This window comes from Streptomyces sp. 4F14, assembly GCF_048159485.1.
Lineage (GTDB): Bacteria > Actinomycetota > Actinomycetes > Streptomycetales > Streptomycetaceae > Streptomyces.
Genome location: NZ_JBLRVY010000042.1, coordinates 1 through 57,671, shown reverse-complemented (window position 1 = coordinate 57,671; position 57,671 = coordinate 1). Strand labels below are relative to the sequence as shown.

Below are 57,671 nucleotides of genomic sequence, written 5' to 3'. Positions count from 1 at the left end.
CTCGTACGCGCTCGCCGGAGCCGTCAGCGCAACGGGCCTCGCGGCGACGGCAGTTGTCGCCCCCTGGACCGCGCGCCTCATCGACCGCCGAGGGCAGGCCCAAGTCGCCGTGCCCGCAACCCTGTTCGCCGCGCTCGGCAGCATCACCCTGGTGCTGTGCGTCCGTTACGACGCCCCGGTGTGGACGCTGTTCGCCGCGTACGCCGCGACGGCAACCACCCCCAACACGGGCGGCATGTCCCGCGCCCGCTGGGCCCACCTGCTGGCCGGGGACCAGGCGGCCCTGCACACCGCGAACTCCTTCGAACAGGCGGCGGACGAACTCTGCTTCCTGCTGGGCCCGTTGCTCGCGGCGCTGCTGTGCGCGAACGTCTTCCCCGAGGCCGGGACGCTGGTCGCGGCGGTGCTCCTCGTCACCGGCATCCTGCTGTTCGCCGCGCAGCGTTCGACCCAGCCGCCGCCGCACGCCCGCCCCTCCGCCACATCACCGCTCGCCGCGCCCGGGATGCCGCCGCTGCTCGCTGTGTGCCTCTGTCTGGGCGCGGTGTTCGGCGCGACGGAGGTCGTGACCGTCGCCTTCGCGGACGAGGCAGGTCACCGGGCCGCCGCGGGGCTGGTGTTGGGACTCCAGGCGGGCGGATCGGCGCTGGCGGGGCTGGCGTTCGGCACGCTGACGGGGCACGGCGACGGGGCCGCCGGCAAGGGCCGGCCAACTCCCGGAGCAGGCAGGCCCTTCGGCAGGAGACGCACGGCTACCGGAGCCGAGGCGCCCTCCGGAGCAACGCAAGCCCTGGAGGGCAGGCCGGCTTCCGGCGCCTCCCCGAGCACGGACCCCGCCCTTCTGCCCGCCGCCCCACCGCCTCACACCTCCGGCCCACTGTCCACTGCCGAGCCACCCCACACCTCCACCCCTCCGTCCGCCGCCGCACCGCCCCACACCTCCACCCCTCTGCCCGCCGCCGAGCCGCCCACCTCCACCCCACCCCCTGCCTCCCCCAACTCCACCCCAGCCGCCCGCCGTTACCCCTGGTGCATCGCCGCCATGACCACCCTCCTCACCCTCCCTCTCCTGGCCGCCACCCTCACCGGCTCCCTCCCCCTCCTCGCCGTCGCCCTCCTCGTCGCCGGAGCCGCGACCGCCCCCACGATGATCACCGGCATGACCCTGATCCAGCAGCGCACCCCCGAGGGCCGCCTCAACGAGGGCATGACCCTCGCGGTGACCGGCCTCCTCGGCGGAATCGCCGCGGGCAGCGCGCTCGGCGGGTGGGTGACGGACCACGCGTCCCCCACGGCCGGCTACGCCCTGCCGGTCGCCGCGGCGGCCACGGCGCTGCTGGTCACGCTGGCATGGCGGAGCGTGACCGCCGACCGGACCGCACCGACCCCAGCGCCGGACGCCACACAGACCGCACCGCCCCCCACACCGGACACCGGCCGAGCCACACCCACCCCGACACCGGACACCGGCCGAACCGCACCGCCCACAACGCCCAACCCCCGCCCCCACACGCCCGCATGACCACCACCCTCACCACCACACGACGGCCCCCGTCATAATCGAACCGCTTCCCTCGTTCCCTGCCACCCCCATTGACGCACCTCCACCCACCCAATAACTTCCTCCGTCGAAGCGCTTCGACGTCACGCATCGAATCGATTCGACGGACACCCGCGTGACGCGACCCGGCCCGAAGAAAGCCCGAAGAACCATCCGAACTCCCGTGGAGAACCTGGATGTTGACGGCACGACGGCGGACACTGACGACAGCGGCGGCACTGAGCACAGCCCTCCTCCTCGCCTCCTGCGGCGGATCGGGCGACGGAGGATCGGACGGAACGACCCTGCGCCTGTGGCACTACGAGGCCCCCAACAGCGCGATGGGCGTGGCCTGGACGGAGGCGATCAAGGAGTTCGAGGCCCAGCACCCGGGTGTGAAGGTGAAGTTCGAGGAGAAGAGCTTCGAGCAGATCCAGAAGACGGCCCCGATGGTCCTCAACTCCTCGGACGCACCGGACCTGATGGAGTACAACAAGGGCAACGCGACGGCGGGCCTCCTCTCGAAACAGGGCCTGCTGACGGACCTCACCGCGGAGGTCACGAAGCGCGGCTGGGACAAGCTCCTCAGCCCCGGCGTCCGCACGACCAGCCAGTACACCAACGGTGTGATGGGCTCCGGGAGTTGGTACGGAGTCACCAACTACGCCGAATACACGATGCTCTACTTCAACAAGGACCTCTTCAAGAAGTACGGCGTCCAGGAGCCGACGACATCGGCCCAACTCACGGCGGCCCTCCAGAAGTTCAAGGACAAGGGCATCACCCCGCTGGCCAACGCCGGCGCGGAGTACCTGGCCCACCAGTACCTCTACCAGCTCGCCCTCACCAGGGCGGACCGCGCCTGGGTCGACTCCTACGAGCTGTACAAGGGCAAGCCCGACTTCCACGACGCGGCCTGGACGTACGCGGCCGAGACCTTCGCGGAGTGGGTCAAGAAGGGCTACCTGGCGAAGAGTTCGAGCGGCGCGACGGCCGAGCAGGCGGGCGTCTCCTTCCTCCAGGGCAAGGCGCCGATCCTGTTCTCGGGGAGCTGGTGGTACGGCCGCTTCCGCTCGGAGGCGACGTTCGACTGGGGCACCTCCCTGTGGCCGGACTCGAAGCTCACGCTCGGCTCGGGCGGAAACCTGTGGGTCGTACCGAAGAGCGCGAAGAACAAGCAACTCGCCTACGACTTCATCGACATCACCCTGTCGAAGAGGATCCAGAACCTCCTGGGCGACAAGGGCGGGGTGCCCGTCGCGGCCGACCCGGCGGCGATCACCGACCCCAAGTCGAAGCGGCTCATCACCGACTTCACCGCACTGAGCGCCCGTGACGGCCTCGCCTTCTACCCCGACTGGCCCGTCCCCGGCTTCTACGACGTCCTGGTCTCCGAGACACAGAAGCTCATCACCGGCAGCGAGAAGCCGGAAGGGTTCCTGGACGCGGTGGAGAAGGCGTACGACAAGGGTGTCCCGGCCTCATGACGGCGCCCCGCCGTCCGTCGTCGTACGCGCTCTTCCTGGTCCCCGGCGTCCTCGCGTTCCTCGCGGTCGTAATCGTGCCGTTCCTGATGAACACCGGTGTGAGTTTCACGAGTTGGCAGGGCGTCGGCACTCCGGAGTGGGCGGGTCTCGCCAACTACCGTGAGCTGCTGGACGATTCGGCGTTCTGGGAGTCGTTCCGGCACAGCCTGTTCATGGTCGTGGCGATGGCGGCGCTGCCCACGGCCGTCGGACTCGTCTTGGCCGCCGCCCTGTTCGACTTTGTCGGCAAGCACTTCGGCAGCCGGATCACGGCCGTTCTGCGGGCCTGTTTCTATCTTCCGCAGGTGCTGCCGATCGCGGTCGCCGGCATCGTGTGGAGCTGGATCCTCGCCCCGGACAACGGCTCGCTCAACGAACTCCTGGGCGCCGTCGGCCTGTCGGGCTGGCAGCAGGACTGGCTGGGCGACCCGGACTTCGCGCTCTACAGCGTCATGGGCGTCATGGTCTGGGTCCAACTCGGCTTCCCGCTCGTGGTGTTCATGGCCGGCCTGGAACGCGTCGACCCGCAGCTGCACGAGGCGGCCGAGCTGGACGGGGCGGGTTGGTGGCGCCGCTTCTGGCACATCACGCTGCCGCAGATCCGGCCGGAGATCTCCGTGGTGCTGACCTGGTGCACGATCGCCGCGCTGAAGGTGTTCGGCGCGGTGTACGTCCTGACGAAGGGCGGGCCCGGCGGGGCGACGGACGTGCCGTCGTACTTCTCGTTCACGACGTTCTTCGAGAAGACGCAGGTCGGGTACGGGGCCGCGATCTCGACGGTGCTGACGGTCCTGATCCTCACGCTCTCGCTGATCGCGCTGAGACTCCAGAACAGGCAGGAAGAGGAGCCGAGTTGACCGTACTGAAGCGATACCCCGTTCTCCTGGCCCTCTGTCTCGCCGCCCTCTTCATGATCACCCCCTTCCTCATCGTCACCCTCAACGCCTTCAAGTCCCCGGCGGAATACGCCCAGAACGGCCCCCTCAGCCTCCCGGACGGCCTCTACCTCGACGGCCTCAAGAGCTTCTGGACCCGCGTCGACTACACGCAGAAGCTCGTCAACTCCACCCTGATCAGCGGGTCGGTGGCGATCCTCGCGACCCTCCTGTCGCTCCTGAACGCCTACGCGATCGGCATCGGCCGGATCAAGGGCCGCCCCTGGATCCTCGCCTTCTTCGTCCTCGCCAACGTCGTCCCGCAGGAGGCCCTGGTCTACCCCGTCTACTACCTGAGCAAGCAACTCGGCCTGTACGACACGAGATTGAGCGTGATCATCGTGTTCACGGTGATCCAGGCGGCGTTCGGCACCTATCTGCTGTCGGCGGTCCTCGGCAGGTTCCCCCGCGAGGTGGTCGAGGCGGCGCAGGTGGACGGCGCGAACAAGTGGCAGGTCCTGTGGCGGATCGTCGTACCCATGAGCCGTCCGACGCTCGGTGTCCTGCTCGTCTTCTTCTTCGTGTGGACGTGGAACGAGTTCCTGCTCCCGCTGGTGATGCTGATCTCCAACGACAACCAGACGGTGTCGGTGGCGCTCGGCGTCCTTCAGGGGCAGCGGCTGATGGACGCCACGATGACCAACGCGGCGGCCCTGCTCGGCGTGCTGCCCGCCCTCGTCTTCTTCCTCGTCTTCCAACGCACGCTCACCCGCGGAATCGCCGTGGGTGCCGTCAAGTAAGGAGCCTCCACGTGAAGTTCACCGACGGTTACTGGCTGCTGCGCGACGGCATCACCGCGGCCCACCCCGCCGAGGTGCTCGATGTCACCGCGTCGGACGGCACGCTGGAGATCCACGCCCCGACCCAGCCCATCCGCCACCGCGGCGACCTGCTGAAGGGACCGGTCGTGACGATCAGCGCGCACACCCCGATGCCCGACGTCATCGGCGTCACCTTCGCCCACTTCCGGGGCGACCGCCCGCGCTCCCCCCAATTCGACCTGACCGCCGAGGAGTTCACCCCCCACCTGGCCTACGACGCCGACCACGCGACCCTCACCTCCGGCGAACTGTCCCTGAAGGTCAGCCGCTCCGGCCCCTGGCACCTCGACTTCCGCGCCGGCGGCCGCTCGCTCACCTCCAGCGGCCCCAAGGGCATGGGCATCATGCGCGACACCCGCGCCGACGCCCACTACCTGCGCGAGCAACTCGCCCTGACCGTAGGGGCGTCGGTGTACGGGCTCGGCGAACGGTTCGGCCCTCTCGTCAAGAACGGCCAGACGGTGGACATCTGGAACGCCGACGGCGGCACCGCCACCGAACAGGCGTACAAGAACACGCCGTTCTACCTCACCGACGCCGGATACGGCGTCTTCGTCGACCACCCGGGCAAGGTGTCCTTCGAGGTCGGCTCCGAGGCGGTTTCCCGGGTCCAGTTCAGCGTCGAGGCACAGGAGTTGACGTACTACGTCATCTACGGGCCCACCCCGAAGGAGATCCTGCGCAAGTACACGGCCCTCACCGGCCGCCCCGCGCTCCCGCCGGCCTGGTCGTTCGGGCTGTGGCTGTCGACGTCGTTCACCACCTCGTACGACGAGGAGACCGTCACCTCGTTCATCGAGGGCATGCGGGCACGTGAACTCCCGCTGTCCGTCTTCCACTTCGACTGCTTCTGGATGCGCGAGCTGAACTGGTGCGACTTCGAGTGGGACCCGCGCGTCTTCCCCGACCCGGAAGGCATGCTGGCCCGGCTGAAGGCGAAGGGCCTGCACGTCTGCGTCTGGATCAACCCCTACATCGCCCAGCGCTCCCCGCTGTTCGCGGAGGGCAAGGAGCTGGGCCACCTGCTGAAGCGGCCGGACGGCAGCGTCTGGCAGTGGGATCTGTGGCAACCCGGCATGGCCCTGGTCGACTTCACCGACCCTGCCGCCCGCGACTGGTACGCGGCGAAGCTGGAGAAACTCCTCGCCCAGGGCGTCGACTGCTTCAAGACCGACTTCGGCGAGCGCGTCCCGACGGACGTGGCCTGGTCGGACGGCTCCGACCCGGAGCGCATGCACAATTACTACGCGTACCTCTACAACCGCACGGTCTTCGACGTCCTGCGCAAGCACCGCGGCGAGGGCGAGGCCGTCGTCTTCGCCCGCTCGGCCACAACGGGCAGCCAGAAGTACCCCGTTCACTGGGGCGGCGACTGCGAGTCGACGTACGCAGCGATGGCCGAGTCGCTGCGCGGCGGCCTCTCGCTCGGCCTGTCCGGGTTCGGCAACTGGAGCCACGACATCGGCGGCTTCGAGGGCACCCCGACCCCGGCCCTGTTCAAACGCTGGCTCGCCTTCGGCCTGTTGTCCTCCCACAGCCGGCTGCACGGCAGCTCCTCGTACCGGGTGCCGTGGCTCTTCGACGACGAATCCGTGGACGTCCTGCGGCTGTTCACCCGGCTGAAGCTGCGGCTCATGCCGTACCTGTACGAGGCGGCGCGCACCGCACACGAGGACGGTGTGCCGGTGATGCGCGCGATGGTCCTGGAGTTCCCGGACGACCCCGGGTGCGCGCACCTGGAGCGCCAGTACATGCTGGGCGGCGACCTGTTGGTGGCGCCGGTCTTCAACGACGAGGGAGACGTGCGGTACTACGTGCCCGAGGGCGACTGGACCGACTTCTTCACCGGCCGCGTCGTCACCGGCCCGCGCTGGGTGCGTGAGACGCACGGGTTCCTGAGCGTCCCGCTGCTGGTGCGGCCCGGCGCGGTGATCCCGGTGGGCGCGCACGCCGACCGGCCCGACTATCCGCACGCCGACGGGGTGACGCTGCGGACGTACGGACTCGACCGCGGCGCCCAAGTCACCGTACGGGTGGGGGAGGTGAGCTTCACTGTCGTGCGCGAGGGCAATACGCTGCGGGCGTCCGCGAGCGATCCGTCGGCGCCCTGGGCGCTGGCCGCCGGGGACCGGGTGGCGCGGGCGAAGGCCGGATGCGGTTTCCTGACGGTGGAGTTGGGCTGATGGTCAAGATCACCGATGTGGCGCGGCTCGCGGGCGTCTCCCCGAGCACCGTCTCGTACGCGCTGAGCGGCAAGCGGCCGATCTCCGAACAGACCCGGCGGCGGGTGCAGGACGCGGTGCGCGACCTCGGCTACCGGCCGCACGCCGGGGCGCGGGCGCTGGCCAGCAGCCGGTCCAACGTGCTCGCCCTCGTCGTCCCCTTACGCACCGGCATGCACGTCCCGGTCGTCATGCAGTTCGTGACGTCGGTGGTGACGGCCGCGCGGCGCTTCGACCACGACGTGCTGCTCCTGACCCAGGAGGAGGGCGAGGAGGGGCTGCGGCGCGTCGCGGACACCGCGCAGGTCGACGCGCTGATCCTGATGGATGTCCAACTCCACGATCCCCGGCTGCCGTTGCTGCGGTCGCTGGAGCGGCCGACGGTGATGATCGGGTTCCCGCTCAGCCCGCAGTGGCTCACCTGCATCGACCTCGACTTCCGGGCGGCGGGCGAGGCGTGCGTCGAGCATCTCGTCCAACTCGGGCACCGGGCCGTCGCGTTGGTGGGCTCGCCGCCCGAGGTGTACGTCCGGCAGACCGCGTTCGCGCAGCGGGTCGTCCAGGGTTTCACCGCCGCCGCCGACCGGGCCGGGCTGCGGTCCGCCGTGCACCCCTGCGAGGCGACGCCCGCCGCGGCCCGCCGGATCGCCGAGCGACTGCTGCGCGAGCAACCGGCGTTGACCGGGGTCGTCGTCCACAACGAGGCGGTCCTCGAACCCCTCATCGAGGCGTTCCGCGGGCTCGGGCTGAACGTCCCCGGTGATCTCTCGGTCACCGCGATCTGCCCCGCCGACCTCGCGGAACACCTCCAGGTCACCGCCGTCGCCCTGCCGTCCGAGCAGGTCGGCACGCGGGCCGTGGAGCTGCTGATGGAGAAGCTCGCGGGAGAGCCGGTGCCGGAGGCGACGCTGTTGCCCCCGGCGCTGACCCGACGGGCCAGCACGGCTCCCCGGCACGCCTGAGAAAAGCCAGAGGCCCCACCGCTCGAAAGCAGTGGGGCCTCTGACTACATGGGATGAGAGGGCCTGGGGGTCATGCCCCCAGATATATAGCGAGATGGCCTGCGCTCGCGCTTTCTGCGAGCGCAGGCCATCCCCATCTCGTGGAGATGGCGGGAATCGAACCCGCGTCCACCGGTGCGGAATCAGGACTTCTCCGTGTGCAGTTCGCTGTGATTTTCTCGGCCCCGGCAATCACGCGAACAAGTCGCCGACGGGCCCAGTCACTGTTTGATTTCCCATCGAACCCCGTGACCGGGCTCGATGGTTTAGTCCCCTAGATTATGCCAGGGTCCGGATCGGGAACACTCCCGGGCTGACACCCGTCAAGGGCCTTCACTCACTGCTTATTAGGCAGCGAGGGCGAAGGCGCGGGAATCGCTCTTGTTATTGGCGATTATTGGTTGCGACATATGGTTTACGAGATCATTGCCGCTTCCTCGACACGCTTCTCCTGCTTCGACAACCGCTGTCGAAACCGATCATCCCCATGTTGATTTTTCAAAACCCCCGAGGGGGTGCGCACCGACCGGAGTCGGCGTTGATGCCATCGTACGTGACCAACGCGCACGCATGCCACCGTATTCCCCGCGGCTACTCGCCCCGCTGGCGCCGCTTCGCCGCCGCGATGGCCCGGTCGGTGTCCCGCCGGTCCTGCTTCTCGCGCAGGGTCTGCCGCTTGTCGTACTCCTTCTTGCCGCGCGCGAGCGCGATCTCGGCCTTCGCCCGGCCGTCCTTGAAGTACAGGGCGAGCGGCACGATCGTGTGGCCGCTCTCCTCCGCCTTGACCGCGAGCTTGTCGATCTCCTCGCGGTGCAGGAGCAGCTTGCGCTTGCGGCGCGCGGAGTGGTTGGTCCAGCTGCCCTGGTGGTACTCCGGGATGTGCGCGTTGTGCAGCCACGCCTCGCCCCGGTCGATCTGCACGAACCCGTCGGTCAGCGAGGTCCGCCCCTCGCGCAGCGACTTGACCTCGGTCCCCGTGAGGACGAGTCCCGCCTCGTACGTGTCGACGATCGCGTAGTCGTGCCGGGCCTTCTTGTTCTGCGCGACGATCTTGCGCTTGCCCCCCTTCTCCCCGTCCCGCGCCTTGCCGCCCCCGCCGCCCTGCTTGGGCTGGGACTCCTTCGGTACGTACATTCCCTTGCTCATAGTCCCGCCATTTTCGCACCAGCCGGGGCCCGGAGGGAAAGCCGTTTCCCTACGGCATCCGCCCCGACCCGCTCAGCACCCGCTCCGCCCGCTCCAGCACCCCCGCCGCCACCTCCAGGTCGGGCGTGATCCCCACCCCGTCCACCGCGTGCCCCGAGGGCGTCCGGTAGTGCCCCACCGTCAGCTCCGCCACCGACCCGTCCGGCAGCCGCGTCGGCATCTGGACCGAGCCCTTGCCGAACGTCCGCGCGCCGACGACGACCGCGCGCCCCCGGTCCTGGAGCGCCCCGGTGAGCAGCTCGGCCGCGCTCATCGTGCCCCCGTCGACGAGGGCGACCAGGGGTCTGGCGGTGTCGCCCCCCGCGTCCGCGTGCAGGGCGTGTTCGGCGCCGTCCGCGTCGTACGTCGCCACGAGGCCGCCGTCGAGGAAGACCGAGGCGACGCTCACCGCCTCGGTGACCAGCCCGCCCGAGTTCCCCCGCAGATCCAGCACGACCCCTCCCGACGCCTCTCGCACGGCGGCCCGTACCGCCTCGCCCACTCCCTTGGTGAACGCCGAGACTCGAACAAGAGTTCCCCCGCCGGAGATCTTCTGCGCCGTCACCGGTTCGGTGGACAGCGTCGCGCGCCGCACCGTCTCGTCCCACGCGCGCGCGCCGCGCGACAGCCCCAGCCGTACGGCCGTACCCGCGGGCGCGTCGGTCGCGTCGCCGCGCAGCAGGGACAGGACGTCGGTGACCGGCAGCCCCTCCACCGCGCGCCCGTCGACGCTCGTCAGCCGGTCCCCCGCGCGGATGCCGGCGTGCGCGGCGGGTGAGCCGCCGCTGACCCTGCTGACGGCGATGCCCCCGTCGGACTCGCGCCGCGCCCACAGGCCGACGCCGGTGTACTCCCCGTCGAGCGCCTGCTCGAACTCCTCGTACTCGCCCTCGGAGTAGACGGCCGCCCACCGGTCCCCGCTGCGGCTCACCGCGCGCTCGGCGGCCTCCGTGGGGGACTTGCCCGCGGCCATCGCGTCGGCGGCCGCCTGCGCCACCTGCCGCCGCGCGTCCGGGACGACGGACCGGGCCGGCCCCGCCTCCTCGCCCCCCTGCGGCAGCGATCCCGTCGCGGCCCCCGCCACCAGCACACTCGCGAACACCAAGGTCAGGGCGGCCCCGCGGCCGAAACGGCGGGGCTGAGAGAACAGGTCGGGGCCTGACATGGCCGTGAGTCTAGGGGAAGCGAAAGGGCCGTACGGGCAGTTGTCCGTACGGCCCTCTTGGCATGTGTCACACCTTCAGGTACTTGCGCAACGCGAAGAACGCGGCAAGGGCGGGCATCAGCAGGCTCGCCGCGAGGATCAGCGGAAGCTTCGTCAGCAGGGCGTCCCAGCCGATGAAGTTGATGAGGCTCAGCTTCTGCGACAGGGCCATGCCGTGGTCGATCGTGAAGTACCGCCCGAGCGTCAGCCCCACGCACGCGAGCACCCCGCCGATGAACCCGGCGACGGCCGCCTCCGCGATGAACGGCGCCTGGATGTAGAACCCGGAGGCGCCGACCAGCCGCATGATCCCCGTCTCACGCCGACGGCTGAACGCCGAGACGCGCACCGTGTTGACGATCAACATCAACGCCACGACGAGCATCAACGCCATCACGCCGAGAGCCGCGCGGTTCAACAGGTTGAGCAGTTCGAAGAGGTTGTCAAGAATCCCCTTCTGGTCCTGTACGGACTGGACTCCGTCACGTCCGTTGAAGGCCGTCGCGATGACCTGGTACTTCTCCGGGTCCTTCAGCTTGATCCGGTACGACTCCTGCATCTGGTCCGGCGTGAGGGACGCGGCCAGCGGCGAGTCGCCGAACTGCTCCTTGTAGTGCTTGTACGCCTCGTCCTGCGATTCGTACGTCACCGTCTGGACGACCGACATCTTCTCCAGGTCGGTCTTGATCTGCTGCTTCTGGTCCGCGGTCACCGCGCCCTTGGCGCAGTTCGGGTCCGACTCGGCGTCGCTCTTGTTGCAGAGGAAGATCGAGACGTTGACCTTGTCGTACCAGTAGCCCTTCATCGTGCTGACCTGGTCGCTCATCAGCAGCGAGCCGCCGAAGAGACCCAGCGAGAGGGCCACGGAGACGATGACCGCGAAGGTCATCGTCAGGTTGCGGCGGAGACCGACACCGATCTCCGAGAGGACGAACTGGGCGCGCATCGCGCTTCAAGCCTTTCCGTGGGACCGGGGGGCGGTCAGTGCTGGTAGCCGTAGACGCCGCGGGCCTGGTCGCGGACGAGGCGGCCCTTCTCCAGCTCGATGACGCGCTTGCGCATCTGGTCGACGATGTTCTGGTCGTGCGTCGCCATGATGACCGTCGTACCCGTCCGGTTGATGCGGTCGAGCAGCTTCATGATGCCGACGGAGGTCTGCGGGTCGAGGTTGCCGGTCGGCTCGTCCGCGATCAGCAGCTTGGGGCGGTTGACGAACGCGCGCGCGATGGCGACGCGCTGCTGCTCACCGCCGGACAGCTCGCCGGGGCGGCGGTCCTCCTTGCCGCCGAGGCCGACCAGGTCGAGGACCTGGGGCACGGACTTGCGGATCTCGCCCTTCGACTTGCCGATGACCTCCTGCGCGAAGGCGACGTTCTCGGCGACCGTCTTGTTCGGCAGCAGCCGGAAGTCCTGGAAGACCGTCCCGAGCTGGCGGCGCATCTGCGGCACCTTCCAGTTGGACAGCCGGGCGAGGTCCTTGCCGAGGACGTGCACCTGACCGTGGCTGCACCGCTCCTCGCGCAGGATCAGCCGCAGGAAGGTCGACTTCCCGGAGCCCGAGGAGCCCACGAGGAAGACGAACTCGCCCTTCTCCAGCTCCAGGGACACATCCCGGAGAGCGGCGTGGGTCTGCTTGGGGTAGACCTTGGAGACGTTGTCGAATCGGATCATGGGTGCACCACAGGTCGCTGGGGGTAGATGTGCGTGACCATACGCGAACCGGGTGAGGCGGCGCAGGCGGCCGTCACTGTTGGGTGTGGCTTGTGCGTATTTGCGCGCGGGCGGGGAAGGGGCGTCCGCCCTCGTCCGGGGCGATCCGGCGCGGGTCCCGGGGGAACCTGGCACAGTAGGAGGGCGGGAACGTATCCGTTTCCCGGAGCGTTGTACGGAGCAGAACCGGTGCGAAGGAGGGCGAGCGGATGACGTACGACCGGCTGGTGTGCGCTAACTGCGCGGCGCCCGTGAGCGAGGGCAGGTGCCCGGTGTGCCGGGCGAACCGCGAGCGGCTCCAGCAGGAGAACTGGCTGGGCGCGCTGAGCCCGGCGGCCCTGATCGCCGCGCTCGTCGTCCTCGTCGCGGCGGTGGCCCTGCTGGCCCACCAGACCGCCTAGGCCGTGTCGTCACGTTCCCGTCGTCCGCCCGGAGGGCGGGCCGGGCGGCGTCATGGGGGCACCTCCCTGTTCGAGCGGAGCCGAGAACTTGGGGGAGCGTGCAGCTGCAAGGCGGAGGAGGGCGTCGACGCGGTGGGGGCACCCCCCTGCTCGAAGAGCTTGGGGGACGTCGGCAACCGACGACAACGCCGCTGGGGGTCCCTCCCTGCTCGAAGAGCTTGGGGGAGCGCGTGGCAGAAGCCGCCCGGCAGGCGGGAATGTGACGACACGGCCTAGCGGGCCCGAAGGACATGCGAGAGGCCCGGAGCGACGGCTCCGGGCCTCTCGTCTTCAGCTACGCCCGCTGAGCGCGTACGGCCGCCGGTCAGGCGGCCGCGGCGCCACGGCCCTCGACGAGGCGGGGCAGTACGCGGAAGCCGATACCGCCGACGATCATCGTCGCGGCGCCGATCACCAGGAAGGTGGTCTGGCCGGCACCGGTCTCGGCGAGCTCCTCGTTGCCGCCCTGCGCGGCGGCGGAGCCGGTCGTGCCGCTCGTGCCGGTGGTGGCCGAGGTGTCGGTCAGCGCGGAGCTGCCCTTCTCCTGGGTGGAGGGGCCGGAGGTGCCGCCGGTGGACTCGGGGCCGACGCTGGAGCCGCCGTCGGTGGAACCGCCGGTGCTGCTCGAACCGCCGGTGCTGGTGGAGCCACCGGTCGAGGACGAGCCCCCCGTGGAGGAGGAACCGCCGGTCGTCGTGGAACCGCCGGTGGAGGAGGAACCGCCCGTGGAGGACGAGCCACCGGTCGTCGTGGTGGAGCCACCGGTCGAGGACGAGCCCCCCGTGGAGCTGCTGCCGCCCGTCGTCGTGGTGGTGGAGCCGCCAGTCGTCGTCGTGGAGCCACCCGTCGTGGTGGTCCCGCCGTCCGTGGTCGTACCACCGTCGGTCGTCGTACCACCGTCCGTGGTGGTCCCGCCGTCGGTCGTCGTCCCGCCGTCCGTGGTCGTACCACCGTCGGTCGTCGTACCACCGTCGGTGGTGGTCCCGCCGTCGGTGGTGGAGCCACCATCCGTGGTTCCGCCGTCGGACGTCCCGCCGGCCGTCGTCGGGTCCGTGCAGATCACGATCGTGCAGTCGTCGCCCGGCGGCGGCGGGTCGGCCGGGTCCGCGGAGGCGATGCCGGCCACCGTCAGGGACGCACCGGCGGCCATGATGGAGCCGGCGGCTATACGCGCTATACGGACGCGCGTCTTCTTGGTCATATGGCTGCTACCCCCAGTAGCTGTTCGTCAGGGAGGGACAGCGTCGTCGAGGCGGTGATCGACGGAGGACGGCTGAGGTGTTCCACGTCCCCCGGTTCACATGCGCCTCGCGGACAACGCGTGCCGGATTGCACCCTCCCGATTTTTCACAGCACCGTCAAGGCCGTTGCGCGCGCAATGTCCGCCTGCGCACGCTATGCCAGGTGTTGGAATCTGTGAGTGTGACGTAAAACCCAGACACCAGGGCATACAAAAGGCAACCGCCCCATTCCCAGGGGCGATTGCCTTGTCGACAAACCTACAGCTCTACTTCTCCTGCTGCTTGCGCCAGCGAATCCCGGCCTCCAGGAACCCGTCGATCTCGCCGTTGAACACGGCCTCGGGGTTGCCGACCTCGAACTCGGTGCGCAGGTCCTTGACCATCTGGTACGGGTGCAGGACGTACGAACGCATCTGGTTGCCCCAGGAGTTGCCGCCGTCCCCCTTGAGCGCGTCCATCTTGGCCTGCTCCTCCTGCCGGCGCCGCTCAAGGAGCTTCGCCTGGAGGACGTTCATCGCGGTCGCCTTGTTCTGGATCTGCGAGCGCTCGTTCTGGCAGGAGACGACGATGCCGGTGGGCAGGTGGGTCAGCCGCACCGCGGAGTCGGTCGTGTTGACGCCCTGCCCGCCGGGCCCGGAGGACCGGTAGACGTCGACCCGCAGCTCGGACTCGTCGATCTCGACGTGGTCGGTCTGCTCGACGACGGGCAGCACCTCCACGCCCGCGAACGACGTCTGCCGCCGCCCCTGGTTGTCGAAGGGCGAGATGCGTACGAGCCGGTGCGTGCCCTGCTCGACGGAGAGCTGTCCGTACGCGTACGGCACGTGCACGGCGAACGTCGTCGACTTGATGCCGGCCTCTTCGGCGTACGACGTCTCGATCAGCTCGGTCTTGTAGCCCTTCTGCTCCGCCCACCGCAGGTACATCCGCTGGAGCTTCTCCGCGAAGTCGGCGGCGTCCACGCCACCGGCCTCCGCGCGGATGTTGACGAGCGCCTCGCGGGAGTCGTACTCGCCGCTGAGCAACGTACGGACCTCCATCTCGTCCAGCGCCTTGCGCACCGACGCGAGTTCGGACTCGGCCTCCGCGCGGGTGTCCGGGTCGTCCTCCTCGTCGGCCATCTCGAAGAGGACGGCGAGGTCGTCGATCCGACCGCGCAGGGTGTCCGCCTTCCTGACCTCGGCCTGGAGGTGGGACAGCTTGCTGGTGATCTTCTGCGCCTCGTCCGGGTTGTCCCACAGGGACGGCGCCGCCGCCTGCTCCTCGAGCACGGCGATGTCTGCCCTCAGTTTGTCGAGGTCCAGGACGGCCTCGATCGACTCCATGGTCGAGGAGAGGGACTTCAGCTCTTCGGATACATCGACGACTGCCACACCCCCAGCCTAACGGCAACGACCGACAGTGCCGCCGCTGCCGCCGTACGGAGGGGGTCAGGGGGTGGAGGGCGAGGAGTTCCCGGTCTCCTGCGCGGGCGCTCCGTCGTCCGACGTCGCGAACCAGGCGCCCACGCCCAGGGCCGCGGCGAGGGCGGCTCCGGCGACGCTGATGATCACCCTGCGCCTGCGCGTGGAGGCACGGTTGCGGGCGGAGCCCGGCCGGGGTGCGCCGGAGGCCCGCGGCACGCGCGCGGTGCCGTGCGCGCCCCCCGCCAGCTCGTCGGCGGCCGGCACCCTCATCGAGGTGTGCGTGTCCCGGTTGGAGTCCGGCTTGGCACCCGGCACGAGAGGCACCGCGCCGCGCCGTACGGCCCCCTGGGGGGCGGCGTCGGGTTCGGGTTCGTCGGCGATCTCGACGGCCTCCGCCTCGGGCTCGTCGACGTCCAACGGCGGCATACCCGAGAGGGACGGCAGCAGCTCGCGCAGGCGCGCGGCGAGTTCGGACGCGCGCAGGCGCGAGGCGGGTGCCTTGGCGAGGCACTGGACGAGGAGCTGCCACAGCTCGTCGGGGATGCCCGGCAGGGGTGCGACGGACTCGGTGACGTGCCGCCGCAGGACCGCGCCGGGGTGGCCGCCGCCGAAGGGGGTGAAGCCGGCGAGCAGCTCGTAGAGGACGGTCGCGAGGGCGTAGATGTCGACCGACGCGCGCGGGGGGAGCCCTTCGACTATCTCGGGGGCCAGGTAGTCGGGTGTTCCGATGATCTTCGTGGCCTTGGTCCGCTTCGGCGTGTCGATCAGCTTCGCGACGCCGAAGTCCGTCAGGAGCGCCTGGTGGGACCCGCCGGGCCCGAGGGGCCCCTGCATGTCCAGGAGGACGTTCTCGGGCTTCACGTCGCGGTGTACGACCCCTGCGGCGTGCGCGGCGGCGAGTCCCTCGGCGATGTCCGCGACGATCGCGACGGCGGCCTCGGGCGCGAGCCGCCGGTCGCGGTCCAGGCGCGTGCGCAGGTCCGTGCCCCGGACGAGGTCCATGACGAGCGCGAGGTCGTTGCCGTCGACCACCAGGTCCCGGACGGAGACGACGTTCGGGTGGGAGAGCCCGAGCAGCGCCGTGCGCTCCTGGACGAACCGCCCGACCAGTTCCTCGTCCGACGAGAGGTCCTCGCGCAGCAGCTTGATCGCGACGGGCCCTTCGGGACCCTCGCCGAGCCACACCGTGCCGGCGCTGCCCCGCCCCAGGATCTGGTGGGCGGTGTACCGGCTGCCGATCTTCCGTGCCAAGACTGCTCCTACCGACGCGTGTTGCGGCTAAACGTACGCGTCCGGAGAGCCGACCTTCACAGCGGAGGCGGAAATCACCCGCCGGATGTCGACAAATCCCCAACCTCGCCGCTCAGTTGCCCGAGCCGCCGCCCAGGTCCTCGAACCATCCGGTGACCGTCGAGAACCAGTCGGTGAGCTGGTCCCAGTAGCCCTTGCCGTCCCCGATCCAGTCCTGGAGGGGCGAGAACTCCCAGATCAGCCAGCTCGCGACGAACAGGATGAGGATCGTGAACAGGCAGCCCTTGAGGCAGCCGAGCCCGGGGACGCGCATCGGGTTGGCGCTGCGCCGGCGCGGCTCGCGGGGTTCGCGTTCGCGCGGCTCCGGCGCGGGCCGCTGGGGCTGACGGCGCTCCGGCGCGGGCGCGGGGGCGTACCGCTGCTGCTGGGGCGGCTGTTGCTGCTGGTAGCCGTATGCCTGGACAGGGGGGCCGGGCGGGCCGCTCTGCTGGCGCCCCTGGGGCCGGTGTCCCTGCGGAGGTCCCTGAGGCGGCCCTTGCGGGGGCTGCTGGTACGGCTGCTGCTGCGGGCGGTTGACCTGCCGCTGGGGGCGGCGGCGCAACGGGTCCTCGCCGGGGTCCAGGTACTGGACCTGCGTCTGTTCGTTGCGGTCGCGCGCGGCGCGCAGCTGGTTCTGCCAGGGGTGCGGCTCCTGCGGTCCGGGGCCCTGCTGGCCCGGGGGGACCGGCGGGAGGACGGCCGTCGGGTCGGCGGCGCCGGTCTGCGGGAGGACGGCGGTGGGGTCGGTGGCGCCCGCGTGCGAGGGCGTGCCCGCGTGCGGGAGGACGCTGGTGGCCGCGTTCGGGTCGTACGCGCCCGCGGGTGCGCTGTGCGGCAGCACCTGGGTCGGGTCGGCGGAGCCGTCGGCGCCGGGGACGGCCGCGGGTGCCGGGTCGGGCGTGAGGATGTGGCCGACGCCCTCGGCGGCGGCGATCTGCATCGAGTTCGCGTGCACGCCGACGCCCTCGGCGACGATCCGGAGCGCACGCGCGAGGGACTGCGCCCCGGGGCGTTCGGCGGGGTTCTTGCGCAGGCAGCGTTCGATGACCGTCCACAGGGGTTCCGGGACGGTGGAGGGGCGGCGCGGTTCGGCGCTCAGGTGCTGGTGCAGGACTTCGAGGGCGGAGCCCCCGGCGAACGGCGGGCGGCCGGTGACCAGCTCGTACATCAGGATGCCGGCGCCGTAGATGTCCACGGCGGAGGTCTGCGGGCGGCCCTCGGCGGACTCGGGCGCGACGTACGCGGGCGTGCCGACGAACTCGCTGGTGCGGGTCAGGCCCGGCGAGTCGGCGAGGCGGGCGATGCCGAAGTCGGTCAGCAGGGGGTGCATCTGGCCGCCCTGCTGGCGCAGCAGGACGTTGGCGGGCTTCAGGTCGCGGTGGACGACGCCGTCCGCGTGGCTCGCCGCGAGGGCGTCGGCCACCTGGGCGGTCAGCAGGGCGGCGGCGACGGGGCTGAAGGGGCCGTTCTCTCGCAGGTAGCGGTGCAGGTCGGGGCCCTCGACGAGGTCCATGACCAGGGCCAGGAGGTCGCCCTCGACGACCAGGTCGCGGACCCGGACGATGTTCGGGTGGGTCAGGCGCAGCAGCACCGAGCGCTCGCGCAGGAACCGCATCACGACGTCCGGGTCGCTCGCCAGCTCCTCCTTGAGGACCTTGATGGCGACGGTCTCACCGGGCTGTCCGGCCACGGCGGCCTCGGCGCCCGCGGCCTCACGCTGGCGGGCCCGCCAGACGGTGCCCGTGGCGCCGCGTCCGAGCGGCTCCTCAAGCAAGTACTTGCTGCCGACTGGCCGCACGTCACGCGCTCCCTGGTGATTGCCGATGTGCCTGCATATGTTCCGACCACTGTAGTGCTGAGGTCCGAGGACGGGGCTGTCGTCCGGCTATGGGTACGGGCGCCCTCCCGCGCGCGTTCGAGGCGCTGTCAACATCCTGACGCCGAATGACCGGGTAAGACCGGGAAGTCCTCGGGCTTCACCGGAAAGACGCGTTCCGCGGTCCGATGGTTGCCGGGCCCGAAACGTGACGGATCTCAAGTGATCATCGACGGAACATCCGTCCGGCACTTTTGCGGGCAGAGCCGACCAATCAAGATCACTTGGCGGTCGGGGGCGGGCACGTTGTCAGTGACAGGTGCGAGGATGCCCCCAGTACTGGCCGACGTGCTCGCGCGGGGTGGGGGAAGCCCGCGCCGGGGGCAGAAGGGACCGCTGACGGCGATGCAGATCCGGCTGACCGTCGTAGACCCGCAGGCCCCGGCCCCCGAGGCCCGGGGCCGGACCGCGAGCCGCGACGTGCTGGTGACGGCACCGGCGGGCACGGCCCTGGCCGCGGTCGCCTCCGCGCTGGCGTCGGCCGTGACCGGCGAGGCCCCCGGAAGCGGGGCGGTCGTCCTGTACGCGGGCGAGCAGCGGTTGGACGCGACGCGTACGACGCTCGGCGAACCGCCCCTCACCGACGGCGCGGTCCTCTCGCTGGCCGTCCCGGCGGCCCCCGAGGCGCACCCGGAGATCGACGACGCGCCCGCGCGCCTGCACGTGGTCGCGGGGCCCGACGCGGGCGGGGTGCACCTCCTGCACGGCGGGCAGATCCGCGTGGGCCGCTCCACCGAGGCGGACGTCCCCCTGGACGACCCGGACGTCTCCCGCGTGCACTGCGCGGTCACCCTGAGCGCCGACGGCCGCGTCACGGTCACCGACCTCGGCTCCACGAACGGCACGACCCTCGACGGCGTGCGCGTCGCCGACCGCGCCGTCCACTTCCCCCCGGGCGCGCTCCTGCGCATCGGCGAGTCCGCCCTGCGCCTGGCCCCGCCCGGGGACGCGTCGTCCCGGGTGCCGACGACCCCGGACGGCGAGGGCCATGTCCGGGTCGCCCACGCGCGCGTGGAGGGCGAGCGCGGGACGGGGCACGCGTACGGGGGTGTCGATCCGGCGTGGGGTTCCTCGCGCGCGGGCGCCGGGCGGCTGGTGCCGGGGCAGGGGGGTGCGCCGCGGATCGAGAGCCACGGCGGGGACGAGCGGGACGGCGGGCGCCGGGCCGGGATGGAAACCCAGGACGCGGTGGCCGAGGGGCGTGGCGCCGGCGAGGCCGGGAGCGACGGCCGGGCCCGGTTCGACGGGACGCTCCCCGCAGGCGCCCGCCCCGTCACCAGACGCCCTGCCGGATCCCCTGAGTCTTCCGGCCCGTCCGGCTCGTCCGCCCCTTACGCCCCCGCCTCCGGCGAGACGCACGGCGGCCGTTCGGGCTTCGGGTCCCCTGCCGACGACCAGACCGAAGCGTCGCGCACACGCGCGGGCGACGGTGTGCACGGTGCGCGGGACGAGGCCGCTCAGGGCGGCGGCCGCAGGCGTGGTGGGCTCTCCGCGTGGGCGCGGCGGCTGACCGGCAACCGGAACGCGCAGGAGGCACAGGAGGGGGCCGAGGCCGAGGACCGTACGTCCGCGCGGGTGCCGTCCGTCGTCGCCCCGGCCGGCCCCGAGATCTGGCCCGACCCGGCCACCCTGCTGCTGACCGCGCTGGGTCCCGGTCCGCGGCTGTGGGAGCGCGCCCCGGGGCACTCCGAGTTCCTGACGGTCCGCCTCGCGACCGCCGACCGCACGACGGCCGACGGCTCCGTCCTGCCCGCCGTACCGGTCACCGCCGGGCTGCGTGAGGCGGGGGCGCTGGGCCTCGCCGGTCCCCGGCCCCGGCTGGCGGGGCTGGCGCGCGCGGTCCTCGCGCAGGTCGCCGCGCTGCACTCGCCGGACACCCTGGAGATCGTCCTCCTGACGACCGACCGCGCCCGCCCGCCGGCCGACCGCGCCGCCGAGTGGTCCTGGCTGGGCTGGCTGCCGCACGTCCGCCCGGCCCACTCCCAGGACTGCCGCCTCCTCCTGGCCCACGACCACGACCAGGCGACGGCCCGCGTGGCGGAGCTGCTGCACCGGCTGGACGAACGCGACGCCTCACGCGCGGGCGGGCGGCCCGGCGAGCACCCGCGCGCGGGGGACGGCATGACCGGCGACGCCGGTGTGTCGCTCCCCGCCCAGTCCCGTGGCTCCCACCCCGCCGACGCCTCCGGGGCGGACTCCCGGTCCCGTCGCCCCTCCTGGGCGCGGGAGGACAGCGCGCCCGTGTTCCCGGGCCCGTACACGGTGGTCGTCGTGGACGGCGATCCCGGCACGCCCGCGCTGCGCGAGGCGCTGGTGCGGCTGGTGCGGCGCGGGCCCGAGGTCGGGGTGCACGTGCTGGTGCTGTCGGAGACGGACCCGGGCTCGCTGACGCTGCCCGTGGCGGGGGCGTACGAGGCCGCGTGCGCGGTCGTGCCGCTGCTGCGGGAGTGCGGGGCCGTCGGGCTGCTCGGCGGGGACGTGGCGACGGTGCTGCGGCTCGTACGTGTCGCGCCGGGCGGCGGGCCGGTGGGGCAGGGCACCGTGGGCGCGGTGGACGCCGTGTCCGCCGCGTGGGCCGAGCGGTTCGCGCGGGCGCTGGCCCCGCTGCGGCCGGACACCGCCGTGGCCGACCAGCACGCGCGCGTGGCGGTGCCGTTGCCGCAGTCCGCGCGCCTCCTGGACGAACTGGGCCTGGCGCGCGCGACGCCGGCCTCGCTGATGGCCCGTTGGGCGGACGCGGCGGACGACGCCGACGCCGTCGGCGGGCGCGCGCTGGCCGTCCTCGGCGCGGGCGCGCGCGGGCCGGTCGCCGCCGACCTCGTCGCCGACGGCCCGCACCTGCTGATCGAGGGGCCGGACGGCAGCGGCCGTACGGAGCTGCTGCGGGCGATCGTGGCGTCGCTGGCGGCGGCCGAGCGCCCGGACCGGCTGAGCGTGGTCCTGATGGACGGGCGCGACAGCCTGGGCCGCTCCGGCGAGGGCCTGCGCGTGTGCACGGACCTGCCGCATGTCACGACCCACCTGACCGCGAACGACCCGGTGGTCATGCGGGAGTTCGCGCAGGCCCTGACGGCCGAGCTGAAGCGCCGGGCGGAGCTTCTGGGCCGCACGGACTTCACGGACTGGCACACCCACCGCACGCTGTCGGGCCGTCTGGTGAACCAGCGCGCGGCATCCCTCCCTGCGCCCGCGCGCCAGACCGCCGCCGCACCCGGCACGACAGCGGCCCAGCACGCCGCGCCCAGCCACCCGTCATCCGGCCACTCCGCATCCGGCCCCGCCGTCCCCGCGCAGAGCGCCCCGGCGCACACCGGCACGGTCCAGGCCACGGCGGGCCCGGGCACCCCCGCACCCCGGGGCACCCTCACCACCCCGCCCCGGGGCACCGCCACGGACCCCGCCCCCCACTCCCCCGGCGCCACCGACCTCGAAACCCCGCCCAGCACCACCCTGCGCCTGCGCCCGAACGCCGCGAAGGCCCGGCGCGAGGCGGACCCCGCGCCCCCGCTGCCCCGCCTGATCGTCGTCGTCGACGACCTGGACGCGCTGTTCTCCCCCGCGCTCGGCTCTCCCGGCCGCCCGTCGGCGGGGTCGGTCACGCGCGCGCTGGAGGCCGTCGCGCGGGAGGGCGCGCGGCTCGGCGTGCACCTGGTGGCGGCGGCCGGCCCGGGCGGTCGTACGGCGGAGTCGGAGCCCGCGCGCCGGGCGACGCTCAGGGTGGCTCTGGAGGCGCCCGGGACGGCCGCTGACGAGCCGTCGGCGGGCAGGGGGCGGCTCGGCACGCCGGACGGCCGTACGGCGCCGTTCCAGGGCGGCAGGGTCACCGGGCGTATCCCGCGCACGGCGACGCTGCGGCCGACCGTGACGCCCCTGGAGTGGCAGCGCATGGGCGATCCGCCGGCCCGCCGCCCGGTGCGTGAGCTGGGCAACGGGCCGACGGACCTGGCGCTGCTGGCGAGCGCGCTGGAGCGGGCGGCGAAGGAGGTGTCGGCGGCGGAGGTGCCTTCGCTGCTGACGAGCTGAGACCTGACAGATCTTCAACTCCGGCCCCCGGGAGCGCCTCGCGTCATCACGACGCCGTCACAATCACCCGCTTGACACCGTATGCGCTCTTGCCGACCCCATCCACCCGGCGTAGACCCGTAGGACCGAAGTCAGCAAGCCGACAAGTCAGCACACCCACGGGACAACGCTCGACGTTCGACAGCGAACGAAGAACGGGGCAGTGATGCGCAGCAGAACCGTGAAGACAGCCGCCGCGACCTTTCTCGCGGGAGCCCTGACGCTCTCGCTCGCCTCCTGCGGCGGCAGCGACGACGAACCGAGCGGAGACAGCAGCAGCAAGGGGACGGAGACGACGGGAAGCGGTCTCACCCTGCCGAAGCTGGACGGCACCACGCTGGAGGTCGCGGCCGTCTGGTCCGGCGGCGAACAGGCCAACTTCAAGAAGGTGCTGGCGGAGTTCGAGAAGCGGACCGGGGCGAAGGTGACGTTCGTCCCGGCGCAGGACCCGATCATCAACTTCCTCGGCTCGAAGATCGCGGGCGGCAAGCCGCCGGACATCGCGCTGCTGCCGCAGCCGGGCGCGATCAAGCAGGCCGTCGACAAGGGCTGGGCCAAACCCGTCACGGGCCTCGCGCTCCAGGAGGTCCAGAAGAACTACGCGCAGGGCTGGCAGGACATCGGGAAGGTCGACGGGAAGCAGTACGGGGTCTACTACAAGGCCGCCAACAAATCGCTGGTCTGGTACAACGCGAAGGTCTTCGAGAACGCGGGCGCGACCGAGCCGAAGACGTGGCCCGAACTCCTCGCCACCGCCCAGACGGTGTACGACTCGGGAGTTACGCCGTTCTCGGTACCGGGCGCGGACGGCTGGCCGCTCACCGACTGGTTCGAGAACGTCTACCTCTCGCAGGCGGGTCCCGAGAAGTACGACCAGCTCGCCAAGCACGAGATCAAGTGGACCGACCCCTCCGTCGCCGAGGCGCTGAAGACGCTGGCCCAGATCTGGGGCAAGCAGGACTACCTGGCGGGCGGCGCGAGCGGCTCGCTCCAGCTCCAGTTCCCCAACTCGGTGACGCAGACGTTCACCGGCGGCGACCAGCCGAAGTCGGCGATGGTCTACGAGGGCGACTTCGTTCAGGTCAACATCGGCCAGACGAAGGCGAAGATCGGTACGGACGCGAAGGTGTTCCCGTTCCCGAAGGTCGGCGCGACCGTGCCGGTCGTCTCGGGCGGTGACGCGGCGGTGATCTTCAAGGACTCGCCGGGCGCGCAGGCGCTGGCGGCGTTCCTCGCCTCGCCGGACGCGGCGACCGTCCACGCGGGCCTCGGGGGCTACCTCTCGCCGAACAAGAACGTCGCGTTCTCGGCGTACCCGAACGACGTGCAGCGCACGATCGCCGAGTCGCTGATCAAGGCCGGGGACGACTTCCGCTTCGACATGTCCGACCAGGCGCCGCAGGCGTTCGGCGGGACGCCGGGCAAGGGCGAGTGGAAGGACCTCCAGGACTTCCTGATGAAACCCTCCGACGTGGCCGGGGCGCAGGCGAAGCTGGAAGCCAACGCCGCCGCCGCGTACGGGAACTGACGCGGTGTCGGCGCAGACCGCACCGCCACCGGGGAAGAGCGTGACCGGCACCAGGAGGACGGTGGCGGTGCTGTTCCTGCTGCCGGCCCTGGTGCTGCTCGGCGCGCTCGTGGTGTACCCGATCGGGTACTCGGTCATCCGGAGTTTCTACGACCAGTCCGGCGACTCCTTCGCCGGTTTCGACAACTACGAGTCCCTGTTCTCGGACGACGGCATCCGAACGGCCCTGAAGAACAACGTCATCTGGGTCGTCTTCGCCCCGACCCTGACCACCGCGCTCGGCCTGATCTTCGCGGTGCTGACCGAACGGGTGCGCTGGGGAACGGCGTTCAAGCTGGTCGTCTTCATGCCGATGGCGATCTCGATGCTGGCCGCCGGGATCATCTTCCGGCTGGTGTACGACCAGGACCCGGACAAGGGCGTCGCGAACGCGGTCTGGGTGGGCGTGCACGACACGTTCGCGCAGTCCTCGGCGTTCCCGAAGGCGCACCCGGGACGGGACTCCCCGCTGATCGCGCAGGGGGACGGCTTCATCACCAAGTCCCCTGTGAAAGCGGGCGATCCGGTCGTGCTGCCGCTGGTCGGCGTCGCCCCCGACCAGTTGCCGGACGACGCGAAGCGCGCCGTGCTCAAGGCGCCGGAGCCGGACAAGGTCACCGGCACCACCTGGCAGGACTTCACGCGCGGCAAGGGCGTGGGGCGTCTCGGACAGCCCGACCCTTCGGAGTTGGGGTACGCCGGGATGAAGGTCGAGGCGGTGAAGGACGGCAAGGTCGTCGCCTCGGCCACGGCGGGGGACGACGGCTCCTTCACGCTGCCCGCCTCGGCCGACGGGGCTCGACTGAGGCTCCCCGGCGGCAACTTCGGCGCCCCCTACAACGGACTCGACTGGCTGGGCCCGTCGTTGGTGACGCCGGCGATCATCGGCTCGTACATCTGGATGTGGGCCGGGTTCGCGATGGTGCTGATCGCGGCCGGACTCGCCGGTGTGCCACGGGAGTTGCTGGAGGCGGCGCGGGTCGACGGGGCGAGCGAGTGGCAGGTGTTCCGGCGGATCACCGTACCGATGCTGGCGCCGGTCCTCGCGGTCGTCACCGTCACCCTGATGATCAACGTGCTGAAGGTGTTCGACCTGGTGTTCATCATCGCGCCGGGCTCCTCGCAGGACGACGCGAACGTCCTCGCGCTGGAGCTGTACCGCAAGGGCTTCTCCGAGGACCAGCCGGGGGTCGCGAGCGCCATCGCGGTGTTCCTGCTGCTGCTCGTCATCCCGGTGATGTGGTTCAACGTACGGCGGCTGCGGCGGGAGGTGCGGCGGTGATCGCGAAGCTGGTCGAGAAGGTCAACAGCGGTGCCGTACGCGTCTTCCTGGTCGTCGTCGGGCTGTTCTGGCTCGTGCCGACGATCGGGCTGCTGCTGTCGTCGCTGCGGGCGCCGGAGGAGATGAGTGCGAGCGGCTGGTGGAAGGTGTTCGCCGAGCCGTCCCAACTCACCTTCGGGAGCTACGAGAAGCTGCTGAAGAACAGTGACATCACGGACTCGATCCTCAACACCGTGCTGATCACGGTGCCGGCGACCGTGCTGGTCGTCGTCATCGGGGCGCTCGCCGGGTACGCGTTCGCGTGGATGGAGTTCCCGGGGCGGGACTGGTGGTTCCTGGGCGTGGTGGGCCTGTTGGTCGTGCCGGTGCAGGTGGCGCTGATCCCGATCGCCGAACTCTTCGGGAAACTGGGGCTGTTCGGTTCGGTGTTCGGGGTGATCCTGTTCCACACCGGGTTCGGGCTGCCGTTCGCGGTGTTCCTGCTGCGGAACTTCTTCGCGGAGATCCCGCGCGAGCTGCTGGAGGCCGCGCGGCTCGACGGCGCGGGTGAACTCCGGCTGTTCGCACGGGTGGTGCTGCCGCTGGGCGGTCCGGCGATCGCGAGCCTCGGCATCTTCCAGTTCCTGTGGGTGTGGAACGACATGCTGATCGCGCTGGTGTTCACGGACGCCGACAGCCAGCCGATCACGGTCGCGCTCCAGACGCAGGTGAGGCAGTTCGGCAACAACATCGATGTGCTGGCGCCGGGCGCGTTCATCTCGATGGTGATCCCGTTGGCCGTGTTCTTCGCGTTCCAGCGGCAGTTCGTGTCGGGGGTGATGGCGGGGGCGGTGAAGTAGGCCCTCTCTGGGGGCGCGTCCGGCCGTTCGGGTGCGGCGCGTCCCCCAGATGCCGTAACGCTGCGTAACCATCGCACGTGGGGGCGCGTTGCCGGGCGTAACGCCCGCGCCGACCCATGGATGTCCCCCTTGCCCAGGTTCAGTGTCATCGTCCCCGCGTACAAGGTCCAGGCGTACCTCCACGAGTGCCTCGCGTCCGTGCTGTCCCAGTCGTACCGGGACTTCGAACTGATCGCCGTGGACGACGGATCGCCGGACGCCTGCGGCGAGATCATCGAGGAGTTCGCGGCCCGCGACGCCCGGGTGCACGCGCTGCGGCTGCCCGAGAACGGCGGTCTCGGCGCCGCCCGCAACGCGGGGATCGCGCGGGCGTCCGGCGACTACCTGGTCTTCCTCGACGGCGACGACACCCTCGCCCCGGACGCGCTGCGGGCCATCGCCGACCGGCTGAAGGAGACGGGCGAGCCGGAGGTCCTGGTCTACGACTACGCGAACGTCCACTGGACGGGCGAGCGGGTCCGGGATCAATTCGCGGGCCAGCTCACCGAGTTGGGCCCGGCGCCGTTCGGGCTCGCGGACCGGCCGGGGCTGCTGCGGGTCCTGATGGTCGCCTGGAACAAGGCGGTCCGCCGCGACTTCGCCGCCCGTGAGGGGCTCACCTTCCCGCCGGGCTACTACGAGGACACGCCCTGGACCTACCCGGCCCTGATGGCGGCCGAGTCGATCGCGACCCTGGACCGCGTCTGCGTGCACTACCGCAAGCGCCGGCAGGGCAACATCCTCTCCACCACCAGCCGCAGGCACTTCGACGTCTTCGAACAGTACGACCGTGTCTTCGCGTTCGTCGACCAGCGCCCCCGACTCGCGCACTGGAAGCCGGTGTTGTTCCGCCGGATGGTCGACCACCTCTCCACGGTGTTCACCCGGCCGGGCCGCCTCCCCCAGGACGCGCGCGCCGAGTTCCTGCGCAACGCCCGTACGTACTACAGCCGTTACCGCGTCCCGGGTGCCAGGATCCCGCTGCGCTCCCGGCTGCGGCACTCCCTGGTCCACTTCGGCCTGCACCGCACGTACCGCGCCGTCCGGTCGGCGATGGCCCTGCGCGACCGGACCCGCACCCTCTCCGCGCGGGCCCGGCGCGCACTGCGGGCGGCCCTCCTCCAACTCCACTACCGCGTCCAGCTGAAGCTGCCGCTGCGGCACAACTCGGCGGTGTTCTCGGCCTATTGGGGACGCGGCTACGGCTGCAACCCGGGCGCGCTGGAGTCCGCGTTCCGGGTGTTCGCGCCGCACGTGCGGACGGCGTGGATCGCGAACTCCGAGCACCAGCACACGATTCCGGCGGGACCGCGCCGTATCGCGCCCGGCACGGCCGCCTACTGGACGGCGCTCGCCCGCTCCAAGTACCTGGTGAACAACGTCAACTTCGACCGCAGGCTCGTCAAACGGCCCGGCCAGGTCTTCGTGCAGACCCAGCACGGCACCCCGCTCAAGCACATGGGCCTCGACCTCCAGGACCACCCGGCGGCCGGCCGCGACCTGGACTTCGCGGAGCTGCTGCGGGGCGTCGACAAGTGGGACTACGTCGTCTCCGCGAACCGGCACACCACGCTCACCTGGGAGCGGGTCTACCCGGGCGGCTACGAAACCCTGGAGACCGGCTATCCGCGCAACGACCTTCTCCTGCAAGGGACTTCGGACGACGTCTCCCGTATCCGCGCCTCGCTCGGCATCCCGCACGACACGGTCGCGATCCTCTACGCCCCCACCCACCGCGACTACCGCCGCTCCCAGCGCGTCGCCCTCGACCTGGAGCGCGTCCTCGCCCGGCTCGGCGAGGGGTTCACGCTCCTCGCGCGCGCCCACTACTGGCAGCCGGACGTCCTGCCGCGCGGGGGCCGGGTCATCGACGTGACCGGCCACCCGAGCGTCGAGTCCCTGTGCCTCGCGGCGGACGCGCTCGTCACGGACTACTCGTCGATCATGTTCGACTACGCGGTCCTGGACCGGCCGATCGTCGTCCACGCGGACGACTGGGAGGCGTACGAGGCGGCCCGGGGAACCTACTTCGACCTGCGCGCCTTCCCGCCCGGCGCGGTCGCGCGCAGCGAGGACGAGCTGATCGACATCTTCGCGACCGGCCACTGGCGCGGCTCGCGCTCCGCCGAACTGCGCGCCGCGTTCCGGGAGCGCTTCTGCCCGTACGACGACGGCCACGCCGCCGAACGCGTCGTACGGCGCGTGGTGTTGGGCGAGGCGCCCGGGGCGCTGCCGCCGGTGGTCCCGCTGGAGCGGCGCGCACCGGTGGCCTCGGCACGGCCGGGGATCCCGCGCCCGGCGGGCACCGACTCCCTCTCGCCCCAGGGGCGTTGAGATCTCCAGCTCATTTCGCAGAAAGACCCGCATGCCCCGCTTCAGCGTCATCGTCCCGTCCCACGGCGTCGCGGGCCGGCTCGCCCTCGCACTGGACTCCGTCCTCGCCCAGCCCTTCCGGGACTTCGAGCTGATCCCGGTCTGCGACGGCCCCGACTGCCCGGCGGCTTCGGTGATCGCCGGGTACGCCGAGCGGGACGCGCGGATCGTCCCGGTCCACTCGCCGCCGTCCGCCGGGCTGGCGGGCGCCCGCAACGCCGGTCTGCGCGAGGCGCGCGGGATGTACGTCGTTCTCCTCGACGGCGACGACGAGTTGGCGCCGGACGCGCTCACCGCCGTGGCGGCGCGGCTGAAGGAGACCGGCGAGCTGGACGTCCTGCACGTCGAGCACGAACGGCTGCCCTGGTGGGAGGGCGAGCCGGCCAACCCGACGGCCCGACTCCGGGCGCCGAAAGGGGTGTTCGCCCCGGCGCAGGCCCCGCACCTCACCGGCGTACAGACGCCCGCGTGGAGTGCGGTGTACCGGCGTGGGTTTTTGACCGAGCATCAGATCGTGTTCCCCGACGGGCACTTCGTCGATGTCGGGTTCGGTGGTCTGGTGGCCCTGCACGCCGAGCGGGTCGCGGTGTTGCGGAAGGTCGTCGTGCGGCATCTGCTGCGGCGGCAGGGCGGGCGGCTGAATCTGCCGGGCGAGCACCATCTCCGCCTTCTCGACCAGGCGGAGCTGGTGCTGTGGCGGGCGGTGCAACTCCAGCTCCCCGCCGAGCGGTTGAGGCCGCTGTTCGAGCAGCTCTTCGCGGCCGTCCTGAAGACCGCCGCGCACCCCGACCGGCTGGCGGGGTGGCGTCGGCGGGCGTTCTTCCGGCGGGCGGGGCGGATGTACCGGCGCTACCGGCCCGCCGGGTTCCGCAGGCCGGGCGGGAGTCTCGGGGTGCAGCATCTGCTGCTGGCGGCGGGCGCGTTCACGCTGTTCCGGGCCCTGCGGCGGGGTCACCGCAAGGCGGGCACGGTGCGTCTGCCCCGGCGGGCGAAGTCACCGCTCACGCTGCCGCTGGACCCCAACCTCGCGGTGTACTGCGCCTATTGGGGCCGTGGCTACACCTGCAACCCGGCCGCCGTGCACGCCAAGGCCCGTCAACTCGCCCCGCACATCAGGTCGGTGTTCCTGGTCGAGCCCGGCCGGGAGCACACCGTCCCCGAGGGCGTCGAGCACGCGACGCTCGGCGGCCGGCGTGCCGACGAGCTGCTGGCCACCGCGACCTACCTGGTCAACAACGCCAACTTCCCGGCGGCGGTGGCGAAACGCGAGGGCACCGTCCACCTCCAGCCCCAGCACGGCACCCCGCTGAAGAAGATGGGCGTCGACCAGGCGACGTACCCGGTGGTCGCCTCGGTCACCGGCAGCTACACCACCCTGATGCGCAAGGTGGACCGCTGGGACTTCAACCTGTCCGCCAACCGCCACTCCACACAGGTCTGGGAGCGCGCCTTCCCCGGTACCTACGAGCAGTTGGAGTACGGCTATCCCCGCAACGACGTCTTCTACACGGCGACCGCCGACGACGTCCTGGCGATCCGGCGGACGTTGGGGATCCCGGACGGCAAAGCGGCGGTGCTGTACGCCCCGACGTACCGTGACTACCACCACGGGTTCGAAACCGGCCTGGATCTCGCGGAGTTCTGCGCGGCGGCCGGTGAGGACGTGGTCGTCCTGCTGCGGGCGCACTACTACTACGACCGGGGTCCACGGCCCGGCGCCGGGCGGGTCATCGACGTGACCGGGCATCCGTCGGCCGAGGAAGTCTGCCTGGCCGCCGACGTGTTGGTGACGGACTACTCCTCGATCATGTTCGACTACGCCAACCTGGACCGGCCGATCGTGGCGTACGTGCCCGACTGGGAGGTGTACGCCGAGACGCGGGGCGTCTACCTCGACCTGCCGGGAGCACCGCCGGGCCACGTGGCGCGGACGCCGGAGGAACTGGGGCGGATCTTCGCCGAAAAGGCGTACCTGGACGGCGAGTCGACGGCGCTGCGGGCCGCATTCCGGTCCCGTTTCTGCGAGTTCGACGACGGGCTGGCCGCCGAGCGGGTCGTACGGCGGGTGCTGCTCGGGGAGCCGCCGGAGGCGCTGCCGCCGGTGGTCCCGCTGTCCGAACGCAACCCCGCCCCGTCCGTGAGGAGTTGACGTGCCGCGTCTCAGCGTCGTCGTGCCCTGTTTCGACGTCCGGAGTTTCCTGCGCGAGTGTCTGGACTCGCTGCTCGCCCAGTCCTTCGCCGACTTCGAGGTGATCGCCGTCGACGACTGCTCGCCGGACGGCAGCGGCGCGATCCTCGACGAGTACGCGGCCCGCGACGAGCGGGTGCGGGTGCTGCACCTGCCGCAGAACGTCGGCCTCGGCCCCGCCCGCAACGCCGGCATGGCGCAGGCGCGCGGCGACTACCTGTTCTTCCTCGACAGCGACGACACCCTCACCCCGGGCGCCCTCGCGGCGATCACGGACCGGCTCGCGGAGAGCGGCGATCCGGACGTCCTGGTCTTCGACTACGCGCGCTCCTACTGGTGGGGCGGCGTCCGCCGGAACGTCCTCGCGCACCTGCTGGCGAGCACCGACGAGGTGGTCACGGCGGCTCAACTCCCGGAGATCCTCGACCTGATGATGGTCGCGTGGAACAAGGTGCAGCGCCGCGACTTCGTCGAACGGCACGGCTTCGCGTTCCCGCCGGGCTACTACGAGGACACGCCGTGGACGTTCCCGGTGCTGTTCAGCGCCGAGCGGATCGCGCTGCTCGACCGGATCTGCGTGCTGTACCGCCAGCGCCGCCGGGGCAGCATCCTGTCCACCACGAGCCGCCGGCACTTCGACGTCCACGAGCAGTACGGCCGTGTCTTCGCCTTCCTCGACTCCCGCCCCGAGCTGACGAGTTGGCGCCCGTTCCTGCACCGCAAGCTGGGCGAACACTGCCTCGACATCCTCGGCAAGCCGAACCGGCTCCCGCCCGCCGACCGGGCCGAGTTCTTCCGCCGTACGGCCGAACTGTTCCGTGCGCACCGGCCGGACGAGGAATCGATTCCGCCGAACCTGAAGGTGTTGTACGGGAGTTGGGCGTCCTATCTGGCCCGGCAGCGCGTGGCGGCCGTCCGCAAGCGGCTGCGCGAGGCGGCCGTGCCCCGGGCTCGCCGGACCGCCGCCAAGGCCCGCCTGAACCGGCCGCTCGACCCCAACCTCGTTCTGTACTCGGCGTTTTCCCACCGGGGTGTCCTCGGCGACCCCGCCGCGATCCACCGCAAGGCCCGCGAGATCGCCCCGCACCTGCGCGGGGTGTGGGTCGTCCGGGACGGTGCGACGGAGGTGCCCGACGATGTGGAGCACGTCCTGCCGGACTCCCGCGCCTACCGCCAACTCGCTTCGCGGGCCGCGTACTTCGTCAACAACACCCCCTGGCCCGGCGCCCTCGTGAAACGTCCGGGCAGCACGCACATCCACACCCACCAGGGCACCCCGCTCAAGTACATGGCCGCCGACCTCCTCACCAAACCCGGCGCCCGCTACGGCGTCGACGTACCGCGCATGCTGCGCCAGGCCGACCGGTGGGACCACAGTCTGGTCGCCAACCTCCACTCCGAGCTGGTGTGGGAGCGGGCGTACCCGTGCCACTTCGCGTCCGCGCGCACCGGCAGTCCCCGTAACGACGTCCTGGTAACCGCCTCCCCCGACGCGGGAGTTGAGGTGCGCGAGCGTCTCGGCATCCCCGCCGGGCACACCGTCGTCCTGTACGCCCCGACCCGTCGCGACCACGTCCGGGGCGGACACGTCGACCGGATCGACCTCGCCCGTCTCGCCGCGAGCCTCGGCGAGGGCCACACCCTCGTCGTACGGCTGCACCCCTCGCTGGCGGCGGGGCCCGTGCGCGGGATGGGGCTCACCGAGCTTCACCGGCGCGGGGTGCTGGTCGACGCGACGGACGAACTCCACGTCGAGGAGGTCATGTTGGCGTCCGACGTCCTCGTCACCGACTACTCGGCCCTGATGTTCGACTACGCCAACCTGGACCGCCCGGTCGTCGTCCACGCCGACGACCTCGCTACCTACAGCGCCGCGCGGGGCCTGTACTTCGACGTCACCGCCGAGCCGCCCGGCCATGTCACGCGCGGCCAGGAGGAGTTGGCGGAACTGTTCGCGTCCGGTAGGTGGCGCGACGAGGAATCGGCCCTGCTGCGCAAGGAGTTCAGGGCACGCTTCTGCACGTTCGACGACGGACACGCGGCCGAGCGCGTCGTACGCACCCTGCTGCTCGGCGAGAGCGGGTGAGGACGCGGGTGTGGGTGCTGGCGCTGGCGGCGCTGTTCGCCGTGTGCCAACTCGCGGGCGTGGAAGGGCGGGACACGCCCGACTCCAAGAACTACCTGTCGTACGCGCTGTCGTTGCGCGGTGACGGCAAGCGGGCCGCGGCCTCGGCGGCCATCGACTACATGTGCGCGGGGCGGGGTTCGATCGCCGCCCGGCGGCAGGGAGTCGACGTCACGCGGTTCCGTGGATCCAGTCCCCGTGCGCGCGTTGTGGCCGCGTGCCGGGCGAAGGAGTGGCGGGCGGTCGAGGCGCGGCTCGCGGGCGGTCAAGTCGGGGGCCGTACCGTGCCGTTCGCGTCCGAGCGGTTCATGCGGATCTTCGAGGCGCGGCCCGGGTATCCGGCGTATCTCGTGCCGTTCCTCGCGGTGTTCGGGGTGACGTGGGGGGTGTGGGCGGCGAGTGTGACCGTCGCGGTGCTCGGCGGGCTGCTGGTGTTCCTGGTCCTGCGGACGCTGCGCGCGCCGCCGTACGTCTGCCTGACCGGGCAGGCCCTGTACTACGTCCTGCCGGTCGGGACGACCGCGATGCGGCCGATGGCCGAGGGGCTGATGCTGGCGCTCACGCTGGCGGCGCTGTGGGGGTGCGCGCTGGTCCTGGAGCGCGGCCGGGCCGGTGCCGGGGTCTGGCTGATCGGGGGCTCGCTGGCCGCGCTGTTCGCCGTCAAGCACTCGCAGGCGCTGTTCCTGGGGGCGAGCCTCGGGGTCGCGGCGACCGCCCTGGGGCTCGCGCGGCCCCGGCGCGGGCTGCTCGCCATCGCGGGCGTGGGTCTCGGCGGGGCGCTGGGGGTGCTGCTGCTGGCGCGGGCGCTGTGCTTCCCGTCGGCCTCGGAGAGCGTGCAGGATCTGCTGACCGGACACTTCGCGCACCCCGACCGGGCGCGGCCGTGGGCCGAACTGGCCCTGCTGGAGGCGCGGTTCTGGGCGGAGTGGCTGCGGCGGCAACTGTGGGAGCCGCTGCTGCTCGCCTCGGTCGCCGCCGGGGTGTGGGGGGTGGGGCGGCGGCGGGGGTTCGGGGTGTTCGCGGTCGCCGTCGCGTTCACAGGGGTGCTGACGCAGGCGGCGCATCCGGACATCGGGATCTGGGGCGGGCGGCTGGTCGTGCTGGTGTGGGTGCTGCCGATGGTGGGGGTGCCGTTGCTGGTGGAGCGGGTGGGGCTAGTGGGGCCGGCGGGATGGGTGCCGGGGGCTTCTCGCGAGGTGGCTTCGGCGGAGGAGCGTTCACGGTGAGGGTGTTTACCGGAGGGCGTTCGTGGCGAGGGCGTTTACCGGAGGGCCTTCACGGGGACGGCGTTCGCGCCGAAGGCCGTTCATGTGATCACCCGACCGGGTGATCAGCAGTAGAGCCGCCCGCCCCGCCGGGAAGATACGCGGAATGCCGCTGATCTCCCTTCGCCCCCTCCCCCGGTGAGCGCCGACTCCCTGACCCGTCGTCCCGCGCGCGGGGCGACGGCGTTGCGCGGTGGCCGGGTGTGGTGGCCGAGCCCCTATCAGGTGGTCGGGTTCGGGTTCTTCCTGGTGATGACGCTGGCCTGCTGGCGGGTGCCCCTGTGCTGCGACGCCGGGCAGCACGCGGCGGTGATCGAACGGCTGAAGGCGAACCTGCTGGACCCCCGGCACCCGACGGCCGACCTGCCGGGCGCGGGCAGCCCGTACTACTCGCCGTACGCGCTCGCGCAGGGCGTGTTCGCGCGGCTGACCGGGCTGACGGGGTGGGAGGTGCTGCGGCTCGCCGCGCCCGTGAACCTGCTGGTGCTGCTCACCGGCGTCGGCCGGTTCACGCGGGTGCTGACGCCGCGCCCCTGGGCGCCGGTTCTCGCGCTCGCCGCGATGACGCTCCTGTGGGGCACCGACCGGGCCTGGTGGAGCGGCTACCTGGGGCTGATGTCGATGACCGGCACCCTGCCCTACCCGTCCGCGTTCGCCGCCGGCCTCACGTTCTGGGCGTGGGCCCTGACCGGCGCCCGCGCGCGGGATGACCGCCGGGTGCGTTTCGTCGGCCCGCGCGGGATGCGCGGTTTCACCGGGTACGCCGCTCTGGGCGCCCTCTACGGGCTGATCCTCCTGGTGCATCCGATCACCGCGGTGGCCGCGTTCCTCGGGGGTACCGCCTTCGTCCTCGGGTGGGAGCGGGGGTGGCGGTCCGGGGCGCTCGCGCGCTGGGCGACGGCCGGGGTCGTCACGGTCGCCGTCGCGGCGGGCTGGCCGTACTTCGACGTGTTCGCGCTCGCCGGGGACACCGGGGTCGACGGCATGCACAAGCGCCTCTACGGCGACCTGTGGGGGCACTTCTGGCTGGCCCTCCTCGGTGTCCCGGCCCTCTCCGCACGCGCGCGGCGTTCCGCGCGGGATCCGCTGGTGCTGCTGTTCGTCCTGGAGTGCGCCGTGGTGGCGTACGGCTGGGTCAGCGGGCACTACACGTACGGGCGCGTGCTGGGCCTGACCCTCGTCCCCCTCCAGTTCGCGCTGGCCGTGGACCTGGCGGCGCCCCGGCCGTGGGGACCGGGGCGGCGGGTCCTCGCGGGGTGCGCCGCGGCCGCCGCCTGTCTCGGGCTGTGGACCGTGCACGCCGGCGCGGTCGTCCCGCGCGCGCTGGACCCCGTCGGCTTCGACCAGCCGCCCGACTGGCCCTCGTACGACTGGGCCGCGCGTCACATCCCCGCCGGCGAGGTGGTCGTCACCGACGGGTACCACGCGGTCCACGCGATCGCCGGGTACGGGGCGAACCTGGCCGCGCCCGCCTGGCCGGACGCGTCGGTGGCGGAGGGGGTGCGGGCGGCGCGGCTCGCGGACGTGCGCGCGTACCTGTCGCCCGCGGCGAGCCCTGCCGAGCGGGCCTCGGTGGGGCGCCGGTACCGGGTGCGGTGGCTGTTGCTGACGCGGTGGCATCGGGTGCCGGAGGAGGCGGTGGTGGTGGCGTGGAGCCGGCGGACGGGGGAGGTGCTGGCTCGGGTTCGGTATTAGGCGGGGGCGCGGCTGGGCGGGGGTTCGTGGCCGGGCGAGGTTCGTGCGACACGCCGACGGCCCCACAGGGCGTCTGGGAAGCCGTCCCGCCCGGACGGGGGTACCGAGGCGGGACGGCCTGCCGGACGGCCTGCGGGGCCGCTGGGCGTGTCCTGGGGGGCGCTGAGGGCACCCGGCGGGGCGGGGGTGTGACCCGCCCCGGGGGCGAAACGATTACTCGACGACGAGGTCGACCTCGATGTTGCCGCGGGTCGCGTTGGAGTAGGGGCAGACCTGGTGGGCCGTCTCGACCAGCTTGCGGCCGGTGGCCTGGTCGACCGTGTCGGGGAGCTCGATGCGGAGGGTGACCTTGAGGCCGAAGCCCTCGCCCTGCTTGCCGATGCCGACCTCGGCGGTGACGGCCGCGTCACTGACGTCGACCTTGGCGTTGCGGCCGACGAGGCCGAGCGCACTGCCGAAGCAGGCGGCGTAACCGGCGGCGAAGAGCTGCTCCGGGTTGGTGCCCTCGCCGTTGCCGCCGAGCTCGGTCGGCAGGGCCAGCGCGACGTCGATCTTGCCGTCGTTCGTGTAGGCCCGGCCGTCGCGGCCGTGCGTGGCGGTGGCGACTGCGGTGTAGATCGCGTCCATGGTTCGAACCATCCCTCTTGGAGAGTCGTGACGGGGGTGGCTGGTCCTTCCGCGCCTGCGCTTCGGACCGCCTCACGGAGATAAGTAGAGCACACAATTAAGTTGTGCACAACTGAATGGCTCGCAAGCGCTACTCTTGGGGGCATGAGCCCGACGACGCCGACGCCCGCTGCAGCCGACGAGAGCTGGCTGCGCCTGGACCGTCAGATCTGCTTCTCCCTGCACGCCGCCTCGCGCGCCTTCAACGGCGTCTACCGGGTGATCCTCAAGGACCTCGGCCTGACGTACCCCCAGTACCTCGTGATGATGGTCCTCTGGGACGAGGGCACCCTCCCGGTCAAGAAGCTCGGCGAGCACCTGCGCCTGGACTCCGGCACCCTCTCCCCCCTCCTCAAGCGCCTGGAGACGGCCGGCCTCGTCCACCGCGAACGCAGCGCGCGCGACGAGCGCTCCGTGGAGGTCCGCCTCACCGACGAGGGCACCGCCCTGCGCGCGCAGGCCCTCCAGGTGCCCCGCCGCATCGTCTCGGCGACCAGCTTCGACCCGGAGGAGCTCCACGCCCTGAAGAACCGGCTCGACGAACTCACCACAGCGCTGGACGAGGCTGCGGTGGAAGCGGCACTGGAGGAGACGCACCCCTGACCGCCGGCCCCTAGGAGGTGCGGTCCTTGCGCACGTACAGCCTCACGACCGTCCCGCGCAGGACGGCGACCTGGCGGGGCTCCGCCGCGACGAAGTCGTCCTTGACGATCGCCAGCTTGGTCTTCTCGACCGGGTCCGAGGGCGCCCAGGTGCTGCCCCGCCACAGGGTGTACGACTGGGAGACGACCCAGAGGCGGTCGACGTCCTGGAGGTTGCGGCGCACCTGCGCGGGGGACAGTTCGGTCCCGTAGAGGGTCCCGGACTCGGGGCCGGGGACGGCCAGCGACATGTCCCGGGTGCCCCGGAAGCCGGCCGGGTAGGCGAGCGCGGAGCGCCGCGAGATCTCCGGCAGGTACAGCACGGCATCCCCGGGCCGCATCATCCGCGCGGCGGCGGAGGCGGTCTCGTGGAGGTCGTCCGCGCGCGAGGCCGTCGTCCGCTCCCACCGCTGGACCGGCAGCTGGAAGGCGAAGGACCCGGCGACCGCCAGCGCGCCCGCGAGGGCGACGGCCCCCCTCAGCGCCACGCCCCCGCGCGCCGACTCCGGCGAACCCTCCGCCGCGGGCGCCGGGAGGACGACAGGCGCCCGCGGTGCGTCGACCAGTCCGCGTCCCTCGGAGTCGTCGCCCCGCGCGGGCCCGCCCGCGGGGACCGCGTCGAGCCGCAGGGCGAGGGTCTGCGCGTCGACGTGCGCGGGCGGGGCCTGCACGGTGTCACTCTGCGCGCGCGGGGCGAACCTTCGGGCGGCGAGGGAGAGTCCCCGCAGGATCCGGTCGCCTCCGGCGGCGGCCAGCAGCGGCGCTCCCGCGAGCGCGTACAGCACGTACCGGTCGTCGTACATGGGCCGTTCCTGGGACACCAGGAGGAGCACCGCGGGCGGGATCACCAGCAGGGGCGCCGCGACCGTCGCGACGGACAGCCGGCGCCGGCCCGGGAGGGCTATGAGGATCAGGAGCAGGCAGGTCCAGAAGACGGCGCCGTACTCGCCGAGGAACAGGTGCGCCAGGCTCTCGACCCGCTTCATGTCGGGTCTGGCCAGCCAGGACACCTGCTTGGACTGGCCGTTGGAGACGTAGACGAGCGGCAGCAGGACCAGCACCGCGGCCCCGGAGGAGGCGAGCCAGCGCGTCCAGGCCCGCCGGGAGGCGCCGGACAGGAGCAGGGTGACGCCGTGGGCGAGCAGGATCAGGACGGCGAACTCGTGGAGCAGGCAGGTGACGGCGAGGGTGAGGCCGTAGGGCCACCAGGAGCGGCCGTCCAGGGCCCGCAGCAGCAGGAGGGTCGCGGTGAGCGCGCCGGCCGCCACGAGGGCGTACGAGCGGCCTTCCTGGGCGTAGTGGGAGACCATCGGGGTGCACGCGAACAGGAGCCCCGCCCACAGGCCGACGCGCGGCCGGGCGAGGCGGGTGCCTATCGCGGCGACCGCTCCGGCGGCCACCGCGGCGCCGACGACGGACGGGAGCCGCAGGGTGACCTCGCTCGCGTGCACGGACAGGACGGCGTGCATGAACAGGTAGTACAGGCCGTGCACCGCGTCGACCTCGTGCAGCAGCCGCCAGATCTGCGGCAGCGACCGCTGGCCCACCTCGTACGTCACCGCCTCGTCGCGCCACATGCCGCCGCGGTCGACGTGCCACAGCCCGAGAGCGAGCATGGCCACGACAGGGACGGCCACGGCGAGGGTGGCGGGAACGCGTGCGCGCGCGAAGCGAGGGGTCGTCACGGGCCGATTCTGCGGCATCTGAGCCATAGGAGCGGTCTTACCTGCGGCTCACTGTGTTTTAGATGTCTATTAGTTCAGCAGCGGGATACAAGACGCTTACGATCCGGCAAATGCCCCTCCCTTCCTCCCGCCTTCCCGGCGGTGTGAAGAAACGTCACCGCCTGCTCTTTCTCACCGCCGGATGGCTCGGCACACGCGCGCTGATGCTCTGGCTGCTCTCCCACTCCGACGCACGCTGGCTCGGCGAGGGCAATGTCACGCGCGAGGTGTGGCAGCTCTACCACGACTGGTACCTCGTCCTCGTGCACGGGACGTTCCCCGCCCACGACGCCCTGTGGCAGTACCCGCCGGGTGCCGGGGCGGTCATGCTCTCCCCCGCGCTGCTGCCGTTTTTGTCGTACTTCCAGGCGTTCGTCGTCCTCACCCTGGTGTGCGACGCGGTGACGACGGCCGCCCTCGCGCGCGCGGGGCTCACCCCGGGCCGCTCCCTGGCCGGCGCCGCCCTGTGGGTGTGCGGTCTGCCGCTGCTGCTGCACATCCCGCTGGCCCGCTACGACGTCCAGGTCACCATGTTCGGCGTGCTGTGCCTGGTGACCATGGCCCGGCGCCCGCGCGTGGCGGGTGCCTTCGCGGCGCTGGGGGCGCTGGTGAAGGTGTGGCCGGCGCTGCTGCTCCTGGGCGCCCCGAAGGGCCGTGCCACGCGCGCGGCGTGGGCGGGGGCGACCGTCGCGGCGGTCACCGTCCTCGCGGTCCTGGCGGCGGCCTTCGACCACCCGTTCTCGTTCCTGCGCGAACAGGGCGGCCGGGGCGTGCAGATCGAGTCCCTGGGCGGCACGGTCCTGCTGTTCGCCACCCACGCGGGCTGGCCGGGCACCGTCCGCTACCAGTACGGCGCCATAGAGTTCGTCGGCCCGTACGTCACCGACGTCGCCGACGCCTCCCTGGCGCTGACCGGCGTCTCCTTCGCGCTGCTCCTGGTGTGGCGGCTGCGCTCCCGCCGGCACACGCCCGCGACGCCCTTCGACGCGGCCCTGTGCGCCGTCCTGCTGTTCACCGTCACCAGCAGGGTCATCAGCCCGCAGTACATGATCTGGCTGGTCGGCCTGTCCGCGGTGTGCCTGACCTCCCGGCACACCGTGCAGCGGCCGGTCACCGCGCTGGTCCTGGCGGCGACGGCGGTCAGCGCGGTCGTGTACCCCGGCCTGTACGACCAGATCACCGCCTGCACCTGGCTTGGCTGCGCCCTGATGCTGCTGCGCAACGGGCTGCTGCTGACGGCCGCGGTGCTGTCCTTCGCCCTCCTGTGGCGCACGACCACGCGCCGTGCCGGGGGTGGCACGGGGAGTTATCCACAGGCTCGGCGGCGGGAGCCGGCACCTGCTTGACTGGGGGTGGAACGAGGCCGGGACGTGGAGGGGATGGCCGTACATGACGTGGCTGATCACGGGGGGCGCGGGATACATCGGGGCGCATGTCGTGCGGGCGCTGACCGAGGCGGGCGAGCGGGCGGTGGTGTACGACGACCTGTCGTCGGGCATCGCCGGGCGGCTGCCGGCGGGGGTGGCGCTGGTGCAGGGGTCGACGCTGGACGCGGAGCGTGTCGCCGAGGTGATCGCCGGGCACGGGGTGACGGGGGTGGTGCACCTGGCGGCGAAGAAGCAGGTCGGCGAGTCGGTGGAGCGCCCGCTGCACTACTACCGGGAGAACGTGGAGGGGCTGCGCGTCCTGCTGGAGGAGGTGACGAAGGCGGGCGTGGGATCGTTCGTGTTCTCCTCGTCGGCGGCCGTGTACGGCATGCCGGACGTGGAGCTGGTCACTGAGGAGACCCCGTGCCTGCCGATGTCGCCGTACGGGGAGACGAAGCTGACGGGCGAGTGGCTGGTGAACGCGACGGCGCGGGCGACGGGCCTGTCGACGGCGTGCCTGCGCTACTTCAACGTCGCGGGCGCGGCCGCCCCCGCCCTCGCCGACATCGGCGTCCACAACCTGGTCCCCATGGTCTTCGAGCGCCTCACGGCCGGTGCGGCCCCGCGCGTCTTCGGCGCCGACTACCCCACGCCGGACGGCACCTGCGTGCGGGACTACATCCACGTCGTCGACCTCGCCGACGCCCACGTCGCGACGGCCCGTGCCCTCCAGGCGTCCCCCGGACGCACCCTGACCCTCAACATCGGCCGGGGTGAGGGCGTCTCCGTGCGCGAGATGATCGACCTCATCGCCGCCGTCACCGGCCACGACCTCGCCCCGGTCGTCGAACCCCGCCGCGCCGGCGACCCGCCGAGCGTCGTGGCCTCCGCCGAGCGCGCCGCGGCGGAGCTGGGCTGGAAGGCGAAGCACGACGTGCGGGACATGATCGCGTCCGCCTGGGAGGGCTGGGTGCGCCTGCACCCCGAGGCTGCGCGCGGGTAAGACGCCGGGCGGCAGACGGACCGTAGGAAAACGGTGGGAAGAAAGGGAAGGGGGGGACGCGATGCCGGCACTGCCGACGCCTTCGCGCCTGTCCCGCGCCACCGGCGCCGTCCTCGGATCCGCCGTCGGTGACGCCCTGGGGGCGCCCTTCGAGTTCGGCCCCGAGGGGGCGTTCTCCGCGCGCTTCCCGGCGGGCGCCCCGGCCGACGAGATGTGCGGCGGCGGAGGCTGGGACCCCGGCGAGGCCACCGACGACACGCAGATGGCCGTCCTCGTCGGCGAATCCCTGCTGGAGCGCGGCGGCCTCGACCCGGCGGACGTCTTCGACCGATTCCGGCGCTGGGCAGCGGCCGGCCCCAAGGACATCGGCCTCCAGACGGAGGCGGTCCTCACCAGCGGGGACCCCTGGGACAGCGCCGCCGCGCTGCACTTCCAGGTCAGCCAGCGGGCCGCGGGCAACGGCGCGCTCATGCGGGCGGCGACCTCGGCGGTGTACTTCGCGGGCCGGGGCCAGACGGCCACCCTCGACGCCGCCCGCCGCCTCTCCGCGCTCACCCACGGCGACGGCGCCGCCTGGGAGGGCACCGCCGCCCTGCACGAGCTGATCCGGGCCGCCCTCGCCGGACACGACCCCCTGACCGCCGTACCGCGCGTCCTCGACCTCCTGCGTGACGCCCACCGCGCGCGCTACGCGACCGTCCTCGACCCCGGCTGGCATCCCGACCTCGCCACGGAGTTCAACGGCGCCGTCTGGCCCTGCCTCGGCTCCGCCGTGTGGGCGCTGCGGACGACCGGCACGTTCGAGGAGGCCCTGCGGGCGGCCGTCGACGTCGGGGGCGACACGGACACGGTGGCCGCCGTCACGGGGGCGCTGGCGGGGGCCGTGTACGGGGTGGAGGCGATACCGGAGCGGTGGGCGCGGGCGGTGCGGGTGCCGTTACCGGGGTTCGGGGGGCGGGTGCTCGCGGCGGGGGAACTGGTGGAGCTGGCGCGCGAGTTGGCGGTTCAGGGGCGGCGGGAGGGGGTGGCTCCGCCATCGGCACGCGGGGAGACGCACAGCCGGGGCAGGGACTGAGGGGCGGCGCGCGGGCGGCGCGGGCTGAGCGCGGGCACTACTGGTCGACGCGCGGGCGGTGCGAGGCAGCGCGCAGGCGGTGCGGGTCGGCGCCGCGAGGCCGTGCCGTACCCCGGGCGCCGTACCCCGGGTGCCCCGCGCCACGTCCCCTCACGCGTTGTTCAGATACGCCAGCACCGCCAGCACCCGGCGATGCCCGCTGTCGCTCTGCGGCAGGCCCAGTTTCAGGAACACGTTCCCGATGTGCTTGCTCACCGCCCGCTCGGTGACGACCAGCGTGCGCGCGATGGTCGCGTTGTCCCGCCCCTCGGCCATCAGCTTGAGCACCTCGCGCTCGCGCGGGGTCAGCTGGTCCAGCGGCGAGTCCCGGCGGCGGGTCATCAGCTCCGTGACGACCTCCGGGTCCAGCGCGGTCCCCCCGGACGCGACCCGGTCCAGCGCGTCGAGGAACTCGTCGACGCGGCCCACCCGGTCCTTGAGGAGGTAGCCGACACCGCTCGCGCCACCGCCGAGCAGCTCGGCGGCGTACGACTCCTCGACGTACTGCGAGAGCACCAGGACCGGCAGGCCGGGGATCTGCTCGCGGGCCCGCAGGGCGGCCACGAGGCCCTCGTCGCGGAAGTTCGGCGGCATCCGGACATCGAGGACCGCGGCGTCCGGACGGTGCTCCAGGAGCGCGGGGAGGATCTCGGGGCCGCTCCCGGCGACCGCCACCACCTCGTGCCCCGCCGACGTCAGCAGCAGGACCATGCCCTCCCGGAGCAGGGCGTTGTCCTCGGCGATCACGACCCTCACGCGACGACACCCCTCACGGCACCCACAGGCCATGCAGCGCCGACGCCCCTCGTGCCGACCAAACCCCTCACAGCACCCGCGGCGCCCCCAGCCCTCGCGCCGGGCACCGCCCGCTCCCGAGCCACGCCCCTCACGGCGGCCATCCCACGCACACCGGCCGCACCCCTCGCGGCGCCCACCCCCCGCGCACCGGCCGCGGCGCCCCTCACAGCGCCCTCAGCGCCGCGGCGGTCACCCGCGCCAGGTCCGCCGGGTACTTCTTGTCGACGCCCTGGCGCACCACCAGCGCCCGCCAGTACAGCGGCCCGGAGACCAGGTCGAGGGCCAGCTCGTCGTCGAAGCCCCGGCTGATCTCGCCGCGCTCCATCGCCGCGAGCAGGACCTTGTTCGCGACGCCCTCCTGGCCGTCCCGCAGCGCCTTCTGCACGGCCTCGGCGATGTCCGGGTTGCGCGCCGACTCGGCCTGGAGGTCGGGGATGATCTGCGAGGCCACCGGGTGGCGCAGCGCCCGCGACATGAACTCGTACAGGAGCCGCAGGTCGCCCTCCAGGCTCCCCGTGTCCGGCACCGGCAGGCCCTGCACCGCGATCGCCGAGACGTTCTCCAGGACCAGGTGCAGCTTCGACTTCCAGCGCCGGTACACCGCCGTCTTGCCGACGCCGGCCCGCCGCGCGATGCCCTCGATCGACATGCGCGCGTAGCCGACGGACGCCAGCTCCTCGAAGACGGCCGCCCTGATGGCCTCCGTCACGTCCTCACGGAGCACCGCGGCCCCTGCCGGTGCCCTACGGCGCGTACGCGCTCCGGCACCCTCGGCGTTCGTCGTCATGCGCCCCAGCATAGGGCGTAGCGACGATACGGGCTCGTCGCAACGCGCCACGTCACAACGAAACCGTCTCGTCGCAACGCCCCACACACGCCCCGAACCCACACCAACCCCACCCCGACGCCACGACGATACGGTTGCGTTCCAACGCCCCCACGCCCTACGCTCACGTTGCGACGATACGGTGCCGTCCCGTCGTAAGGAAACATCAAGAGAACCGTAAGAAAACACGGCTCCCCCAAGGCCCCCACAGCGTGGACGGCGACAGTGAACGGACCCACCCCCGGACCCCGCCCCCCGGATCGCACACCCCCACCCCCGAAAGAAAGCAGCGGATGTGAGCCAGGCACTCGACACACCGCCCCGGACGCCCCTGACCCCCACCCCGCCCCAGGACCTCAAGGCACTGGCCGAGCGCCACGGGCTGTCGGTGAGCGGGGCACGCCCGTCGCTGCCGCAGTACGTCCGCGACCTGTGGGCCCGCCGGCACTTCATCACCGCGTTCGCCACGGCGAAGCTGACGGCGCAGTACAGCCAGGCGAAGCTGGGCCAGGTCTGGCAGGTCATGACACCGCTGCTGAACGCGGCCGTGTACTACCTGATCTTCGGCGTGCTGATGGGCACGAAGAAGGGGGTGCCGGACTACATCCCGTTCCTGGTGACGGGCGTGTTCGTGTGGACGTTCACGCAGAGCTCGATCCTGGCGGGCACCCGCGCGATCTCCGGCAACCTCGGCCTGGTGCGGGCCCTGCACTTCCCGCGCGCCGCGCTGCCGGTGTCGTTCTGCCTCCAGCAGCTCCAGCAACTGCTGTTCTCCATGGCCGCGTTGGTGCTGATCCTGCTGGCGGTGGGGGTGCCGCCGGCGCTGTCGTGGTTCCTGGTGATCCCGGCCCTGACGCTCCAGTTCGTGTTCAACACGGGCGTCTCGATGGTCATGGCCAGGCTCGGCGCGAAGACGCCGGACATCGCGCAGCTGATGCCGTTCGTGCTGCGCACCTGGATGTACGTCTCGGGCGTCATGTGGAGCATCGACCAGCTGGTCAGGAAGCACCACGACTGGCCCTCCTGGGTCGGCCAGGTCCTCCAGGCCAACCCGGCCTCGGTCTACATCGACCTGATGCGCTACGCCCTGATCGACAGCTTCCACTCCAGCCAGCTCCCGCCGCACGTGTGGGCTCTGGCCGCCGGCTGGGCACTCGTCGCGGGCGTCGGCGGTTTCATCTACTTCTGGAAGGCTGAGGAGACGTACGGCCGTGGCTGAGAACACCCCGAACCCCAGCACCAACCCGAACCCCGCCCCCACCGTCGTAGCCGACGGCGTCGACATCGTCTACCGCGTCAACGGCACCGGCAGCCGAGGCTCCGCGACCGCCGCCCTGAACCGCATCCTGCGCCGCAAGAAAGCGGAGAAGGCGGCCGGCACCCGCCTCGTGCACGCCGTCAAGAACGTCTCCTTCGTCGCCTACAAGGGCGAGGCGATCGGCCTCATCGGCACGAACGGCTCCGGCAAGTCGACGCTGCTCAAGGCGGTCGCGGGCCTCCTCCCCGTGGAGAACGGCAAGATCTACACCGACGGTCAGCCCTCCCTCCTCGGCGTCAACGCGGCCCTCATGGGCGACCTCACCGGCGAGCGCAACGTCTACCTCGGCGGCCTCGCGATGGGCATGTCCCGCGAGCAGATCAAGGACCGCTACCAGGAGATCGTCGACTTCTCCGGCATCAACGAGAAGGGCGACTTCATCTCGCTCCCCATGCGGACGTACTCCTCCGGCATGGGCTCCCGCCTGCGCTTCTCCATCGCCGCCGCCAAGGACCACGACGTCCTCCTGATCGACGAGGCCCTCGCGACCGGCGACGCGAAGTTCCAGCGCCGCTCCGAGGAACGCATCCGCGAGATGCGCCGCCACGCCGGCACGGTGTTCCTGGTCAGCCACAACAACAAGTCGATCCGGGACACCTGCGAGCGGGTGCTGTGGCTGGAGCGGGGCGAGCTGCGGATGGACGGGCCGACGGAAGAGGTCATGAAGGAGTACGAGGAGTTCACGAGCGGCAAGAAGAAGGCGGCGTAAGCAGACAGTCCGCTTATACGACCGCACCCCACCCGCACCGCCCGCACCGCCCACGCCGCCCGCTCCGCCCAACGCCGCCCCCCGCCGCCCCGCACCACCCCTACGCACGCAAGGGCGCCCCCAGCCGACCAGCCAGGGGCGCCCTCATCCACGTACCCCTACGAATGCGCCCGCAGCATCGACCGCATGGTCCGCATGGCCACCGACAGGTTCGCCAGGTCGAACGAGTCCGACCCCTGGATCTCGTCCAGTGTCACCCGCGCCCTCCCCAGCAGCGCGGCGTTCTTCGACTCCCACGCCTTGAACCGCTGCTCAGGAGTGGACGTCCCGTTCCCGACGGCCAGCACATCGGACGTCAGGGACGCGTGAGCGGCGTACAGATCCTCCCGGATCGAAGCCCGAGCCATGGACTGCCACCGGTCCGCGCGCGGCAGTTCGATGATCCGGTCCATGAGCTGGGTGATCCGCAGCCGGTCGGCGAGGTCGTAGTACACGTCGGCGACGTCCAGCGGATCCTTCCCGCTGCGGTCCGCGATGGACACGATGTCCAGCGTCGGGAACGCGGACGAGAACCCGGCGACCCGGGTCGCGCACTCGTCCGGCACGCCCGCGTCGGTCAGCTCGTCGTGGATCCGCTGGTACCACTCCAGATCGGCCCCCCGCAGCAGCTTGGGCAGCTGGGACCAGACCGACTCCACGCGGTCGGCGAAGAATTCGACGGTCTCGGCGAGCTGGAGCGGCTGCGGCCGGTTGTTGAGCAGCCACCGCGTCCCGCGCTCGACGAGCCGCCGCGAGTGCAGCCGGATCCGGGTGAGGACGTCGGCCCGGACCCGGTTGTCGAGGGCTTCGACGGCGTCCCACACCCCGGCCGAGCGGAAGATGGTCCGCGCGGCGGTCTGCGCGCGCACGATCTCCTCCAGCGAGGCCCCGGTCTCCTCGCGCAGCCGGTGCAGATAGGTCGTCCCGCCGGTGTTGACGGTGTCGTTGACCAGCACGGTCGTGGTGATCTCGCGCCGCAGCGGGTGGCTGTCGATCTGCTCGGCGAACTTCGCGCGCAGCGCGCTCGGGAAGTACGTGTGGAGCAGTCCGCGCAGGTAGGGGTCGTCGGGGAGCGTGGTGTGGAGCAGCTCGTCGGAGACGGTGATCTTCGTGTACGCGAGGAGTACGGCGGTCTCGGGACCGCTCAGCCCCTGCCCGGCGGCGAGCCGTTCGCGGATCTGCCGGTCGGTGGGCAGGAACTCCAGCGCCCGGTCGAGGTGCTTCTCGCGCACGAGGTGCTTCATGAACCGCTGCTGCGCGTGGAGCATGTCGCCGGACTGGGCGAGCGCGTTGGCGATCGCGGTGTTCTGCGCGTAGTTGTTGCGCAGGACGAGCCGGCCGACCTCGTCGGTCATCTCGGCGAGGATCTTGTTGCGCTGCTTGACGGTCATGTCGCCCTCGGTGACGAGCCCGTTGAGCAGGATCTTGATGTTGACCTCGTGGTCGGAGGTGTCGACGCCGGCGCTGTTGTCGATCGCGTCCGTGTTGATCTTCCCGCCGGTCAGCGCGAACTCGATGCGCCCGAGCTGGGTGAGCCCCAGGTTGCCGCCCTCGCCGACGACCTTGACGCGCAGGTCGGCGCCGTCGACGCGGATGGCGTCGTTGCCCTTGTCACCGACGTCGGCCTGGGACTCGGCGGAAGCCTTGACGTACGTCCCGATGCCCCCGTTCCACAGCAGGTCGACCGGCGCCCGGAGGATCGCCTTCATCAGGTCGGCCGGGGTGACCTTGGCGATGCCGGGCTCGATGCCGAGGGCCTCGCGGATGTGGCCGTTGAGCTGGATGGCCTTGGCGCTGCGGGGGAAGATGCCGCCGCCGGCGGAGATCAGGTCGACGTTGTAGTCGCCCCAGCTGGAGCGGGGCAGCTCGAACAGCCGCCGCCGCTCGGCGTGACCGACGGCCGCGTCCGGGTTCGGGTCGATGAAGATGTGCCGGTGGTCGAAGGCGGCCACCAGCCGGATGTGCTCGCTGAGCAGCATCCCGTTGCCGAACACGTCCCCGGACATGTCGCCGATCCCGACGACCGTGAAGTCCTCGGTCTGCGTGTCGACGCCCAGCTCCCTGAAGTGCCGTTTCACCGACTCCCAGGCACCGCGCGCGGTGATCCCCATGCCCTTGTGGTCGTACCCGGCGGACCCGCCGGAGGCGAAGGCGTCCCCGAGCCAGAAGTCGTACGACTCGGCGACGGCGTTGGCGATGTCGGAGAAGGTCGCCGTCCCCTTGTCGGCCGCGACGACGAGGTACGTGTCGTCCTCGTCGTGCCGGACGACGTCCTTCGGGGGTACGACCTCCCCGCCCGCGAGGTTGTCGGTGATGTCGAGCAGCGCCGAGATGAACGTCCTGTAGCTGGCGACGCCCTCGGCGAGCCACGCGTCCCGGTCCACGTTCGGGTCGGGCAGCTGCTTGGCGACGAACCCGCCCTTCGCGCCGACCGGCACGATCACGGTGTTCTTGACCATCTGTGCCTTGACCAGCCCGAGGATCTCGGTCCGGAAGTCCTCGCGCCGGTCGGACCAGCGCAGCCCGCCGCGCGCGACCTTCCCGAACCGCAGGTGGACGCCCTCGACGCGCGGCGAGTACACCCAGATCTCGAACGCCGGGCGCGGCGCGGGCAGGTCGGGGATGGCCTGCGGGTCGAACTTCATCGACACGTACGCGTGCGGGGTGCCGTCGGCGGTGGTCTGGAAGAAGTTGGTGCGCAGGGTCGCCTTGATGACGGTCAGGAACGAGCGCAGGATCCGGTCCTCGTCGAGCGAGGCGACCTGGTCGAGCGCGGCGTCCAGCTCTTCGAGCAGCGCGTCGACGATCTCGCGCCCGGCACTCTGCCGCTCCGGCGACATCCGCGCCTCGAACAGGGAGACCAGCAGCCGCGTGGTGTGGACGTTCGTACGGAGGGTGTCCTCCATGTAGTCCTGGCTGAACGTGGATCCGGCCTGGCGCAGGTACTTGGCGTACGCGCGCAGCACCATCGCCTGCCGCCAGTTGAGCCCGGCGCCCAGGACCAGCGCGTTGAACCCGTCGTTCTCGGCGGCGCCGGTCCAGGTCGCGGCGAACGCCTCCTGGAACCGCTCGCGCCCGTCGTCGCCCAACTGCTCGACGCTGCCGGGGACGCGGAGCCCGAAGTCGTAGATCCAGGAAGACGAAGAGCGGTCGGCGCGGTCGGCGGAGCGCAGTTCGTAGGGCCGCTCGTCGATGACCTCGACGCCGAGGCGGTTGAGGACCGGCAGCACCGCGGAGAGGGAGACGGGCTCGCCGGTCCGGTAGATCTTGAAGCGGCGCTCGTCGGGCGCGGCGCCGACCGGCTCGTACAGGCTGAGCGCGAAGTTCTCCCGCTCGCCGAGGCGTTCGAGGTGGACGAGGTCGGCGACGGCCGCGCGCGGGGTGTGGTCGGCCTTGTAGCCCTCGGGGAACGCGGTGCCGTAGCGGCGCAGCAGTTCGGCGGCGCGCTCCTCGCCGCACTCGGCGGTCAGCGCCTCCGCGAACGCGTCCGCCCAAGAGCGGGCCGCCTCGACGAGCCGCGCCTCGATGCGGTCGCGGTCGGCGTCGGAGAGCTGCGGCAGCTCGGTGCCCTGCGGGACCCGGATCACGAAGTGCAGCCGGGACAGGATCGATTCGGTGTTCCAGGCGGTGAAGTCGACGTTCGTACCGCCGAGTTCCTCGCGCAGGATGTCGATGATCCGCAGGCGTACGCCCGTTGTGTACCGGTCGCGGGGCAGGTAGACCAGCGCGGAGTAGTAGCGGCCGTACTCGTCCTGGCGCAGGTAGAGCCGCAGCCGCCGGCGTTCTTGCAGGTAGAGCACGCTGGTGACGATCGACCGCAGCTCGTCCACCGGGATCTGGAACAGCTCGTCGCGCGGGTACGTCTCCATGATCTGGAGGAGGTCGCGGCCGTCGTGGCTGTTGCGGGAGAACCCGGCGCCGGTCAGCACCTCGTCGACCTTGCGGCGGATCACGGGCACCCGCAGCACCGACTCGGTGTACGCGGCCGACGAGAACAGGCCGAGGAAGCGCCGCTCGCCGACGACATTGCCGTCCGCGTCGAACTTCTTCACGCCGACGTAGTCCAGGTACGACGGCCGGTGCACGGTCGCCCGGCTGTTGGCCTTCGTCAGCACGAGCAGCTTGTGCTCGCGGGCCTTCGCGCGCGCGTCCGCCGGAAGCCGCTCGAAGGACGGGCTGACCGGGTGGGACTCGTCGGCGTCGTGGTGCGGATCGGCGCGCAGAATGCCGAGGCCCGTACCGGGTACGGCGGTCAGCGAGTCGTCCTCGCGCAGTTCGTACTCGCGGAAGCCGAGGAACGTGAAGTGGTCGGCGGCCAGCCAGCGCAGCAGCTCACGGGCCTCCTCGACCTCCGGCGAGGGCAGGTCGCCCGGCACGGACTCGGCGGGCAGCTCGTCGGCGATCCTCAGGGCCGCCTCGCGCATCTTCTCCCAGTCCTCGACGGCCTCCCGGACGTCCGACAGGACGCGCAGCAGGTCGGCGGTGATCTGCTTCAGGTCCGCGCGGTCCGTCTCGCGGTCGACCTCGACGTGGATCCACGACTCGACGTGCGCGTCGTGCGGGAGGCCGGCGGCCGACGGCAGGATCTCGATCAGCTTGCCGGTGACGTCACGGCGGACGACGACCTGGGGGTGGATGACCAGGTGGATGCCGCGCGACTGGCGGGACAGCTCGTTGGTGACCGAGTCGACCAGGAACGGCATGTCGTCGGTGACGACCTCGACGACCGAGTGGCTGCACGTCCAGCCGTTCTCCTCGACGGTCGGGGTGTGCACGCGGACGTTCGCCGTGCCCTGGGGGCGGTTCTCGGCCAGGCGGAAGTGCGAGTAGGCGGCGCCGAAGACGTCGACCGGGTCGCGGTCGCCGAGGTCCTCCGCCGCCGTGTGGAGGTAGTACCGCTGAAGGAAGGAGAGAACGGTGTCGTGGTCCGGGGGTGAGACGTCCGACCCGGAGGCGCTCGGATCACCGGCGGTGCCCTCCGCGGTCGTCCCGGTCGGTAGGTGCCCCCCGACCGGGCTGTTCTCAGCGACCCGCGCGGCCCTTTCGAGCAGCTCGGCCTTGGCTTCGTCCAGCTTGGTCTGCATTGTCCTCTGGCTCCTGTCGCGCGCCGTTGCGTGACGTAGAAGGAAGTTCGGTCTCTTCCCCCGGCACGGGACGCCTCGACGCGGGGTGTCCGGTCTGTTTCGACGCTATGCCGCGGGGGGAGACGGACGAGGGGATATCCACGCCCCGGAGGTGTGACGCCGCTCTCGGCGCCGCTGTCCGGGGTGCGTACGACGTCCAGGAAACCGTCGGTTTTCCGCCTCGCCCGCGAAGACCAGCGACCGCCGCCCGGTGCCGGAGACAATCCGTGCCGACCGGGCGCAGGGCAGGGGAAAACGCACCCCCGCGAGATATCGCGCTGATCACGGCACCAGGCTATCGCTCATCACCGGGGGCCCGTCATGAGCCGTATGTGTACAAAACAGAGCACCGAACTTCGACACCCTGCACAGACCGAGCACGAAATGCCCCCCATGCTCCCCCCGTCCGCCCCCTTGCCCCCGACGCACCGGTCCGTCCAACCCCTCTTCGGCAGGCGGCGTTTCCTACTGTCCTCTCACCTGCCGGGGGGCGGGGGTGAGGCGGAGCGGGGTGAGGCGGAGCGGGGTGAGGCGGGGCCGGCCGGGGTGGGGCGAGGTGAGGCGGAGCGGGGTGAGGCGGAGCGGGGTGAGGCGGAGCCGGCCGGGGTGGGGCGGGGTGAGGCGGGGCCGGGCGGGGTGGGGTGAGGCGGGGCCGGGCGGAGTGGCCCAGACCGGCTCGGCTCGGCTCGGCTCGGCTCGGCTCGGCTCGGCTCGGCTCGGCTCGGCTCGGCTCGGCTCGGCTCGGCGGGGAAGGGTACGGCGTCGGCGGCGCGGCGCTCAGCGGCTGCGCGACGAGGGATACGGCGCGCGCACCAGCCGTACGGCCCCGGCGCTCTCCCCCAGCCGCCCTACGCCACCATCCGCTCGGCCGTCTCCACCGCCTCCGCCAGGGAGTCCACCACCGGCACGCCGACCTCCTCCAGGCTGGTGCGGCTGTGCGAGCCCCCGGTGTAGAGGACGGCCAGCGCGCCCACGTGCCGGGCGGCGAGGGCGTCGTCCGAGGCGTCCCCGATGACCACCGTGCGCCCGGGGTCGACCTCGGCGAGCGCCTTCAGGTGGCGCACCATGTGCTCGGCCTTGCTGCCGCCCGACGGCCCGATGCGCCCCTCGACCCGGACGAAGTGCGGCTCGATCCCGAACCCCCGGACCAGGGGGACGAGTTCGGCGTGCTCGTACATGCTCAGGATGGACTGGCTGTGCCCCGACTCCCCCCACCGCCCGAGCAACTCGGCCACGCCCGAGGTGAGCGAACATCCCCCGCTGTGCTCGGCGTAGTACCGGTGGAAGAGGACGTCCATCACGGCCCACTCCGCCTCGGTGGGCAGCCGCCCCATCAACCGCTCGTAGAACTTCGGCACCGGAACCGTGTACAGCTCCCGATACCGCTCCAGCGTGATCGGCGCGAGCCCGATCTCCGCGAAGGCCGCATTCGTCGCCCCGATCACCGCCTCGTTGTCGTGGAACAGGGTCCCGTTCCAGTCCCAGACGATGTGCGCACCACCCGACTTCCCCATGCCCCCCAACGTACCCGCCCCCACTGACAATCCCACCCGAGCCCCACAACACCGCAGGTGGGAGAGGGGTTCACCCCCCGAGCAGGGGTTCACCCCCGGAGCCGGCCTCCAGGACGGTGAGCCCGAAGGTTCGCCCCCCGAGCAGGGGTTCACCCCCCGAGCCCCACCAGCCCCGGAATCTCCTGCGTCGCGAACCACAGCAGCTCGTGGTCCTCGGCCCCGTCCACGACGAACTGCGCGTCGTCGTCGCCCTCGTCCGCCGCGGCCAGCGCCGAGGCCGCCGCGGTGATGTCCGCCTCCGCGTCGGACGCGTCGACGTGGACGGCGGCGGCCTTGGCGAGCCGGAGGACGCCGGAGACCCGGACCTCGCCGAGCGCGGCGTCGTCCAGCGCGCGGTCGGGGTCGGCGACGGCCCGCCCGTCGGCGACGTCCAAGGCGACGACGACCCGCCGCCGGGGCGCCCCGGCATCCGCGGCGAGCTGCCGCAGGGAGGCGAGGGCGGCGCGGCCGAGGGCGGCGTACTCCAGTTCCTCGATGTCGTCCGACAGGTACCACTCCCGCAGCGCGGGCGTGACGGCGTACGCGATCAGCGACCCGTCCCCCAGTTCCCCCGTCTTGTACGACTCGGCGAGCCCGGAAAGGGTCAGGGGGACGTAGACGCGCATGGACGGCCGCTTTCCTGCTCGGAGACTCCGCTTGATTCCCCCCGAGGATACGTGCGCCGGTCCCCTTTCGAGTCCCCCGCCAACCGCGCGAAACCGTCAACCGCGCGAAAAAGCCAGATCATCCCACCCCCGCCCGACCAGCACGTCCGCACCCGCGATCACCCATAACGGTTGACTTTCCGCCCCCTCCTCCCCGCCCCTCCGCCGCCTTGCCACCACACGATCACTCCCCGTACAAGATCCACAGCAAGAAGTTACCGCCCGGTATGCACCTACCCCGGGCCGACGAACGGAAAGAACCATGCGCAAGGTCATGACGAGGACACAGAACCGCCTCCAGCCCGCCCCCGGCACGCCCCAGCCCCGCACTGTCACCGCCCCGGGCACCCCCGGCACCCCTGAGCCCCGCACCCTCACCGCCCCCGGCACCCCCGGCGGCCGCCCGCCCGGCACCCTCACCCGCACCGCACCCCCCGCCGGCCGCCCGCCGGGCAACCGCACCGCCTCCCGCACCCGCCCCACGGACAACCGCCCGCCCGCGACCCGAACCCCCCGGCCGACCCGCTCCCCCGCCCCGGACGCCGCCCCGAACACCGCCCTGGACGCCGCCCGCGTCCCCGCCCAGACCCCCCGCAGGCCCGTCGCCCCGCCCCAGCCCCACCCCGCGGACCTCTTCGCGGAACGCCTCCTAGCCGTCCTGACCGGCCGCCGCCCCGTCCACGCGATGCTCCGCCACACCCTCGGCGACGCCTACGACGACCTCGCCCGCCTCGCCGAACACGGCCCCCTGCGCACCCGGGGCGCCGCCCCGGTCCTCCGCGACCTCGGCTACGAGATCCCGCGCCCCGGCGCGATCGAAGCCTTCGCCCGCGTCTCCACCGGCCCCCGCCTGCGCGCGATGGCCTTCCGCCTGGAACTCGGCACGGACCGCCGCTGGCGCTGCACAGCGGTGGAACTGGACGGCAGGAATCCCTGAGCCCTACCCCAAGCCCTCTACCCCTGGCCCCGAGCCCCGAGCCCCGAGCCCCGGCAAAGCCGAAGGGCCGGACACCCGGAGATGTCCAGCCCTTCTCAGCTTCCGCCGTACTTACTCCCGGCTCACTTGCGGCGCCGCTTCGCACCCTTCGCCTGCTTACGGCGCTCCGCGCGCGTCAGCCCGTCCGCCTCCGAGCGCACCGGCTCGTCGTCCGCGTCGAAGTCACCCTCGATCGTCCCGCCCTCACCGTCGACGGTGGGCGCGGAGAAGTGCAGCCCCCGGCGCTGGGGCGCGTCGAGCCCCTTCGCCCGGATCTCGGGGCGCGAGCCCGCCTGCGCGGGAACCGCGTCCTTCTTCTCCAGGTCGGCCGGCGCGTCCGAGACGGGCACCTCCTCGACCTGCTGCTCGACCTGGACCTCCAGGTTGAACAGGTAGCCGACGGACTCCTCCTTGATCCCGTCCATCATGGCCGTGAACATGTCGAAGCCCTCGCGCTGGTACTCGACCAGCGGGTCCTTCTGCGCCATCGCGCGCAGCCCGATGCCCTCCTGGAGATAGTCCATCTCGTAGAGGTGCTCACGCCACTTGCGGTCGAGGACGGACAGCACGACCCGCCGCTCCAGCTCACGCATGATCTCGGAGCCGAGCTGCGTCTCGCGCTCCTCGTACTGCCCGTGGATGTCGTCCTTGATGGACTCGGAGAGGAACTCGGCGGTGAGCCCGGCACGGTCGCCCGCGGCGTCCTCCAGCTCCTCGACGGTGATCTTCACCGGGTAGAGCTGCTTGAACGCGCCCCACAGCCGGTCGAGGTCCCAGTCCTCGGCGAAGCCCTCGGCGGTCTCGGCGGCGATGTACGCGTCGATCGTGTCGTCCATGAAGTGCACGACCTGCTCCTGGAGGTCCTCGCCCTCCAGGACGCGGCGGCGCTCGCCGTAGATGACCTCGCGCTGCCGGTTGAGCACCTCGTCGTACTTCAGGACGTTCTTGCGCGTCTCGAAGTTCTGCTGCTCGACCTGCGACTGCGCGGACGCGATGGCGCGGGTGACCATCTTGTTCTCGATCGGCACGTCGTCCGGCACGTTCGCCATGGACATCACGCGCTCGACCATCTGCGCCTTGAACAGCCGCATCAGGTCGTCACCGAGGGAGAGGTAGAACCGCGACTCACCGGGGTCGCCCTGACGCCCGGAACGGCCGCGCAGCTGGTTGTCGATACGGCGCGACTCGTGCCGTTCGGTGCCCAGCACGTACAGCCCGCCGGCCGACTCGACCTCGTCCTTCTCCGCCTTGACGGCCAGCGTGGCCTTCTCCAGGGCGGCGGGCAGCGCCTGCGCCCACTCCTCGATGTGCTCCTCGGGGTCGAGGCCGCGCTGGCGCAGCTCCGCCTCGGCGAGGTCCTCGGGGTTGCCGCCGAGCTTGATGTCCGTACCGCGGCCAGCCATGTTCGTGGCGACCGTGACGGCGCCCTTGCGGCCCGCCTGCGCGACGATCGTCGCCTCGCGCTCGTGGTGCTTCGCGTTCAGCACCTCGTGCTGGATACCGCGCTTGGAGAGCTGCTGCGAGAGGTACTCCGACTTCTCGACGGAGGTCGTGCCGACCAGGATCGGCTGGCCCTTCTCGTGCTTCTCCGCGATGTCGTCGACGACCGCCTCGAACTTGGCGACCTCGGTGCGGTAGATCAGGTCCGACTGATCCTTGCGGATCATCGGCCGGTTGGTCGGGATCGGGACCACGCCGAGCTTGTAGATCTGGTGGAACTCGGCGGCCTCGGTCATGGCCGTACCGGTCATGCCGGACAGGCCGGGCTGTTCCTTGTCGTTGTGGTCGTGGCGCTTGTAGAGGCGGAAGAAGTTCTGGAGGGTGATCGTGGCGAGCGTCTGGTTCTCGTCCTTGATGTCCACCCCCTCCTTCGCCTCGATCGCCTGGTGCATGCCCTCGTTGTACCGGCGGCCGGCGAGGATACGGCCGGTGTGCTCGTCGACGATCATGACCTCGCCGTCCATGACGACGTAGTCCTTGTCCTTCTTGAAGAGCTCCTTCGCCTTGATGGCGTTGTTCAGGTAGCCCACCAGAGGGGTGTTCACCGACTCGTAGAGGTTGTCGATGCCGAGCCAGTCCTCGACCTTGGAGACCCCGGACTCGTGGATCGCGACCGTGCGCTTCTTCTCGTCGACCTCGTAGTCGCCGGTCTCCTCGATGCCCTTGAGGGGGTTGCCCGCCTCGCCCCTCTTCAGGCGCAGGACGAGCTTGGCGAAGTCGCCGTACCACTTCGTCGCCTGGTCGGCCGGGCCGGAGATGATCAGCGGGGTACGGGCCTCGTCGACCAGGATCGAGTCGACCTCGTCAACGATCGCGAAGTTGTGCCCGCGCTGGACGAGCTCGTCCTGCGACCACGCCATGTTGTCGCGCAGGTAGTCGAAGCCGAACTCGTTGTTCGTGCCGTACGTGATGTCGCACGCGTACTGCTCGCGGCGCTGCGCGGGCGTCATGTTCGCGAGGATGCAGCCGACCTCCAGACCGAGGAAGCGGTGCACACGGCCCATCATCTCGGAGTCGCGCTCGGCCAGGTAGTCGTTGACGGTGATCAGATGAACGCCCTTGCCGGACAGCGCGTTCAGGTACGCCGGCAGCGTACCGACCAGGGTCTTGCCCTCGCCGGTCTTCATCTCCGCGACGTACCCCATGTGCAGCGCGGCGCCGCCCATGATCTGTACGTCGTAATGCCGCTGGCCGAGGACGCGCTTGGCGGCCTCACGCACCGTGGCGAACGCCTCGGGCATCAGGTCGTCCAGGGTCTCCCCATCGGCGTACCGCTGCTTGTACTCCTCGGTGAGGGCCCGCAGCTCGGCGTCGGAGAGGTCGACGAAGTCCTCTTCGATGGAGTTGACCTGGTCCGCGATGCGGTGCAGCTTGCGCAGGATCTTGCCTTCGCCTGCACGCATGAGCTTCGAGAGGACGGACACGGGGGTTGGTCTCCTTGCCGGTCGGGCCTGGGACGGTCGGGTTCCTTATGAATTGCTGAGCAACGGCCATCGTATGCGAGGACCCTGCCACGCCGGGAGGCCCGCCGTGACACAGCCCACCCGCCGCCCCACACTCCTACAACGCCGAGCCCTCCCGGATAGTGCCGCCCACCCCAACCAATCTGAACAAATCGTAACCACCCCGAACAACTCCCCCTCACCACAACCCCCGCACCCCCGCACCCCCTCTCCCCTCTCCCCTCGGCACGCGGCAGCGGCAGCGGCAGCGGCAGCGGCAGCGGCAGCGGCAGCGGCAGCGGCAGCGGCAGCGGCAGCGGCAGCGGCAGCGGCAGCGGCAGCGGCAGCGGCAGCGGCAGCGGCAGCGGCAGCGGC

General features: G+C 71.6%; 39 protein-coding genes and 1 other RNA gene (1 of these 40 running past the window's edge). 23 read left to right on the top strand and 17 right to left on the bottom strand.

The window, feature by feature from the left end; translation table 11 throughout:
• The 6 genes from ACLZOT_RS45325 to ACLZOT_RS45300 form a co-directional block, all read left to right on the top strand.
• Positions 1 to 1,522 carry the 3' portion of an MFS transporter gene (locus ACLZOT_RS45325; protein WP_416975117.1) on the top strand. Its footprint begins 191 nt before the window's first position, so only the last 1,522 of its 1,713 coding nucleotides appear in the window; the start codon falls outside the window, past its left edge; it ends in the stop codon at positions 1,520 to 1,522.
• Between the two features lie 215 nt (positions 1,523 to 1,737).
• Positions 1,738 to 3,027, top strand: a complete 1,290-nt coding sequence (locus ACLZOT_RS45320; protein ID WP_416975116.1) for an ABC transporter substrate-binding protein — start codon at positions 1,738 to 1,740, stop codon at positions 3,025 to 3,027.
• A complete protein-coding gene (locus ACLZOT_RS45315) occupies positions 3,024 to 3,923 on the top strand; it encodes a carbohydrate ABC transporter permease (protein WP_416975115.1) in 900 nt (299 codons plus the stop codon). Before ACLZOT_RS45320 ends, ACLZOT_RS45315 begins: the two co-directional genes overlap by 4 nt.
• 53 nt (positions 3,924 to 3,976) lie before the next feature.
• The gene (locus ACLZOT_RS45310; protein WP_416975138.1) at positions 3,977 to 4,741 is read left to right on the top strand and encodes a carbohydrate ABC transporter permease; all 765 of its coding nucleotides are present in this window, start codon (positions 3,977 to 3,979) and stop codon (positions 4,739 to 4,741) included.
• A gap of 11 nt (positions 4,742 to 4,752) precedes the next feature.
• Positions 4,753 to 7,005, top strand: a complete 2,253-nt coding sequence (gene yicI, locus ACLZOT_RS45305; protein WP_416975114.1) for an alpha-xylosidase — start codon at positions 4,753 to 4,755, stop codon at positions 7,003 to 7,005.
• Positions 7,005 to 8,006 (top strand): LacI family DNA-binding transcriptional regulator, encoded by a 1,002-nt coding sequence (locus ACLZOT_RS45300; protein ID WP_416975113.1) that lies wholly within the window; start codon positions 7,005 to 7,007, stop codon positions 8,004 to 8,006. Before yicI ends, ACLZOT_RS45300 begins: the two co-directional genes overlap by 1 nt.
• A gap of 138 nt (positions 8,007 to 8,144) precedes the next feature.
• Here the strand turns inward: ACLZOT_RS45300 and ssrA are convergent.
• From ssrA to ftsE, 5 genes are all read right to left on the bottom strand, one after another.
• Positions 8,145 to 8,532: a transfer-messenger RNA gene (gene ssrA / locus ACLZOT_RS45295) on the bottom strand.
• A 104-nt stretch (positions 8,533 to 8,636) separates the two neighbouring features.
• Positions 8,637 to 9,179: an SsrA-binding protein SmpB gene (gene smpB, locus ACLZOT_RS45290; RefSeq protein ID WP_416975137.1), complete on the bottom strand. Its 543-nt coding sequence runs from the start codon at positions 9,177 to 9,179 to the stop codon at positions 8,637 to 8,639.
• 61 nt (positions 9,180 to 9,240) lie between these two features.
• Complete coding sequence (locus tag ACLZOT_RS45285; protein WP_416975112.1) at positions 9,241 to 10,395, bottom strand: S41 family peptidase; 1,155 nt, start codon at positions 10,393 to 10,395, stop codon at positions 9,241 to 9,243.
• 67 nt (positions 10,396 to 10,462) lie between these two features.
• Entirely contained in the window at positions 10,463 to 11,380 is a 918-nt protein-coding gene (ftsX, locus tag ACLZOT_RS45280; protein ID WP_409117981.1) for a permease-like cell division protein FtsX, read from the bottom strand.
• A gap of 35 nt (positions 11,381 to 11,415) precedes the next feature.
• Entirely contained in the window at positions 11,416 to 12,105 is a 690-nt protein-coding gene (ftsE, locus tag ACLZOT_RS45275) for a cell division ATP-binding protein FtsE (RefSeq protein ID WP_416975111.1), read from the bottom strand.
• 248 nt (positions 12,106 to 12,353) lie between these two features.
• Here ftsE and ACLZOT_RS45270 point away from each other — a divergent pair, with 248 nt between their 5' ends.
• Positions 12,354 to 12,545: a hypothetical protein gene (locus ACLZOT_RS45270; protein ID WP_416975110.1), complete on the top strand. Its 192-nt coding sequence runs from the start codon at positions 12,354 to 12,356 to the stop codon at positions 12,543 to 12,545.
• Between the two features lie 364 nt (positions 12,546 to 12,909).
• Here ACLZOT_RS45270 and ACLZOT_RS45265 read toward each other — a convergent pair whose 3' ends face one another.
• The 4 genes from ACLZOT_RS45265 to ACLZOT_RS45250 form a co-directional block, all read right to left on the bottom strand.
• Positions 12,910 to 13,785 (bottom strand): hypothetical protein, encoded by an 876-nt coding sequence (locus ACLZOT_RS45265; protein ID WP_416975109.1) that lies wholly within the window; start codon positions 13,783 to 13,785, stop codon positions 12,910 to 12,912.
• Between the two features lie 306 nt (positions 13,786 to 14,091).
• On the bottom strand, positions 14,092 to 15,198 hold the full coding sequence (gene prfB / locus ACLZOT_RS45260; RefSeq protein WP_416975108.1) for a peptide chain release factor 2: 1,107 nt from the start codon (positions 15,196 to 15,198) through the stop codon (positions 14,092 to 14,094).
• A gap of 57 nt (positions 15,199 to 15,255) precedes the next feature.
• Positions 15,256 to 16,482, bottom strand: a complete 1,227-nt coding sequence (locus tag ACLZOT_RS45255) for a serine/threonine-protein kinase (protein ID WP_416975107.1) — start codon at positions 16,480 to 16,482, stop codon at positions 15,256 to 15,258.
• Positions 16,483 to 16,594: 112 nt separating this feature from the next.
• Positions 16,595 to 18,319, bottom strand: coding sequence for a serine/threonine-protein kinase (locus ACLZOT_RS45250; RefSeq protein ID WP_416975106.1), 1,725 nt, complete (start codon positions 18,317 to 18,319; stop codon positions 16,595 to 16,597).
• Positions 18,320 to 18,742: 423 nt separating this feature from the next.
• Here ACLZOT_RS45250 and ACLZOT_RS45245 point away from each other — a divergent pair, with 423 nt between their 5' ends.
• The 9 genes from ACLZOT_RS45245 to ACLZOT_RS45205 all read left to right on the top strand — a co-directional run bounded on the left by ACLZOT_RS45245 (position 18,743) and on the right by ACLZOT_RS45205 (position 35,832).
• A complete protein-coding gene (locus ACLZOT_RS45245; protein WP_416975136.1) occupies positions 18,743 to 22,420 on the top strand; it encodes an FHA domain-containing protein in 3,678 nt (1,225 codons plus the stop codon).
• Between the two features lie 205 nt (positions 22,421 to 22,625).
• Positions 22,626 to 23,987, top strand: a complete 1,362-nt coding sequence (locus tag ACLZOT_RS45240) for an ABC transporter substrate-binding protein (RefSeq protein WP_416975105.1) — start codon at positions 22,626 to 22,628, stop codon at positions 23,985 to 23,987.
• A 40-nt stretch (positions 23,988 to 24,027) separates the two neighbouring features.
• Positions 24,028 to 25,308 carry a carbohydrate ABC transporter permease gene (locus ACLZOT_RS45235; RefSeq protein ID WP_416975104.1) on the top strand — a complete coding sequence of 427 codons (1,281 nt, stop codon included), beginning with the start codon at positions 24,028 to 24,030 and terminating at the stop codon, positions 25,306 to 25,308.
• Complete coding sequence (locus ACLZOT_RS45230; protein WP_416975103.1) at positions 25,305 to 26,147, top strand: carbohydrate ABC transporter permease; 843 nt, start codon at positions 25,305 to 25,307, stop codon at positions 26,145 to 26,147. Before ACLZOT_RS45235 ends, ACLZOT_RS45230 begins: the two co-directional genes overlap by 4 nt.
• A 129-nt stretch (positions 26,148 to 26,276) precedes the next feature.
• A complete protein-coding gene (locus ACLZOT_RS45225) occupies positions 26,277 to 28,520 on the top strand; it encodes a bifunctional glycosyltransferase/CDP-glycerol:glycerophosphate glycerophosphotransferase (RefSeq protein WP_416975102.1) in 2,244 nt (747 codons plus the stop codon).
• A 31-nt stretch (positions 28,521 to 28,551) separates the two neighbouring features.
• Complete coding sequence (locus ACLZOT_RS45220) at positions 28,552 to 30,708, top strand: bifunctional glycosyltransferase/CDP-glycerol:glycerophosphate glycerophosphotransferase (RefSeq protein ID WP_416975101.1); 2,157 nt, start codon at positions 28,552 to 28,554, stop codon at positions 30,706 to 30,708.
• Position 30,709: 1 nt separating this feature from the next.
• Positions 30,710 to 32,833: a bifunctional glycosyltransferase/CDP-glycerol:glycerophosphate glycerophosphotransferase gene (locus ACLZOT_RS45215; protein ID WP_416975100.1), complete on the top strand. Its 2,124-nt coding sequence runs from the start codon at positions 30,710 to 30,712 to the stop codon at positions 32,831 to 32,833.
• A complete protein-coding gene (locus ACLZOT_RS45210; RefSeq protein ID WP_416975099.1) occupies positions 32,830 to 34,098 on the top strand; it encodes a hypothetical protein in 1,269 nt (422 codons plus the stop codon). The genes ACLZOT_RS45215 and ACLZOT_RS45210 overlap by 4 nt, the downstream gene beginning before the upstream one ends.
• A gap of 177 nt (positions 34,099 to 34,275) precedes the next feature.
• Entirely contained in the window at positions 34,276 to 35,832 is a 1,557-nt protein-coding gene (locus ACLZOT_RS45205) for a hypothetical protein (protein ID WP_416975098.1), read from the top strand.
• Between the two features lie 213 nt (positions 35,833 to 36,045).
• On the opposite strand, the gene ACLZOT_RS45200 is transcribed toward ACLZOT_RS45205, so the two are convergent.
• A complete protein-coding gene (locus ACLZOT_RS45200) occupies positions 36,046 to 36,459 on the bottom strand; it encodes an organic hydroperoxide resistance protein (RefSeq protein ID WP_416975097.1) in 414 nt (137 codons plus the stop codon).
• 144 nt (positions 36,460 to 36,603) lie between these two features.
• On the opposite strand from ACLZOT_RS45200, the gene ACLZOT_RS45195 reads away from it, so the two are divergent.
• Positions 36,604 to 37,101, top strand: coding sequence for a MarR family winged helix-turn-helix transcriptional regulator (locus ACLZOT_RS45195; RefSeq protein ID WP_416975096.1), 498 nt, complete (start codon positions 36,604 to 36,606; stop codon positions 37,099 to 37,101).
• Between the two features lie 10 nt (positions 37,102 to 37,111).
• Here the strand turns inward: ACLZOT_RS45195 and ACLZOT_RS45190 are convergent, their stop codons facing one another.
• A complete protein-coding gene (locus tag ACLZOT_RS45190) occupies positions 37,112 to 38,824 on the bottom strand; it encodes a glycosyltransferase family 39 protein (protein WP_416975095.1) in 1,713 nt (570 codons plus the stop codon).
• A 110-nt stretch (positions 38,825 to 38,934) separates the two neighbouring features.
• Here ACLZOT_RS45190 and ACLZOT_RS45185 point away from each other — a divergent pair, with 110 nt between their 5' ends.
• The 3 genes from ACLZOT_RS45185 to ACLZOT_RS45175 all read left to right on the top strand — a co-directional run bounded on the left by ACLZOT_RS45185 (position 38,935) and on the right by ACLZOT_RS45175 (position 42,308).
• Positions 38,935 to 40,209 (top strand): glycosyltransferase 87 family protein, encoded by a 1,275-nt coding sequence (locus ACLZOT_RS45185; RefSeq protein ID WP_416975094.1) that lies wholly within the window; start codon positions 38,935 to 38,937, stop codon positions 40,207 to 40,209.
• A 43-nt stretch (positions 40,210 to 40,252) separates the two neighbouring features.
• Positions 40,253 to 41,233 carry a UDP-glucose 4-epimerase GalE gene (gene galE / locus ACLZOT_RS45180; RefSeq protein ID WP_416975093.1) on the top strand — a complete coding sequence of 327 codons (981 nt, stop codon included), beginning with the start codon at positions 40,253 to 40,255 and terminating at the stop codon, positions 41,231 to 41,233.
• Positions 41,234 to 41,294: 61 nt separating this feature from the next.
• Positions 41,295 to 42,308 carry an ADP-ribosylglycohydrolase family protein gene (locus ACLZOT_RS45175; RefSeq protein ID WP_416975092.1) on the top strand — a complete coding sequence of 338 codons (1,014 nt, stop codon included), beginning with the start codon at positions 41,295 to 41,297 and terminating at the stop codon, positions 42,306 to 42,308.
• A 150-nt stretch (positions 42,309 to 42,458) separates the two neighbouring features.
• On the opposite strand, the gene ACLZOT_RS45170 is transcribed toward ACLZOT_RS45175, so the two are convergent.
• Positions 42,459 to 43,103, bottom strand: coding sequence for a response regulator (locus ACLZOT_RS45170; RefSeq protein WP_416975091.1), 645 nt, complete (start codon positions 43,101 to 43,103; stop codon positions 42,459 to 42,461).
• Between the two features lie 205 nt (positions 43,104 to 43,308).
• Positions 43,309 to 43,932: a TetR/AcrR family transcriptional regulator gene (locus tag ACLZOT_RS45165; RefSeq protein WP_416975090.1), complete on the bottom strand. Its 624-nt coding sequence runs from the start codon at positions 43,930 to 43,932 to the stop codon at positions 43,309 to 43,311.
• Between the two features lie 334 nt (positions 43,933 to 44,266).
• Here ACLZOT_RS45165 and ACLZOT_RS45160 point away from each other — a divergent pair, with 334 nt between their 5' ends.
• On the top strand, positions 44,267 to 45,190 hold the full coding sequence (locus ACLZOT_RS45160) for an ABC transporter permease (protein WP_416975089.1): 924 nt from the start codon (positions 44,267 to 44,269) through the stop codon (positions 45,188 to 45,190).
• Positions 45,183 to 45,998, top strand: coding sequence for an ABC transporter ATP-binding protein (locus tag ACLZOT_RS45155; RefSeq protein ID WP_416975088.1), 816 nt, complete (start codon positions 45,183 to 45,185; stop codon positions 45,996 to 45,998). The genes ACLZOT_RS45160 and ACLZOT_RS45155 overlap by 8 nt, the downstream gene beginning before the upstream one ends.
• A 158-nt stretch (positions 45,999 to 46,156) precedes the next feature.
• Here the strand turns inward: ACLZOT_RS45155 and ACLZOT_RS45150 are convergent, their stop codons facing one another.
• The 3 genes from ACLZOT_RS45150 to ACLZOT_RS45140 all read right to left on the bottom strand — a co-directional run bounded on the left by ACLZOT_RS45150 (position 46,157) and on the right by ACLZOT_RS45140 (position 53,339).
• A complete protein-coding gene (locus ACLZOT_RS45150) occupies positions 46,157 to 51,121 on the bottom strand; it encodes an NAD-glutamate dehydrogenase (protein ID WP_416975087.1) in 4,965 nt (1,654 codons plus the stop codon).
• An 887-nt stretch (positions 51,122 to 52,008) separates the two neighbouring features.
• A complete protein-coding gene (locus ACLZOT_RS45145) occupies positions 52,009 to 52,674 on the bottom strand; it encodes an HAD family hydrolase (RefSeq protein ID WP_416975086.1) in 666 nt (221 codons plus the stop codon).
• 149 nt (positions 52,675 to 52,823) lie between these two features.
• Positions 52,824 to 53,339, bottom strand: coding sequence for a DUF6912 family protein (locus tag ACLZOT_RS45140; protein WP_416975085.1), 516 nt, complete (start codon positions 53,337 to 53,339; stop codon positions 52,824 to 52,826).
• Positions 53,340 to 53,640: 301 nt separating this feature from the next.
• Here ACLZOT_RS45140 and ACLZOT_RS45135 point away from each other — a divergent pair, with 301 nt between their 5' ends.
• Positions 53,641 to 54,315 carry an Rv3235 family protein gene (locus ACLZOT_RS45135; RefSeq protein WP_416975084.1) on the top strand — a complete coding sequence of 225 codons (675 nt, stop codon included), beginning with the start codon at positions 53,641 to 53,643 and terminating at the stop codon, positions 54,313 to 54,315.
• A gap of 122 nt (positions 54,316 to 54,437) precedes the next feature.
• Here ACLZOT_RS45135 and secA read toward each other — a convergent pair whose 3' ends face one another.
• Entirely contained in the window at positions 54,438 to 57,278 is a 2,841-nt protein-coding gene (gene secA, locus ACLZOT_RS45130; protein ID WP_416975083.1) for a preprotein translocase subunit SecA, read from the bottom strand.
• Positions 57,279 to 57,671: the final 393 nt, after the last annotated feature.

Excerpts from the sequence above, each read along its gene's own strand:
- smpB (WP_416975137.1), bottom strand. The coding sequence starts at position 9,179 with ATGTACGTACCGAAGGAGTCCCAGCCCAAGCAGGGCGGCGGGGGCGGC.
- ACLZOT_RS45270 (WP_416975110.1), top strand. The coding sequence starts at position 12,354 with ATGACGTACGACCGGCTGGTGTGCGCTAACTGCGCGGCGCCCGTGAGC.
- ACLZOT_RS45165 (WP_416975090.1), bottom strand. The coding sequence starts at position 43,932 with ATGACGACGAACGCCGAGGGTGCCGGAGCGCGTACGCGCCGTAGGGCA.
- ACLZOT_RS45175 (WP_416975092.1), top strand. The coding sequence starts at position 41,295 with ATGCCGGCACTGCCGACGCCTTCGCGCCTGTCCCGCGCCACCGGCGCC.
- ACLZOT_RS45150 (WP_416975087.1), bottom strand. The coding sequence starts at position 51,121 with ATGCAGACCAAGCTGGACGAAGCCAAGGCCGAGCTGCTCGAAAGGGCC.
- ACLZOT_RS45310 (WP_416975138.1), top strand. The coding sequence starts at position 3,977 with ATGATCACCCCCTTCCTCATCGTCACCCTCAACGCCTTCAAGTCCCCG.
- ftsX (WP_409117981.1), bottom strand. The coding sequence starts at position 11,380 with ATGCGCGCCCAGTTCGTCCTCTCGGAGATCGGTGTCGGTCTCCGCCGC.
- ACLZOT_RS45265 (WP_416975109.1), bottom strand. The coding sequence starts at position 13,785 with ATGACCAAGAAGACGCGCGTCCGTATAGCGCGTATAGCCGCCGGCTCC.
- ACLZOT_RS45220 (WP_416975101.1), top strand. The coding sequence starts at position 28,552 with ATGCCCCGCTTCAGCGTCATCGTCCCGTCCCACGGCGTCGCGGGCCGG.
- ftsE (WP_416975111.1), bottom strand. The coding sequence starts at position 12,105 with ATGATCCGATTCGACAACGTCTCCAAGGTCTACCCCAAGCAGACCCAC.
- ACLZOT_RS45245 (WP_416975136.1), top strand. The coding sequence starts at position 18,743 with ATGCAGATCCGGCTGACCGTCGTAGACCCGCAGGCCCCGGCCCCCGAG.
- ACLZOT_RS45135 (WP_416975084.1), top strand. The coding sequence starts at position 53,641 with ATGCGCAAGGTCATGACGAGGACACAGAACCGCCTCCAGCCCGCCCCC.
- galE (WP_416975093.1), top strand. The coding sequence starts at position 40,253 with ATGACGTGGCTGATCACGGGGGGCGCGGGATACATCGGGGCGCATGTC.
- ACLZOT_RS45300 (WP_416975113.1), top strand. The coding sequence starts at position 7,005 with ATGGTCAAGATCACCGATGTGGCGCGGCTCGCGGGCGTCTCCCCGAGC.
- ACLZOT_RS45320 (WP_416975116.1), top strand. The coding sequence starts at position 1,738 with ATGTTGACGGCACGACGGCGGACACTGACGACAGCGGCGGCACTGAGC.
- ACLZOT_RS45285 (WP_416975112.1), bottom strand. The coding sequence starts at position 10,395 with ATGTCAGGCCCCGACCTGTTCTCTCAGCCCCGCCGTTTCGGCCGCGGG.
- ACLZOT_RS45200 (WP_416975097.1), bottom strand. The coding sequence starts at position 36,459 with ATGGACGCGATCTACACCGCAGTCGCCACCGCCACGCACGGCCGCGAC.
- ACLZOT_RS45195 (WP_416975096.1), top strand. The coding sequence starts at position 36,604 with ATGAGCCCGACGACGCCGACGCCCGCTGCAGCCGACGAGAGCTGGCTG.
- ACLZOT_RS45185 (WP_416975094.1), top strand. The coding sequence starts at position 38,935 with ATGCCCCTCCCTTCCTCCCGCCTTCCCGGCGGTGTGAAGAAACGTCAC.
- ACLZOT_RS45315 (WP_416975115.1), top strand. The coding sequence starts at position 3,024 with ATGACGGCGCCCCGCCGTCCGTCGTCGTACGCGCTCTTCCTGGTCCCC.
- ACLZOT_RS45145 (WP_416975086.1), bottom strand. The coding sequence starts at position 52,674 with ATGGGGAAGTCGGGTGGTGCGCACATCGTCTGGGACTGGAACGGGACC.
- ACLZOT_RS45140 (WP_416975085.1), bottom strand. The coding sequence starts at position 53,339 with ATGCGCGTCTACGTCCCCCTGACCCTTTCCGGGCTCGCCGAGTCGTAC.
- ACLZOT_RS45240 (WP_416975105.1), top strand. The coding sequence starts at position 22,626 with ATGCGCAGCAGAACCGTGAAGACAGCCGCCGCGACCTTTCTCGCGGGA.